The organism is Roseateles sp. GW821-FHT03B02 (assembly GCF_059421025.1).
Map to the genome: position 1 here is coordinate 633,280 of NZ_JBWKUV010000001.1, position 55,551 is coordinate 688,830.

The 55,551-nt window shown below is 71.4% G+C and carries 50 protein-coding genes (2 of these 50 cut by a window edge); 18 read left to right on the plus strand and 32 right to left on the minus strand.

Annotated features, from left to right (window positions below; translation table 11 throughout):
• On the plus strand, positions 1 to 234 hold the 3' portion of the coding sequence (locus tag AC07VX_RS02745; protein WP_493163254.1) for a glycoside hydrolase family 43 protein. 1,374 nt of this gene lie to the left of the window's left edge; 234 of the gene's 1,608 nt are visible here — the last part of the coding sequence; its start codon lies beyond the left edge, outside the window; it ends in the stop codon at positions 232 to 234.
• Entirely contained in the window at positions 231 to 1,241 is a 1,011-nt protein-coding gene (locus AC07VX_RS02750; RefSeq protein WP_493163253.1) for an aldose epimerase family protein, read from the plus strand. The genes AC07VX_RS02745 and AC07VX_RS02750 overlap by 4 nt, the downstream gene beginning before the upstream one ends.
• Here the strand turns inward: AC07VX_RS02750 and galB are convergent.
• Complete coding sequence (galB, locus tag AC07VX_RS02755; protein WP_493163252.1) at positions 1,228 to 3,897, minus strand: beta-galactosidase GalB; 2,670 nt, start codon at positions 3,895 to 3,897, stop codon at positions 1,228 to 1,230. The genes AC07VX_RS02750 and galB overlap by 14 nt on opposite strands.
• A gap of 146 nt (positions 3,898 to 4,043) precedes the next feature.
• Between galB and AC07VX_RS02760 the strand changes: the two genes are divergently transcribed.
• The 3 genes from AC07VX_RS02760 to AC07VX_RS02770 are packed head-to-tail and all read left to right on the plus strand — an operon-like array spanning position 4,044 to position 7,935.
• Positions 4,044 to 5,492, plus strand: coding sequence for an aldehyde dehydrogenase (NADP(+)) (locus AC07VX_RS02760; RefSeq protein WP_493163251.1), 1,449 nt, complete (start codon positions 4,044 to 4,046; stop codon positions 5,490 to 5,492).
• Complete coding sequence (gene araD, locus AC07VX_RS02765) at positions 5,489 to 7,216, plus strand: L-arabinonate dehydratase (protein ID WP_493163250.1); 1,728 nt, start codon at positions 5,489 to 5,491, stop codon at positions 7,214 to 7,216. Before AC07VX_RS02760 ends, araD begins: the two co-directional genes overlap by 4 nt.
• 8 nt (positions 7,217 to 7,224) lie before the next feature.
• A complete protein-coding gene (locus tag AC07VX_RS02770; protein ID WP_493163249.1) occupies positions 7,225 to 7,935 on the plus strand; it encodes a ribonuclease activity regulator RraA in 711 nt (236 codons plus the stop codon).
• On the opposite strand, the gene AC07VX_RS02775 is transcribed toward AC07VX_RS02770, so the two are convergent.
• Positions 7,922 to 9,202, minus strand: coding sequence for a GDSL-type esterase/lipase family protein (locus AC07VX_RS02775; protein WP_493163248.1), 1,281 nt, complete (start codon positions 9,200 to 9,202; stop codon positions 7,922 to 7,924). The two genes, AC07VX_RS02770 and AC07VX_RS02775, sit on opposite strands and share 14 nt — an antisense overlap.
• A 64-nt stretch (positions 9,203 to 9,266) precedes the next feature.
• Positions 9,267 to 11,126, minus strand: coding sequence for a glutamine--fructose-6-phosphate transaminase (isomerizing) (gene glmS, locus AC07VX_RS02780; protein WP_493163247.1), 1,860 nt, complete (start codon positions 11,124 to 11,126; stop codon positions 9,267 to 9,269).
• A 129-nt stretch (positions 11,127 to 11,255) separates the two neighbouring features.
• Between glmS and AC07VX_RS02785 the strand changes: the two genes are divergently transcribed.
• Together AC07VX_RS02785 and AC07VX_RS02790 are read left to right on the plus strand one after the other, a co-directional pair.
• Complete coding sequence (locus AC07VX_RS02785) at positions 11,256 to 11,729, plus strand: Lrp/AsnC family transcriptional regulator (protein ID WP_493163246.1); 474 nt, start codon at positions 11,256 to 11,258, stop codon at positions 11,727 to 11,729.
• A gap of 90 nt (positions 11,730 to 11,819) precedes the next feature.
• A complete protein-coding gene (locus tag AC07VX_RS02790; RefSeq protein ID WP_493163245.1) occupies positions 11,820 to 12,890 on the plus strand; it encodes an NF038122 family metalloprotease in 1,071 nt (356 codons plus the stop codon).
• Positions 12,891 to 12,947: 57 nt separating this feature from the next.
• Here AC07VX_RS02790 and AC07VX_RS02795 read toward each other — a convergent pair whose 3' ends face one another.
• From AC07VX_RS02795 to AC07VX_RS02820, 6 genes are read right to left on the minus strand one after another with little or no spacing between them, the layout of a single operon-like run.
• Entirely contained in the window at positions 12,948 to 14,141 is a 1,194-nt protein-coding gene (locus AC07VX_RS02795) for a class I SAM-dependent rRNA methyltransferase (protein WP_493163244.1), read from the minus strand.
• Positions 14,138 to 15,658: a hypothetical protein gene (locus AC07VX_RS02800; RefSeq protein ID WP_493163243.1), complete on the minus strand. Its 1,521-nt coding sequence runs from the start codon at positions 15,656 to 15,658 to the stop codon at positions 14,138 to 14,140. Before AC07VX_RS02800 ends, AC07VX_RS02795 begins: the two co-directional genes overlap by 4 nt.
• Entirely contained in the window at positions 15,655 to 16,578 is a 924-nt protein-coding gene (locus tag AC07VX_RS02805) for a tyrosine recombinase XerC (RefSeq protein ID WP_493163242.1), read from the minus strand. The genes AC07VX_RS02800 and AC07VX_RS02805 overlap by 4 nt, the downstream gene beginning before the upstream one ends.
• Entirely contained in the window at positions 16,575 to 17,291 is a 717-nt protein-coding gene (locus AC07VX_RS02810) for a DUF484 family protein (RefSeq protein ID WP_493163241.1), read from the minus strand. The genes AC07VX_RS02805 and AC07VX_RS02810 overlap by 4 nt, the downstream gene beginning before the upstream one ends.
• Positions 17,288 to 18,127, minus strand: a complete 840-nt coding sequence (gene dapF / locus AC07VX_RS02815; RefSeq protein ID WP_493163240.1) for a diaminopimelate epimerase — start codon at positions 18,125 to 18,127, stop codon at positions 17,288 to 17,290. Before dapF ends, AC07VX_RS02810 begins: the two co-directional genes overlap by 4 nt.
• The gene (locus tag AC07VX_RS02820; RefSeq protein WP_493163239.1) at positions 18,124 to 19,002 is read right to left on the minus strand and encodes a lysophospholipid acyltransferase family protein; all 879 of its coding nucleotides are present in this window, start codon (positions 19,000 to 19,002) and stop codon (positions 18,124 to 18,126) included. Before AC07VX_RS02820 ends, dapF begins: the two co-directional genes overlap by 4 nt.
• 130 nt (positions 19,003 to 19,132) lie before the next feature.
• On the opposite strand from AC07VX_RS02820, the gene metK reads away from it, so the two are divergent.
• The 3 genes from metK (at position 19,133) to AC07VX_RS02835 (ending at position 23,203) form a co-directional block, all read left to right on the plus strand.
• Positions 19,133 to 20,314: a methionine adenosyltransferase gene (gene metK, locus AC07VX_RS02825; protein WP_493163238.1), complete on the plus strand. Its 1,182-nt coding sequence runs from the start codon at positions 19,133 to 19,135 to the stop codon at positions 20,312 to 20,314.
• Between the two features lie 213 nt (positions 20,315 to 20,527).
• The gene (locus AC07VX_RS02830) at positions 20,528 to 22,069 is read left to right on the plus strand and encodes a methyl-accepting chemotaxis protein (RefSeq protein ID WP_493163237.1); all 1,542 of its coding nucleotides are present in this window, start codon (positions 20,528 to 20,530) and stop codon (positions 22,067 to 22,069) included.
• 135 nt (positions 22,070 to 22,204) lie between these two features.
• A complete protein-coding gene (locus AC07VX_RS02835; RefSeq protein WP_493163236.1) occupies positions 22,205 to 23,203 on the plus strand; it encodes a PEP-CTERM sorting domain-containing protein in 999 nt (332 codons plus the stop codon).
• Positions 23,204 to 23,209: 6 nt separating this feature from the next.
• Here AC07VX_RS02835 and glcF read toward each other — a convergent pair whose 3' ends face one another.
• The 11 genes from glcF to AC07VX_RS02890 all read right to left on the minus strand — a co-directional run bounded on the left by glcF (position 23,210) and on the right by AC07VX_RS02890 (position 33,994).
• Positions 23,210 to 24,451, minus strand: coding sequence for a glycolate oxidase subunit GlcF (gene glcF / locus AC07VX_RS02840; RefSeq protein ID WP_493163235.1), 1,242 nt, complete (start codon positions 24,449 to 24,451; stop codon positions 23,210 to 23,212).
• Between the two features lie 2 nt (positions 24,452 to 24,453).
• Positions 24,454 to 25,170, minus strand: a complete 717-nt coding sequence (locus AC07VX_RS02845) for an LrgB family protein (RefSeq protein WP_493163234.1) — start codon at positions 25,168 to 25,170, stop codon at positions 24,454 to 24,456.
• Positions 25,171 to 25,253: 83 nt separating this feature from the next.
• Positions 25,254 to 25,604: a CidA/LrgA family protein gene (locus tag AC07VX_RS02850; RefSeq protein WP_493163233.1), complete on the minus strand. Its 351-nt coding sequence runs from the start codon at positions 25,602 to 25,604 to the stop codon at positions 25,254 to 25,256.
• Positions 25,605 to 25,606: 2 nt separating this feature from the next.
• Positions 25,607 to 26,677 carry a glycolate oxidase subunit GlcE gene (glcE, locus tag AC07VX_RS02855; protein ID WP_493163232.1) on the minus strand — a complete coding sequence of 357 codons (1,071 nt, stop codon included), beginning with the start codon at positions 26,675 to 26,677 and terminating at the stop codon, positions 25,607 to 25,609.
• On the minus strand, positions 26,674 to 28,167 hold the full coding sequence (locus tag AC07VX_RS02860; RefSeq protein ID WP_493163231.1) for an FAD-linked oxidase C-terminal domain-containing protein: 1,494 nt from the start codon (positions 28,165 to 28,167) through the stop codon (positions 26,674 to 26,676). Before AC07VX_RS02860 ends, glcE begins: the two co-directional genes overlap by 4 nt.
• 21 nt (positions 28,168 to 28,188) lie before the next feature.
• Positions 28,189 to 29,847, minus strand: a complete 1,659-nt coding sequence (locus AC07VX_RS02865) for an L-lactate permease (protein ID WP_493163230.1) — start codon at positions 29,845 to 29,847, stop codon at positions 28,189 to 28,191.
• 176 nt (positions 29,848 to 30,023) lie between these two features.
• On the minus strand, positions 30,024 to 30,905 hold the full coding sequence (locus AC07VX_RS02870; protein ID WP_493163229.1) for a LysR substrate-binding domain-containing protein: 882 nt from the start codon (positions 30,903 to 30,905) through the stop codon (positions 30,024 to 30,026).
• Between the two features lie 12 nt (positions 30,906 to 30,917).
• On the minus strand, positions 30,918 to 31,769 hold the full coding sequence (locus tag AC07VX_RS02875; protein ID WP_493163228.1) for a substrate-binding periplasmic protein: 852 nt from the start codon (positions 31,767 to 31,769) through the stop codon (positions 30,918 to 30,920).
• On the minus strand, positions 31,766 to 32,530 hold the full coding sequence (locus AC07VX_RS02880; RefSeq protein WP_493163227.1) for a PhaM family polyhydroxyalkanoate granule multifunctional regulatory protein: 765 nt from the start codon (positions 32,528 to 32,530) through the stop codon (positions 31,766 to 31,768). The genes AC07VX_RS02875 and AC07VX_RS02880 overlap by 4 nt, the downstream gene beginning before the upstream one ends.
• 28 nt (positions 32,531 to 32,558) lie before the next feature.
• Positions 32,559 to 33,473: a TraB/GumN family protein gene (locus tag AC07VX_RS02885; RefSeq protein ID WP_493163226.1), complete on the minus strand. Its 915-nt coding sequence runs from the start codon at positions 33,471 to 33,473 to the stop codon at positions 32,559 to 32,561.
• Complete coding sequence (locus AC07VX_RS02890; protein ID WP_493163225.1) at positions 33,470 to 33,994, minus strand: retropepsin-like aspartic protease family protein; 525 nt, start codon at positions 33,992 to 33,994, stop codon at positions 33,470 to 33,472. Before AC07VX_RS02890 ends, AC07VX_RS02885 begins: the two co-directional genes overlap by 4 nt.
• Here AC07VX_RS02890 and AC07VX_RS02895 point away from each other — a divergent pair.
• Both AC07VX_RS02895 and AC07VX_RS02900 read left to right on the plus strand, forming a co-directional pair.
• On the plus strand, positions 33,993 to 34,469 hold the full coding sequence (locus AC07VX_RS02895; protein WP_493163224.1) for a BON domain-containing protein: 477 nt from the start codon (positions 33,993 to 33,995) through the stop codon (positions 34,467 to 34,469). The genes AC07VX_RS02890 and AC07VX_RS02895 overlap by 2 nt on opposite strands.
• 43 nt (positions 34,470 to 34,512) lie before the next feature.
• The gene (locus AC07VX_RS02900) at positions 34,513 to 35,340 is read left to right on the plus strand and encodes a DUF6279 family lipoprotein (RefSeq protein ID WP_493163223.1); all 828 of its coding nucleotides are present in this window, start codon (positions 34,513 to 34,515) and stop codon (positions 35,338 to 35,340) included.
• Between the two features lie 9 nt (positions 35,341 to 35,349).
• Here AC07VX_RS02900 and AC07VX_RS02905 read toward each other — a convergent pair whose 3' ends face one another.
• The 6 genes from AC07VX_RS02905 to AC07VX_RS02930 are packed head-to-tail and all read right to left on the minus strand — an operon-like array spanning position 35,350 to position 42,083.
• On the minus strand, positions 35,350 to 36,249 hold the full coding sequence (locus AC07VX_RS02905; protein ID WP_493163222.1) for a c-type cytochrome: 900 nt from the start codon (positions 36,247 to 36,249) through the stop codon (positions 35,350 to 35,352).
• A 35-nt stretch (positions 36,250 to 36,284) separates the two neighbouring features.
• Complete coding sequence (locus AC07VX_RS02910) at positions 36,285 to 37,511, minus strand: ABC transporter permease (protein ID WP_493163221.1); 1,227 nt, start codon at positions 37,509 to 37,511, stop codon at positions 36,285 to 36,287.
• On the minus strand, positions 37,511 to 38,818 hold the full coding sequence (locus AC07VX_RS02915) for an ABC transporter permease (RefSeq protein ID WP_493163220.1): 1,308 nt from the start codon (positions 38,816 to 38,818) through the stop codon (positions 37,511 to 37,513). The genes AC07VX_RS02910 and AC07VX_RS02915 overlap by 1 nt, the downstream gene beginning before the upstream one ends.
• Positions 38,818 to 40,089 (minus strand): TolC family outer membrane protein, encoded by a 1,272-nt coding sequence (locus tag AC07VX_RS02920; RefSeq protein ID WP_493163219.1) that lies wholly within the window; start codon positions 40,087 to 40,089, stop codon positions 38,818 to 38,820. Before AC07VX_RS02920 ends, AC07VX_RS02915 begins: the two co-directional genes overlap by 1 nt.
• A 5-nt stretch (positions 40,090 to 40,094) precedes the next feature.
• Positions 40,095 to 40,790, minus strand: a complete 696-nt coding sequence (locus tag AC07VX_RS02925; RefSeq protein WP_493163218.1) for an ABC transporter ATP-binding protein — start codon at positions 40,788 to 40,790, stop codon at positions 40,095 to 40,097.
• 15 nt (positions 40,791 to 40,805) lie between these two features.
• Positions 40,806 to 42,083 carry an efflux RND transporter periplasmic adaptor subunit gene (locus tag AC07VX_RS02930; protein ID WP_493163217.1) on the minus strand — a complete coding sequence of 426 codons (1,278 nt, stop codon included), beginning with the start codon at positions 42,081 to 42,083 and terminating at the stop codon, positions 40,806 to 40,808.
• 207 nt (positions 42,084 to 42,290) lie between these two features.
• On the opposite strand from AC07VX_RS02930, the gene AC07VX_RS02935 reads away from it, so the two are divergent.
• Together AC07VX_RS02935 and AC07VX_RS02940 are read left to right on the plus strand one after the other, a co-directional pair.
• Positions 42,291 to 43,955, plus strand: coding sequence for a DUF1800 domain-containing protein (locus AC07VX_RS02935; RefSeq protein ID WP_493163216.1), 1,665 nt, complete (start codon positions 42,291 to 42,293; stop codon positions 43,953 to 43,955).
• A gap of 1 nt (position 43,956) precedes the next feature.
• Positions 43,957 to 45,294 (plus strand): DUF1501 domain-containing protein, encoded by a 1,338-nt coding sequence (locus AC07VX_RS02940; protein ID WP_493163215.1) that lies wholly within the window; start codon positions 43,957 to 43,959, stop codon positions 45,292 to 45,294.
• A 133-nt stretch (positions 45,295 to 45,427) separates the two neighbouring features.
• On the opposite strand, the gene AC07VX_RS02945 is transcribed toward AC07VX_RS02940, so the two are convergent.
• From AC07VX_RS02945 to AC07VX_RS02965, 5 genes are all read right to left on the minus strand, one after another.
• A complete protein-coding gene (locus AC07VX_RS02945) occupies positions 45,428 to 46,660 on the minus strand; it encodes a DUF1501 domain-containing protein (RefSeq protein ID WP_493163214.1) in 1,233 nt (410 codons plus the stop codon).
• Between the two features lie 11 nt (positions 46,661 to 46,671).
• Positions 46,672 to 48,243: a DUF1800 domain-containing protein gene (locus tag AC07VX_RS02950; protein WP_493163213.1), complete on the minus strand. Its 1,572-nt coding sequence runs from the start codon at positions 48,241 to 48,243 to the stop codon at positions 46,672 to 46,674.
• Between the two features lie 105 nt (positions 48,244 to 48,348).
• Complete coding sequence (locus AC07VX_RS02955) at positions 48,349 to 48,720, minus strand: response regulator (RefSeq protein ID WP_493163212.1); 372 nt, start codon at positions 48,718 to 48,720, stop codon at positions 48,349 to 48,351.
• Positions 48,721 to 48,931: 211 nt separating this feature from the next.
• Positions 48,932 to 49,666, minus strand: coding sequence for an Hpt domain-containing protein (locus AC07VX_RS02960; protein ID WP_493163211.1), 735 nt, complete (start codon positions 49,664 to 49,666; stop codon positions 48,932 to 48,934).
• Positions 49,667 to 49,758: 92 nt separating this feature from the next.
• Entirely contained in the window at positions 49,759 to 50,382 is a 624-nt protein-coding gene (locus AC07VX_RS02965; protein WP_493163210.1) for a helix-turn-helix domain-containing protein, read from the minus strand.
• 96 nt (positions 50,383 to 50,478) lie between these two features.
• On the opposite strand from AC07VX_RS02965, the gene AC07VX_RS02970 reads away from it, so the two are divergent.
• A complete protein-coding gene (locus tag AC07VX_RS02970; protein WP_493163209.1) occupies positions 50,479 to 51,111 on the plus strand; it encodes an HD-GYP domain-containing protein in 633 nt (210 codons plus the stop codon).
• Positions 51,112 to 51,116: 5 nt separating this feature from the next.
• A complete protein-coding gene (locus tag AC07VX_RS02975) occupies positions 51,117 to 53,621 on the plus strand; it encodes an ATP-binding protein (RefSeq protein ID WP_493163208.1) in 2,505 nt (834 codons plus the stop codon).
• Positions 53,622 to 53,719: 98 nt separating this feature from the next.
• Here the strand turns inward: AC07VX_RS02975 and AC07VX_RS02980 are convergent, their stop codons facing one another.
• The gene (locus AC07VX_RS02980; protein ID WP_493163207.1) at positions 53,720 to 54,088 is read right to left on the minus strand and encodes a DUF1801 domain-containing protein; all 369 of its coding nucleotides are present in this window, start codon (positions 54,086 to 54,088) and stop codon (positions 53,720 to 53,722) included.
• A gap of 34 nt (positions 54,089 to 54,122) precedes the next feature.
• Between AC07VX_RS02980 and AC07VX_RS02985 the strand changes: the two genes are divergently transcribed.
• Both AC07VX_RS02985 and AC07VX_RS02990 read left to right on the plus strand, forming a co-directional pair.
• On the plus strand, positions 54,123 to 54,791 hold the full coding sequence (locus tag AC07VX_RS02985; protein WP_493163206.1) for a response regulator: 669 nt from the start codon (positions 54,123 to 54,125) through the stop codon (positions 54,789 to 54,791).
• Positions 54,788 to 55,551, plus strand: partial view of a sensor histidine kinase gene (locus AC07VX_RS02990; RefSeq protein ID WP_493163205.1) — the 5' portion only. It continues 547 nt past the right edge of the window; 764 of the gene's 1,311 nt are visible here — the first part of the coding sequence; its start codon is at positions 54,788 to 54,790; the stop codon falls past the right edge of the window. Before AC07VX_RS02985 ends, AC07VX_RS02990 begins: the two co-directional genes overlap by 4 nt.

A 55,551-nucleotide genomic window follows, 5' to 3' on the forward strand; every position in this document is an offset into this window, starting at 1 on the left:
GGCCCCGTGCGCTTGGCCGCCGACATCGATGGCGCCGCCCTGCAGTTCCTCGCCGACTGGGGCCTGGGCTGGCAGAAGGTCGGTCCGGTGCTGGACGCCAGCGTCATCTCCGACGAGGGCGGCCGCGGCGAGCATGGCAGCTTCACCGGCGCCTTTTTCGGCATGCTGGCCTTCGACACTAGCGGCGGCGCGCGCACGGCCGACTTCACGAGCTTCGACTACCTGCCGCGATGAGCTTCGAGGTCTACACGCTGGGCCGGGCCGACGGCCTGCGAATCCAGGTCAGCAACTACGGCGCACGCTGGCTGTCCTGCCTCGTGCCCCTGCACGACGGCAGCCGCCGCGAAGCCATCCTGGGCCACGCGACGCCAGCCGACCATGCCCGAGAACCCGGCTTCTTCGGCGCAGTGGTGGGCCGCTACGCCAACCGCATCGGCGGCGCGGCCTTCACGCTGGACGGGCAGGTACACCGCCTCGTGGCCAACGAGGGCGTCAATCAGTTGCACGGCGGTCCCGACGGTTTCGACCGCCGTGAGTGGACCGTCATCGACCGCGGCCCGCTGCACCTGCGCCTGGCCCTGCACTCGCCGCACGGCGACCAGGGCTACCCCGGCGACGCAGACGTGGAGGTCGAGTACCGCGTCGACCCGGCCGCCGCCGCCGTCTCACTGCAATTCAGCGCCCGCACGACGGCGCCCTGCCCCGTCAGCCTCACCAGCCACCCCTACTTCAACCTCGACGGCGGCACGGCGCCGGTGCTCGGCCACCGCCTGCGCGCTACCGCCAGCCACATGCTGCCGGTGCGGCCCGACATGATTCCCACCGGTGAGGTCTGGCCCGTGGACGGCACGCCGTTCGACCTGCGCGAAGCGCGGCGCATCGGCGACGGCCTGGGCCGGGGCGAGCAGCAGCGGCTGGGCAGCGGCTACGACCATTGCTTCGTGCTCGACCCCGCCGCGGCGCGTGGCACGCAGGCTGCGGCCGAACTGACGTCGACCGACGCGAGCCTGGCGATGCGCCTCTTCACCGACTACCCCGGCCTGCAGGTCTGCAGCGGCAACTTCGTGCACCAGTCGCGCGGTCGGGATGGCCTGCCCTTCCAGCGCCACGCCGGCATTGCACTGGAGCCGCAGTTCTTCCCCGACGCGCCCAACCACCCCGTCTGGCGCGGGCAGGGTTGCATCGTGCGGCCGGGCCAGCCGCGGCGGCGCTGGATGCGGTTGGAGTTCAGCGCGCGCTGAGCAGAAGTGCGGCCGCCTTCAGGCCGTCGGCTTCGGCGCGCAGCGTCATGTCGCCGCCGCGCCCGCGCACGATCACCAGGGCCTGGCCGCTGAAGGCCCGACGGACGGGCGCCGTGAAGGGCTCGAAGCTGGTCGCATCGCCGTTGTCGGTGGCGACGATCTCGCCCGCGCCTTCGAGGCTGAACCGAAGCGCCTGCGACGCACGCGGCACGGTGCGGCCCTCGGCATCCACGACCCGCACGGTGACGAAGGCCAGGTCGCTGCCGCCGGCGCGGATCACCGGGCGATCGGCCGCGAGCACCAGTGCCACCGCCTCGCCCGCCGTGTGCACCGCCTCGGTCGCCCAGGGCTGGCCGGCACGCAGGGTCACCACCTTGATCTCCCCCGGCTCGTACACCGCCTCGTCCCAGCGCAGCCGGTACTCGAACGCTGCCTTCCTGCGGCGCCCCTGCGAGCGGCCGTTGACGAAGAGCTCGCCTTCGTCGCCGCTGGTGAACACATGCACCGGTGTGACCTGGCCGGCGCGCTCGGGCCAGGTCCAGTGCGGGAAGATGTGCGCCATCGGCAAGTCCGGCCGCCAGCGCGACTGGTAGAGCCAGTAGCGGTCCTTGGGAAAGCCGGCCAGGTCCACGATGCCCGAGTACGACGAGCGCGCCTCGTAGTAGGGCGTGGGCTCGCCGAGGTAGTCGAAGCCGGTCCAGACGAACTCGCCGGCGACGAAGGGGTGGCGGTCCAGCGCCGCGAAGACCTTGTCGGCCGAGGCGCCGAAGTCCACCGCGTACAGCTCGTAGCCGCTGACCTGGCGTGCCGTCGAGTCCCCGCCGCGGCCGTCACGCGTGATCGAGCTGTTGGCCGGCGTGACCGGGAAGAGGTAGACGCCGCGGCTGCTGAAGGCCGAGGCCGTCTCGCTGCTGAAGATCGTCTTGCCGGGGAAGCGCACATGGAAGGCCGGGTACTGTGGCGGCGTGCGGATGCGGTCCGTGCCTTCGAACTCGGCGTCCTGGCGAATGCCCTCGCCCTGGTAGTTCAGGCCGATGGCATCGACCTCGGCCGGCAGCGGCATGTCGGGCTTGGCGAAGTTCATCGCCGTCGTCGTCGGCCGCGTCGGGTCCTCCTCGCGGGCGATGGCATGCAGCCGCCGCGCGACCGCCGCGCCCGCTTCGCCGGTGTACTGCTCGCCCACCTCGTTGCCCACGCTCCACATGACGATGGACGGATGGTTGCGATCGCGCCTGAGCATGGCGCGCAGGTCAGCCTCGTGCCAGTCCGGGAAGATGAGATGGAAGTCCAGCGGCGTCTTCTTGCGTTCCCAGGCGTCGAAGATTTCGTCGATGACGAGCAGGCCCAGGCGGTCCGTCAGCTCCAGCAGCTCCGGCGCGGGCGGGTTGTGAGCCAGGCGGATGGCGTTGGCACCCATGGCCTGCAGGATCTCCAGCTGACGCTCGGCGGCACGGTAGTTGAAGGCCGCGCCCAGCGCGCCGAGGTCGTGGTGCTGGTTGACGCCCTGCAGCCGCACCGGCCGGCCGTTGACATGCAGGCCGGTGTCGGCATCCCAGCGCAGGCTGCGGATACCGAAGCGGGTCTCGTCGCGGTCGACGACGCGCCCCTCGCGCGACAGCGTCGTGCGGGCGAGGTAGCGGTGGGGCTGCTGCGGCTTCGGCCCCCATAGCCGGGGCTTGAGGATGACGGCGCTCCCCCGGCTCAAGGCCCCATCGCCGGCCGGCACGGCCAGGCCTTGGCGCGCGATGCGGGCCACGGCGCTGCCCTCGGGGCGGCCATCGGCGGCGAGGGCGAAGAACTCGGTCACGACATCCACGCGCACCGGCTTGCCGCCGTCGTTGGCGATGCTCAGTTCGAGGTTCACGGTCGCCCGCTCGGCCGACACCTCGGGCGTGCGCACGACGCTGCCCCAGTGGCCCACATGCACCGCGTCCGTCTTGGTCAGCCACACGCGCCGGTACAGGCCCGCACCCGGATACCAGCGCGCCGACTCCGGCGGGTTGTCCAGCCGGATGGCGAGCTGGTTCATGCCGCCGGGCACGAGGTGGGGCGTCAGGTTCAGCCGCCAGGAGTTGTAGCCATAGGGCCAGCCGCCGACGAGATGGCCGTTGAGCCAGACGCTGGCGTAGGCCATCGCGCCGTCCACGTCGAGAAAGACGGCGCGGCCGCGGTCGCCCGCCGGGATGTCCAGCTGGCGCCGATACCAGACCGGCCCCCAGCTCTGCAGCCGGCCCATGCCGCCGTAGGGCCCGGCCTCAAGGAAGGGCCCTTCGATGGCCCAGTCGTGCGGCAGGGTCACCGCGCGCCAGCCGCTGTCGTCGTAACCGGCCTGCATGAGCGGCAGCTCGCCGCCGGGGTCGCCAGCCGGGCGGGCATGGCGGCGTGCCGGGTCGGCGATGAATGCGTTGGCGCTGGGCAGGATCCAGGGCTTGAGCACGCCGTCGACGCGGCCCGCAGCAGGCAACGCGGCCTCGGGCTGTGCATCGGCCGCTCGGCCGTCGGCCGACTGCGCGACGGCGGGGCGCCGGTCATAGCCCAGGGCCGCGGTGGCGGCATCGGGGTCGCCACGCCGAAAGCGCCAGCCCGTGTCCAGCGCGATGCGGTCGCGCGGTGCGAGCTGCTCGTGCAGGTGGTCCGGCACGAGGCGTTGGGCCATGGCCGGCACGCAGAGCAAGGCAAGCAACGCGACACAGGCCGCAGGGCGGCGGCCCCACCGCCGCGGCCCTGCGCCTGGCAGGGGTTTCTGGTGAAAACGCTGAGCAGCCAAGTCCGTCATGCATTTATGATAGCGCTCCCATTGCCATGAACCCGCGACCGACGATGACGCTCACGATGCTCACCGACAGCACGGCGGCCCAGGTCAGAGCCGCCTGCTCGGCCGCCGCCGCGGCGCCGGCCTATGCCCAGCTGCCGACGCCACGACGCGTGGCCCTGCTGCGCGCGCTGGCCGATGCACTGCTCGGCGCGCGCGAGACCCTGGTACCCCTGGCCGACCGCGAGACCCACCTCGGCGCCACGCGGCTCAACGGCGAGTTGGACCGCACCGTCTTCCAGCTGCGCGGCTTTGCGACGCAGGTCGAGAACGGCGCGGCCCAGCCGCTGCTGGACGACGCCGCCATCCCCGGCGCGCCACCGCTGGGCCGCCCGCGGCTGACGCGCATCGCCGTGCCGCTGGGGCCGGTGGCGATGTTCGCGGCCAGCAACTTCCCCTTCGCCTTCAGCGTGCTGGGCGGCGACACGGCCTCGGCCCTGGCCGCCGGCTGCCCGGTCGTCGTGAAGGCCCACCCTGGCCACCCGCAGCTGTCGCGCGCAGTGTTCGAGCTGGCCGCCGGCTGCCTGAAGGAGCTGGCGCTGCCCGAGGGCGTGCTGCAGTTCGTGGAGGGCGCGGGCGTCGAAGTGGGCCTGGCCCTGGTGCGCGACCCCGCCATCGAGGCCGTCGCCTTCACCGGCAGCCTGCGCGGCGGCCAGGCGCTGTGGCGCGAGGCGAACGCGCGGCCTCGGCCCATCCCTTTCTACGGCGAGCTGGGCTCCATCAATCCCGTCGTCGCCCTGCCTGCTGCGCTGCAGGCCCACGGCCCGGCCCTGGCCACGGCGCTGGCCGGCAGCATCACGCTGGGTTGCGGCCAGTTCTGCACCAGCCCGGGCGTGCTCATCGTGCGCGACGACGCGCTGGGCCTGGCCTTCGTGCGCCAGCTCGCCGAGGGCCTGGCCGCAGCGACGCCGCACGCCATGCTGCATGCGGGCATCCGCGCCGGCTTCAACGCCGGCGTGGCCCGCCTGCACGGACATGCGGCCGTGAAGACGCTGGTGGGCGCGCCCGCCGGCGGGGGCGTGCCGGGCGCGCATCTGTTCGCCACCGATGCGGCCAGCTTCATCGTCGACGAGGCCCTGCGCGAAGAGGTCTTCGGCCCCAGCTGCCTAGTCGTAACCGTGAAGGACCTGGATGAGACCCTGGCCGTGCTCGCCGCGGTGCAGGGCAGCCTGACCGTGACGCTGTGGGGCGCCGACGAGGACACGCCAGACAACCGCCGCCTCGTCGCCGCCGCGCAGCAGCTCGCCGGCCGCGTGCTGTTCAGCGGCGTGCCCACCGGCGTGGCGGTGACGGCCGCGCAGCAGCACGGCGGGCCGTGGCCGTCGTCGACGCACGCGGCCAGCACCAGCGTCGGCTACGCAGCCATGGAGCGCTTCCTGCGACCAGTCGCGCTGCAGGATGCGCCGGGTTGGCTGATCCAGCAGCGAGGGCAAGCATGACGAAGAAGGTCGAGGATCTGCGCAGCGCGCGCTGGTTCGCCAAGGACGACTTCCGTTCCTTCGGCCACCGCAGCCGCGTGCTGCAGATGGGCTACGCGGCCGAGGACTTCATCGGCAAGCCCGTCATCGCCATCGTCAACACCTGGAGCGATGCCAACCAGTGCCACACCCACTTCAAGCAGCGGGTGGAGGACGTCAAGCGGGGCATCCTGCAGGCGGGCGGCTGGCCGCTGGAGCTGCCGGCCATCTCGCTCAGCGAAAGCATGGTGAAGCCGACCTCCATGCTCTACCGCAACTTCCTCGCGATGGAGACGGAGGAGCTGCTGCGCAGCCACCCGGTGGACGGCGCCGTGCTGATGGGCGGCTGCGACAAGACCACGCCGGGCCTGCTGATGGGCGCGCTCAGCATGGGCCTGCCCTGCATCTACCTGCCCGCCGGCCCCATGCTGCGCGGCAACTGGCGCGGCCAGGTGCTGGGTTCGGGTAGCGACGCCTTCAAGTACTGGGACGAGCGCCGCGCCGGGCGCTTGAGCGACCAAGCCTGGGCCGAGATGGAAGCCGGCATCGCCCGCAGCCATGGCACCTGCATGACCATGGGCACCGCGGCCACGATGATGGGCATTGCCGAGGCGCTGGGCCTCACGCTGCCCGGTGCGAGCAGCATCCCCGCGCCAGACGCCAACCATGTGCGCATGTCGGCCGAATGCGGCCGGCGCATCGTGCAGATGGTGTGGGACGACCTGACGCCCGCGAGGTTGCTCAGCAAGGGCAGCTTCGCCAACGCGATTGCCGTGGCCATGGCCATGGGTTGCAGCACCAACGCCATCATCCACCTCGTCGCCATCAGCCGCCGCGCGGGGCTGGCCGTCACGCTGGACGACTTCGATGCGGCGAGCCGCCACGTCGGCGTCATCGCCAACATCCGGCCCAGCGGCGACCGCTACCTGATGGAAGACTTCTTCTACGCCGGCGGCCTGCCGGCCATGATGAACGTGATGCGGGACAAGCTGGACCTGTCGGCCCTCACCGTCAACGGCCGCACCGTGGCCGAGAACATCGACGGCGTCGAGGTCTTCAACGACGACGTCATCCGTCCGCTGGACAACCCCATTTACGCCGAAGGCGCGCTGGCCGTGCTGCGCGGCAACCTCGCGCCCGACGGCGTCGTCATCAAGCCCAGCGCCGTCGCGCCGCATCTGCTGCTGCACACCGGCCGCGCGCTGGTGTTCGACGACTACCCCAGCTTGAAGGCCGCGGTGGAAGACCCCGACCTGGACGTGACGGGCGACGACATCCTCGTGCTGCGCAACGCCGGCCCCAAGGGCGCCGGCATGCCGGAGTGGGGCATGCTGCCCATCCCGACCAAGCTGCTGAAGCTTGGCGTGACCGACATGCTGCGCCTGTCCGACGCCCGCATGAGCGGCACCAGCTACGGTGGCTGCCTGCTCCACTGCAGCCCGGAGGCCTTCATCGGCGGCCCGCTGGCCTTGGTGAAGACGGGCGACCGCATCACCGTCGATGTGCCGGCCCGCAGCATCCACCTCGAAGTCAGCGACGAGGAACTCGCCGCCCGCCGCGCCGCCTGGACGCCGCCGCCGCCGCGCTACGAGCGCGGCTACGGCTGGCTGTTCGGCCGCCACATCCTGCAGGCCCACGAGGGCTGCGACTTCGACTTCCTCGAAACCCAGTTCGGCGCGCCGGTGCCCGAGCCCGTCATCTACTGAAGCACGCCATGAACCCAGAAACCCGCAAGAAGCTCATGGGCGTCAGCACCGCCACGCTGTGCACCTCCCTGTTCAAGCGCGGCCTGAAGCACCAGTTCATCCAGGATGTGCGGCCGCTCAACGCTGGCCTGCCCAACATGGTGGGGCCTGCCTACACGCTGCGCTACATGCCGGCGCGCGAAGACCTGAATGACATCACCGTGTTCAAGGACCGTACCCATCCGCAGCGGGTCGCCGTGGAGCAATGCCCCGAGGGCGCCGTGCTCGTCATCGACAGCCGCAAGGACGCCCGCGCGGCGTCGGCCGGCGGCATCCTCGTCGCGCGGCTGATGGTGCGCGGCTGTGCCGGCGTCGTCACCGACGGCGGCTTCCGCGACAGCCCGGACATCGCCAACTACACGATGCCGGCCTACCACTCACGCCCGAGCGCCCCCACCAACCTGACCCTGCACCAGGCCATCGCCATCAACGAGCCCATCGGCTGCGGTGATGCGCCGGTGTTCCCGGGCGACGTCGTCGTGGGCGATGCCGAGGGCGTCATCGTCATCCCGGCCCATCTGGCGGATGAGATCGCCAGCGAAGCCGTCGAGATGACCGTCTTCGAGGACTATGTGCAGGAGAAGGTGCTGGCCGGCCGCAGCGTGCTGGGCCTGTATCCGCCCACCGACGCCGACGTGGCCGCAGACTTCGCAGCCTGGCGGCAGCTCAAGGGGCGCTGACTTTCGGGCAACGCCTGTCGAGCATTTCGACCGGAAAGGCCTCGGCCATCACGCGGTAGCCGGCCAGCGACGGATGCAGGCCGTCGTTGTCGACGTCGGCGCGCAGGTAGGCCGGCCGCGCCGGGTCGCGCATCAGCGCGTCGAAATCCACCAGCGCATCGAAGCGGCCCGGCTCGCGCAGCCAGGCGTTCAGCGCCTGGCGGTCGGTCTCGTTCTCAGGCTGAGGTGCGTAGTAGCCGCTGCCCGAGTAGGGCATGACGGTCGAGACGATGAGGCAGACGCCGCGCGCACGGGCGCGCGAGGCGAGGTCCGCGAAGCCCGCCTTCAGCTCGACCAGCAAAGCGGCACGGGACTCTGACGTCGTCGGCTTGCCGCGATGGCTGATGCCGAAGTCGTTGACGCCGATCAGCACGACGGCATGCGTGGCGCCGCTGCGGCCGAGTACGTCACGCTCGAAGCGGGAGACGAGGTGGGGGCCCAGGCCGTCGCGCATCAGCCGCCCGCCGCCGATACCGGTGTTGATGACCGCCACGTCGCGCTGCGCTGCCTGCAGGCGACGCGACAACACATCCGTCCAGCGCTGGTAGCTGCCAGAGGGCACGCCGTAGCCGTCGGTGATGGAGTCGCCCGTGGCGACGAGCACCGGCGCCGGCTTGGCGGCGCGCACGTCGATGGCGGCGAGATGCCACCAGCCCTCCTGCGCCACGGCCTCGGGCCAGTCGGCCTGGCCCACGCGGTTGCCCTGCACCGCCCAACTGCGCATGCGCGAACCCGGATGCACGCTGGCCTGGCCGGGCCCGGCCAGCACATGCATCTGCACGGCGAGGTCGGCCTGGCGCGCCACGACGAACTCCAGTGCGTCGCTCCAGAGCTCGGCATGTGCCGGCACCGTGACGTCGCGACGACCGGCAAAGCTCAGCGGACGCAGGCTGGCCGCGTTCACGGCCATGCCGTCCACCAGCGCCACGCTGACCGCGCCCAGCGTCAGCGGCTCGTCGCCGAAGAGATTGCTGATACGCACCCGCAGGGCCGTGCCGGCGGCATCCACGCGCACGATCTGGCGCAGGCTGACGTCGCGCATGGGCTGGCGCCAGACCGGCGAGGCCGGTGTCGCTCCCGCCTGGGGTGCCGGCTGGGCCAGCATGGCGCTGCCCCAGCCGGCTGTCCAGTCAGCGGAGGGGCGTTGCGGCGCCGAGCTGCAGCCCACCAGGGCTGCCAGCACCAGCCAGGCCGTAGCCCGGCGGCGGACGAACAGGATTGCGCTCATCGGCTTGCGATCTCGTCAGTGGCGAATCACAAAATGATAGCGCAACCATTTCCTCAGGCCACGCTCACTCCACGGTGACGCTCTTGGCCAGGTTGCGGGGCTTGTCGACGTCCGTGCCCCGCGCGCAGGCCGTGTGATACGCCAGCAGCTGCAGCGGCACGACGTGCAGGATGGGGCTCAGCGCGCCGTAGTGCTCGGGCATGCGGATGACGTGCAGGCCGGCCTCGCTCTCGATGGCGGTGTCGCCGTCGGCAAACACATAGAGCTGGCCTCCGCGGGCGCGCACTTCCTGCATGTTGCTCTTGAGCTTTTCCAGCAGCGCATCGTTGGGCGCCACCGTCACGACGGGCATCTCGGCCGTCACCAACGCCAGCGGCCCGTGCTTCAGCTCACCGGCTGGGTAGGCCTCGGCGTGGATGTAGCTGATTTCCTTGAGCTTGAGCGCGCCTTCCAGCGCGATCGGATAGTGCAGGCCGCGGCCGAGGAAGAGCGCGTTTTCCTTGCGGGCGAATTCCTCGCTCCAGGCGATGACCTGCGGCTCCAGCGCCAGCACGGCCTGCACGGCCACGGGCAGGTGGCGCAGGTCCTTCAGGTGGCGGGCCTCGGCTTCTTCTGTCAGATGGCCGCGCGTCTGGGCCAGGGCCAGCGTCAGCAGGAAGAGGCCGACGAGCTGGGTCGTGAAGGCCTTGGTGGAGGCCACGCCGATCTCGGCGCCGGCCCGCGTGATGTAGGCCAGCTCGCACTCGCGCACCATGGCGCTGGTGGACACGTTGCAGATGGTCAGCGTGTGCTTCATGCCCAAGGACCGGGCATGCTTGAGCGCGGCGATGGTGTCGGCCGTCTCGCCGCTCTGGCTGATGGTGACGACCAGCGTCTTCGGGTCGGGCACGCTGTCGCGGTAGCGGTACTCGCTGGCGATCTCGACGCTGGTCGGGATCTTGGCGATGCTCTCCAGCCAGTACTTGGCCGTGGAGCCCGAGTAGTAGCTGGTGCCGCAGGCCAGGATGAGGACCTTGTCCACTTCCTTGAAGACGCGGTAGGCGCCGTCGCCGAAGAGTTCGGGGCTGATGCCGGTCACGGCGTCCAGCGTGTTAGCGATGGCCACGGGCTGCTCGAAGATTTCCTTCTGCATGTAGTGGCGGTAGGGGCCCAGCTCGGCCGCGCCGCTGTGGGCGTGCACGGTCTTGACCTCGCGCTGCACGGCCACGTAGCGGCCGGTCGTCGTATCCAGGCGGCTGAGCCAGTAGCGGCCGAGCTGCAGGTCCACCACGTCGCCCTCTTCCAGGTAGACGATCTGGTCGGTCACGCCGGCCAGGGCCATGGCGTCGGAGGCGACGAAGTTCTCCTGCTCGCCCACGCCCAGCACCAGCGGCGAACCCTCGCGGGCGGCGACGACGCGGTGGGGTTCGTCGCGGCAGAACACGGCCACCGCGTAGGCGCCCTTCAGGCGTGGCAGGGCCTGCTGCACGGCGTCCAGCAGGTCGCCGCTGTAGAGGTGGTCGATCAGGTGGGCGATGACCTCGGTGTCGGTCTGGCTGGAGAACTGGTAGCCGCGCGCCTTCAGCTCGGCGCGCAGTTCGTCGTGGTTCTCGATGATGCCGTTGTGCACCAGCGCGATGCGGCCGACGCTGGCCTCGCCGGCGTTGGGGCCGGCCGAGAAATGCGGATGGGCGTTGTGCACGGCCGGGGCGCCGTGGGTGGCCCAGCGGGTGTGGGCGATGCCGGTGCCGGCGGAGATGCCGTCCTGGTCGGCCTGAGCCTGCAGCTCGGCCACGCGCGAGGTGCTGCGGGCGCGCTTGAGGCCGCCGTCCTGGTGCACGGCCACGCCGCAGGAGTCATAGCCGCGGTATTCGAGGCGCTTCAGGCCTTCGACGAGGATGGGAACGATGTTGCGCTGACTGACCGCGCCGACGATGCCGCACATGGGTAGCTCTCCGTTGAGGGGTGGCGCATCCTAGGCAAGCCATCGCGACATATGCGTGCAAAATTCATCGGCAAATGATTGAAAATTTCCCCGATCATTCTGGTTGAAATTTTCTTGCGAATTTCAATCATGAATGAAGAATTTGACGCCATCGACCTGCGCCTGCTGGACGCGCTGCAGACGGACGCCTCGCTGAGCAACCAGGACCTGGCCGCCCGCGTGGCCGTGTCGCCGGCCACCTGCCTGCGGCGCGTGAAGCGCCTGGTGGACGCCGGCCTCATCGAGCGCCGCGTGGCCATCCTGTCGCCGGACAGGCTGGGCGCCGGCCTGCAGGCCTTGCTGGAGATCACGCTGGACCGCCAGGGCGCCGAGCATCTGGATGCCTTCGAGGCCCGCGCCGTGCAGGAGGCCGCCGTGCAGCAGTGCTGGCGTGTCTCGCCAGGGCCGGACTTCGTGCTCGTCGTGCAGGTGGCCGACATGCCGGCCTATCACGCACTGACCCAGCGCCTGCTGACCCAGGACGCCAATGTGCGCAACATCAAGGCCTTCTTCAGCGTCAAGCGGGCCAAGTTCGACACGCGGGTGGTACTGCCAGCCCCCTAATTCATAGCCGGCCCCCGCGACCCCGGGGGCAAAAAGCGCTCCCAGCCCCGACAGAATCCCGGCTCGACTGCCCACCCACCGGAGCTCCACATGCTGTCCCGCAAGTCCTTTCAACCCGCCGCGTTCGCGCTGGCTCTCGGTCTTGCCGGCCTGACGCCGAATGCACTGGCGCTGAACATCGTTCTGAAGGATGTCAGCACCACGCCGATGAGCGCCGATCAGCTGGGGGCCTTCCAGACCGCCGCCAGCTACTGGTCGAGCAAGCTCACCGACAACGTCACCGTCTACGTCAACATCGCCTTCAACGATCTGCCCACCAACGTGCTGGGATCGACCAATTCGTCCGCCGTGACGATCAACTACAGCACGCTGCGCAGCCGCCTCATTGGCGATGCCAAATCGTCCACCGACACCAGCGCCGTAGCCAGCCTGCAGGCGGGTTCGGCGGCCAGCTTCTACGCCACGCAGGGCGACCTGAGCATCCGCTTCGACAACGACGGCTCGACAAACAACTCGGTGTTCGGCATCAACACGGCCAACTACAAGGCCCTGGGCCTGGACCCCGGCACGAATGCCAGCAGCCCCGACGCCAGCATCACCTTCGCCAACGCCTACGCCGGCGATTTCGCCTTCACCCGCGTGAACGGCCAGGTGCCGGCCGGCAAGATCGACTTCATCACCGTCGCCGAGCACGAGATCGGCCACGCGCTGGGCTTCGAGTCCGGCGTGGACGCCATCGACTATTGCGTCGGCCATACCGCGCAGTGCGGCCTGTCCGGCGCGGCCAACGAATTCGAGGGTTTCGCGTGGTACTACCCGCTGGACCTGTTCCGCTACTCGGCCGCCGGCAAGCTGGACCTGACGGTGGGCGGCTCGCCCTATTTCTCGGTGAACGGTGGCGCCACGTCCATCCAGCCCTTCTCGACCGGCCGCGAACACGGCGACGGCCAGCAGGCCAGCCATTTCGGCAGCAGCGTCGTCACGCTGATGCGCCCCTTCGTCGGCCCGGGCCAGTCCTATGACGCGACGGCCAGCGACCTGATGGCCTTCGACGCCATCGGCTGGGACCTGGCCGCGGCCGTGCCCGAGCCCAGCCAGTACGCGCTGCTGCTGTGCGGCCTGGCCGCCATCGGCCTGGCCCGCCGCCGCCAGCGCGGCTGAGGCCGTATCACCCAGCGCAAAGCGGCCCCGCGGGGCCGCTTTCTTGTGGCCGGGGACTCAGCGCTTCAGGATGCCCAGCCCCTTCAGGTAGTCCCCTTCCGGGAAGCGCACCGTCTGCGGATGATCGGCTGCCGCCGACAGGCGCTCGACGATGTAGCCGTCCACGCCCGCGTCCAGGCCCGCGCCGGCCACGATCTTGTGGAAGAGGTCCGGCGCGATGCCGCCCGAGCAGGAGAAGGTGTAGAGCAGGCCACCATCGTTGAGCAGCATGAAGGCCAGGCGGTTGATGTCCTTGTAGGCCCGCGCGGCGCGCTCGGCATGGGCGGCCGTGGGGGCGAACTTCGGGGGATCGAGCACGATGGCGTCGAAGCGCCGGCCCCCCTGTTTCAGTTCTTCCAGGCAGCGCCGCAGCGTCGCGTTCACATCGGCGTCCCAGGCCTGGTGGCGGCCGGCGTCGAAGCCGTTCAGCGCGACATGCGCCGTCGCGCGCGCCAGTGCCGGGCCGGAGGAGTCCACGCTGATGACCTCGCCCGCGCCGCCCGCCAGCGCCGCGACGGAGAAGCCGCCCGTGTAGCTGAAGCAGTTCAGCACGCTGTTGCAGCGGTACTGCTTCACCGCATCGGCAAAGCGGCGGCGGCTGTCGCGCTGGTCGAGGTAGTAGCCGGTCTTGTGGCCCTCGGCCACGTCCAGCGTCAGCCGCCAGTCGTGCTCGCGGATGGTGATCGCCGTCTCGCCTTGGCCGCGCAGCCAGCCGGTCTGCTGGGGCAAGCCTTCCCACTCGCGGGCCTGCGCGTCGGAGCGCTCGTACAGCCGCGCGAGGCCGGTTGCGGCCAGCAGGGCGTCGGCGATCTGCGCCTTCCAGCGCTCGACGCCGGCGCTGGTGAACTGCGCGACCAACGTGTCCACGTAGCGATCGACGATGAGCCCAGGCAGGCCGTCGGCCTCGCCGTGGATGAGGCGCACCGCATCCGACGCGATGGCCAGCCGGGCGCGCATCGCCAGGGCCTGCTCGATGCGCCGCCGGAAGAAGGCCGCGTCGATGCGCTCGGCCTCGTCGAAGCTCCAGGCGCGCAGCCGGATCTGCGACTGCGGGCTGAAGGCCGCCCAGGCGAGGAACTGGCCGTCGGCCGACTCCACGCGCACCGTCTCGCCCGAGTCGCCACCGCCGCGCGCGACGGAGCTCTCGAACACCCAGGGATGGCGCTTGAGGAGGGAGCGCTCCTTGCCCGGCCGCAGGACGATCTTCTTCATCGCTGCAACGTGCCGAAGGCGTAGCTCAGGGACAGATGCGTCAGCGGCGTGGACTGGCTGCTGCCGCGCAGCGTGCGGAACTCGCCCAGGCCGGCGCGCAGCCGCAGCCGCTCGCTGACCGGCCACAGCGCCCACAGCTCGGCCTGCGTGACGGCGCCGCCGCCCACCTGCACCCCGCCGCCGCCGGCTGCGCCGACCAGCCATTCGGCGCCGACCCGCATGCCGCGCCACAGCGGCTCGCTCTGCACGCCCAGGCCGAACAGGCCAAAAGAATAGGCGCCCGCGCTGCCCGCGGCCGCGCTGCCGGCCAGCGCCGTGCCGTAAATGCGCGAGGTGAACTCGCGCGACATGCTGACGGCCAGGTGCGAGACCGCCTCGCGCCGGCCGTCCTTGAAGCGCACCCGCGGCAGGTGCATGACGCTGGCGCCGAGCTGCTGCACGCGCACGGTGCCGCCGCTGTCCTCGCCGAACGCGACCGGCGCGCGGTCCAGCGGCATCGCCAGCACGGCGCGGACGTAGGGCGCGCTGTAGGCGCCGTTGGGGGCGTGGCTGAAGCCGGCGTCCAGCCGCAGGCTGGGGCCCCAGGGCGTGATCCAGCGCAGTGTGGGCCCGCCGCGCAGCAGCAGGCCGCTGCCGGTGTCCAGGTTGCCGCCACCGCCCAGGCCGGCGCCGAGCTGGCCGCCGACGCGCAGCCGCGGGTTGCCGAAGACCGCCCAGTCCTGGCCGATCTGACCCAGCACTTCCATGTAGCCGTCGGCACCGCCCTGGGCCGCACCCGCGGCCTCGATGCCCCACCAGCTGCCGTCGACGATGTATTGCCTCAGCTCCGCGCCGGCCTTGCCGATGCGCCGCTGCATGGGATTGCCGCTGCGGTCGCGGCTGGACGCACGCGGCTTCTCGTAGCCGCCGGTCAGCGCGATCTCGTCGAAGCCCAGGCCCGTGCGCTGCGTCGCGCGGCCCGGGTGCCCGGCATCGTCGGGCGAGAAGCTGGGGAAGCCCATCGAGCGCCCCAGCGAGAAGCTCAGGCCCACGCCGCTCTTCACGTTGCCGCTGGGAAAGCGGATCTGCGAGATGCCTACGCCGGTGTACCAGGCGCCCACCTCGGTGCGCAGCGACAGCTCAGGGCGCAGCATCAGGCCGCCGCCGAAGCGCAGCTGCTGGCTGGACACGCCGCCGCCGGCGCCCACGTAGAGACTGGCGGCCAGGTGCGTGTCGCTGGTGAGCCGCCAGCGCCGCTGCCCCGTGAAGCCGACCGTGAAGATGCCGCCGTAGTTGCCCTTGGCCGCGCCGTAGACGCCGGGGCCGAAGCCCCAGTCGTCGTCCAGGGCCATCATGTAGCTGATCGACGCGAAGGCCGTGCGGCCGCCGTCGGGCATCTTCATGCGGGTCCAGTTGCCCTCGACGGCGGCCGGGCGCACGGCCTGGATGCGTGCGAAGGGCGCGTCGTCCGGGGTGGACCGGGCGGGCGTGGCGAGCAGTGCCGTCAGCGTGGCCAGGGCCGTGACTTGGAATCTCATTTTTTTGCGCGCGGGTGAGCGGCGTCGTAGATGCGCGCCAGGTGCTGGTGATCCAGCTGGGTGTAGACCTGGGTCGTCGTGATGTGGGCGTGGCCCAGCAGCTCCTGCACCGCGCGCAGGTCGCCGCTGGACTGCAGCAGGTGCGAGGCGAAGCTGTGGCGCAGCATGTGCGGATGCACGTGGGCCGGGCTGCCGGCCGCGATGGCGCGGGCGCTGAGCATGGCGCGCAGCGTCGAGCCGGCGATGCGGTGGCCACGCGCGCCGACGAAAAGGGCCTCCTCGCCCGGCGCCGCGAGCTGCGGCCGCACGGCCAGCCAGGCCCGCAGCGCCTCTGCGGCGGCGCGGCCCAGCGGCGTGCTGCGGCGCTTGCCGCCCTTGCCCAGCACGTGCACCTCGGCGGATTGCAGGTCCACCCAGCCCGCCGCGACGGCGCTGGCCTGCACGTCCAGGCTGGTCAGCTCGGCCGCGCGCAGGCCGGCACCGTAGAGCAGCTCGACCATGGCGCGGTCACGCGCCTCCAGCACCGGGTCGGCCGCCGCCTCGGGCTGGTAGGCGGCGAGCTGGACTGCGTCGTCCACGCCCAGGGCCTTGGGCAGGGGCTTGGGCGCCTTGGGCGCACGCAGGCCGTCGAAGGGGTTGAGCGGCACGCGGCCCTGCAGGCCCAGCCAGCGGTACGCGCTGCGCCAGACCGACAGCAACAGGGCGATGGACTTCGGCGCCAGGCCCTCGCGGTGCAGCAGGGCCGCCAGGCGCCGGGCCTGCGCGATGCTCAGGGACCGCGCCTCGATGCCCCCCTCTGCCAGCATGGTCTGCAGGCGCTGCAGGCCATCCGCGTAGAGGCTCAGCGTGCGCGGACTCAGGCGCTGCTGCACGCGGGCGTGCTGCAAATAGGCCTGGAAGTCCGACGCCAGCTCGGTCATGCCCTGGCCAGCAGCCCCGCCAGGCCGGCGCTGGCGATCTCGCCGACGCGGGTCAGGAAGTCCGTGCCCATCTCGGCCGTGTAGCGCGTCGGGTCGGGCGAGCCCAGCACCAGCAGGCCGAAGGGCTTGCCCTCGTTGGCATTGGGCTGGCTCAGCGGGATCAGCGCCAGCGAGGTCGCCGTGCCGCCGCTCTCGGACAGGCCCAGCCAGCGCGCGGCCTCGAAACCCGAGTTCACGCCGCAATAGGGCTGGCTCAGGCTGGAGGCGAAGCTCTTCACGTCGGCGCTGACGGAGGCGGCGAACTCGGCCGCCTCATGTGCGGGCGCCACGCCCCACAGCCGCAGGCTGGCCTGCGGGATCATGAACTGGTGGCGCAGCTCGGCCAGCAGCACGCCAGGCAGCTCGGCGGGCGTGCCGGCGGCGCGCATGACGGCCAGCGTCCAGCGGTGCAGGCGGTCGGCGATGGCCATGTTGTCCTGGCCGTTGCGGATCATCTCGATGATGCGCAGCTCCAGGCCCTTGATCTTGTCGCGCAGCATCTCGGCCTGGCGCTCCTGCAGCGACACGGCGCGCGCGCCGTGCGGGTGCTGCAACTGCACCGTGGCCAGCAGCGCCGCGTGGCGTTCGAAGAAGCCGGGTGTCGCCGCCAGGTAGTTGGCGATGTCGGTTTCGGTGATGCCTTGCACCGCGTCCGCGGCCGGGTTGGAACTCACAGCTCGATCTCTCCGTCAAAAACTTTCACCGCGGGGCCGGTCATCAGCACCGGCGATTGGCCGCCCGCCCATTCGATGCGCAGCATGCCGCCGCGCGTCTGCACCTCCACCGCCGCATCCAGCCAGCCGGCGCGGATGCCCACGACGACGGCCGCACACGCGCCCGTGCCGCAGGCCAGCGTCTCGCCGGCATCGCGCTCGTAGACGCGCAGTGCGATGCGGTCGCGGCCGAGAACTTGCATGAAGCCCGCGTTCACGCGCCGGGGGAAGCGGGCCTGGTGCTCGATCAGCGGCCCCTGCGTCAGCACGGGCGCGGCCTCGACATCGGCCACGCGCTGCACCGCATGCGGGTTGCCCATGGACACGACGCCCAGCTCCACCCCCTCGACGGGCCACAGCTCGAAGCCGTTCTCCAGCCGCGGCGTCAGGCCTTGCGCGTCGAACGGCAGCGCCGCATGCTCGAACACCGGCGCGCCCATGTTGACCGTCACGCGGCCGTCGTCCTGCAGCTTCAGCAGCAGGCGGCGGTTCATCGTGTCGACACGGATCTCGCGCTTGTCCGTCAGCCCGGCATCGACGACGAAGCGCACGAAGCAGCGCGAGCCGTTGCCGCAGTGCTCCACCTCGTCACCGGTGTTGTTGAAGATGCGGTAGCGGAAGTCCGCGCCCGCGTCCGCGCTGGGCTCGATGACCAGGATCTGATCGCAGCCCACGCCGAAGCGGCGGTCGCCCAGCAAACGCATCTGCTCGGGCGTCAGCGCAAAGGGCTGCCTGGTCGCGTCGATGACGACGAAGTCGTTGCCCGCGCCGTGCATCTTGGTGAAGCGCAATCTCATGGGGGCGGATTATCGGGCGCGGCGCCGATGTCCAGGCCGCGCGGCTGCTTGTAGCGGTGATAGCCCCACAGGTATTGCCCTGGTGCGCGGCGGATCAGGCTTTCCATGGCGGCATTGACCGTCGCGGCGGCGGCCTCGGCCGAGGCATCCCTGGCAATCGCGGGCGCCGGCAGCACATGCACGACATAGCCCCGCCCGCCGGGCAGTCGTTCGCCCCAGATCAGCAGCAGCGCCGCGCCGGTCTGCTGCACCAGCCGGGCCGCCAGCGTCATCGTGTAGGCCGGGCGGCCGAAGAACGGCGCCCAGACACCCAGGCCGTCGGGCGGCACTTGGTCCGGCAGCAGGCCGATGACCTCGCCGCGGCGCAGGCCGCGGATCATCTGGCGCACGCCGGCCAGCGAGGCCGGCGCCGTCGCCAGCCCGGGCCGCTCGCGCGAGCCGGACATCACGTCGCGCAGCGAGGCCTGGCGGGCCGGGCGGTAGAGCACCGTGATGGGAGCCTCGGGGCTGGTGAAGCGCTCGGCGATGGCCTGGGCGCAGATCTCGAAGCAGCCGAGATGCGGCGTCAGCATGACCAGGCCGCGCTTCTCGGCCAGCGCCGCCTCGATCAGCTCGCCGCCGTCCCAGCGCAGCGCGTCGCCCAGCCGCTTGCCGCGCTGGCCGACCCACAGCCAGGGCAGCTCCGCCGCCATGCGTCCGGCGGCGGCGATGCCCGGCCGAACCGCCTGCCAGGTCAGGCCTGCCTGGGCCACGTTGGCCTTGAAGCGCTGCCGGTAGGTGGCCGAGGCCAGATAGACGATCCAGCCCAGCAGCCCGCCCAGAGCGTGCAAAAGCGCCAGCGGCAGGCGGGACAGCAAGCGAAAGAGCAGGGCCATGTTTCTTATAATCCGCGAATCGCCGAGTTACTGAACTACTTGCGGGGCGATTCACAAATCCCGCTAAAGCGTTCGCCGCACCCTCCTGGAGCCACGGCGACGCCGTCATCAAAGCAACCGGAGTTTAAAAGTGGCGAACGACTTTCTCTTCACGTCCGAATCGGTTTCCGAAGGACACCCCGACAAGGTGGCCGACCAGATCTCGGACGCCATCCTGGACGCCATCTTCGAGCAGGACCCGCGCAGCCGCGTGGCCGCCGAGACGCTGTGCAACACGGGCCTCGTCGTGCTGGCAGGCGAGATCACGACGAATGCCCACGTCGACTACATCCAGGTCGCGCGCGACACCATCAAGCGCATCGGCTATGACAACACCGAGTACGGCATCGACCACAAGGGCTGCGCCGTGCTCGTCGCGTACGACAAGCAGAGTAACGACATCGCCCAGGGCGTGGACCACGCCTCCGACGACCACCTCAACACCGGCGCCGGCGACCAGGGCCTGATGTTCGGCTACGCCTGCGACGAGACGCCCGAGCTGATGCCCGCGCCGATCTACTACGCCCACCGCCTCGTGGAGCGCCAGGCCCAGCTGCGCAAGGACGGCCGCCTGCCCTTCCTGCGCCCCGACGCCAAGAGCCAGGTCACGATGCGCTACGTGGACGGCAAGCCGCACAGCATCGACACCGTGGTGCTGTCCACCCAGCACGCGCCCGAGTACAGCTTGGGCGACCGCATGACGGACGAGTTCTACGAGGCCATCCGCGAAGAGCTCATCAAGCCCGTGCTGCCCAAGGAATGGATCAGTGCCGACACCAAGTACCTGATCAACCCGACCGGCCGCTTCGTCATCGGCGGCCCGCAGGGAGACTGCGGCCTGACCGGCCGCAAGATCATCGTCGACACCTACGGCGGTGCCTGCCCGCACGGCGGTGGCGCGTTCTCGGGCAAGGACCCGTCCAAGGTCGACCGCAGCGCCGCCTATGCCGCGCGCTACGTCGCCAAGAACATCGTGGCCGCCGGCCTGGCCCGCCAGTGCCAGATCCAGGTCGCCTACGCCATCGGCGTGGCCCGCCCGATGAACGTGACGGTCTACACCGAAGGCACGGGCGTCATCCCCGACGAAGCGATCGCCAAGCTGGTGAACGAGCATTTCGACCTGCGCCCCAAGGGCATCATCCAGATGCTGGACCTGCTGCGCCCGATCTACTCGAAGACGGCGGCCTACGGTCACTTCGGCCGCGAGGAGCCAGAGTTCACCTGGGAACGCACCGACAAGGCTCAGGCGCTGCGTGCAGCGGCCGGGCTGTAAGGCCTGGCGTTTGCGTCAGCAAACCTGAGCCTCGGGGCGACGCTCATGTCGCCTGCGACGTGAGCGGAGACGACCAAGCCGCCCGCATGCAACACCGCTCCTCAGGCGGTGTTTTTCTTTGTCCTCGACCGTTGCGCTCAGCTGTAGAGTCAGCGCACCGGCCAGGTGCAGCACGCATCACCGCCGGCCCGCGGTCAACCCTTGGAGGCGGTGATGAAGATGCAATCCCTCAGGATCGGTACTCGACTCGCCCTGGGCTTCGGCGTCGTGCTGCTGCTGTTGGTGGCGGCCCTGGGCCTGAGCTACCGGCAGATCGGCGCCGTCGGCCCGCACATCGACCTGCTGGTGGAACTGCAGCGCCGCCAGGACATGGCCCAGGACTGGCGCACCCAGACCCAGCTCAACGTCACGCGCACCGACGCCGTCGCGCGGGCGGGCGGATCGGGCCCGGTGGCCGAGTTCTTCTCGCCGGCCATCAAGACGACGAGCGCCAAGATCAACGAACTGCAGGAGGGGTTGACCAAGCTGGTGGACAGCGACCACGGCAAGGCCCTGCTCGCCGAGATCGCGACCGCCCGCAAGACCTATGTCGACATACGCAACCAGGTCTTCGCCCAGCTCAAGGCCGGCGAGGCCGATGCTGCCTTGCAGACGCTGGAGAGCAAGATGCGGCCGGCTGCCGAAGCCTATCTGGCGACCCTGAGCCGGCTGGCCGACTTCCAGGGCGAGCGTGTGCGCGACGCGACGCGCCAGGTCATGGAGGAGTCGCGCCGCACGCAGTTGCTGATGCTCGCCATCGCCCTCGCCTGCCTGGCCGTAGGCGTCGTGGCTGCCTGGCTGATCACGCGCTCGGTCGTCGGCCCGCTGCGCGCGGCCATTCATGAGGCCGAGGAGGTCGGCCATGGCGACCTGTCGCGCGAGATCCGCAGCATCGGCAGCGACGAGACCGCCCAGCTGACCCAGGCCCTGGCGCAGATGCAGCAGGCGCTGCGCCACCTCGTCGGTTCGGTGCGCGAAAACGCCAACGGCGTGGCGACCGCGAGTTCGGAGATCTCCAGCGGCAGCAACGACCTGTCGGCGCGCACCGAGCAGCAGGCCAGCGCCATCCAGCAGACGGCCGCCTCCATGGAAGAGCTGTCGGCCACGGTCAGGCTCAATGCCGACAACGCCGGCGAAGCCGACCAGCTCGCGCACGACGCCAGCGAAGTGGCACGCCAGGGCGGCGCCGTCGTCGGCGAGGCCGTGCAGCGCATGCGCGGCATCGAGGAGAGCTCGCGCAAGATCGCCGACATCATCGGCACCATCGACGCCATCGCCTTCCAGACCAACATCCTGGCGCTGAATGCCGCCGTCGAGGCCGCGCGTGCGGGTGAGCAGGGCCGCGGCTTCGCCGTCGTCGCCAGCGAGGTGCGCATGCTGGCGCAGCGCAGCGCCGATGCGGCCAAGGAGATCAAGCGCCTGATAGGCGACAGCGTCGAGCGCGTCGAACAGGGCGCCGCCCTCGTCAACCGCGCCGGCGAGACGATGGAGCAGGTCGTCGGATCGATAGGCCGCGTGGCCCAGATCGTGCGCGAGATCAGCTCGGCCAGCCGCGAGCAGAGCAGCGGCGTCAGCCAGGTCGGCCAGGCCATCACGCAGATGGACCAGGTCACGCAGCAGAACGCCGCCCTCGTCGAGGAAAGCGCCGCGGCGGCGGAGAGCCTGAAGCAGCAGGCCAACGAACTCGTGAAGCTCGTGTCGACCTTCCGCACCTGAGCCCCGCCCCCTGGACAGGGGGGCATCCTCGAAACCCGGCTGCGCCGGTCACCTGTACGGGTGAGGGGGCTCCCTCACCGGCCCGGGAGCCTCCCTAGAGTCGCAGGCTCAATCCAGCCCGCGTCGGAGGTCACCATGGAATTTCGCGCCGTGTCGCCGCAACTCGCCGTCCTGCTTTGCCTGGCCACACCGCTGGCCGCCCAGGCCGCCTACACCGCCACGGCCACGGTCGACACCGCCGCGGCCACCGCGATCAACCTGGCCGGCAACAGCTACAAGGCCGACGATCCGGCGGCGGTCACGCTGACCGGCAGCAGCGCCGCACCGCTGGTCAACGCCCAGTCCGCGTACGCCGACCAACTGGGGTCGGTGCTCAACCTGGCGGGCACGGGCTACGCGTACGCCAGCGTGCAGCCCGGGCTGATCCAGCTGTCGGCCGCCGGCTCGGGGTCGACCAACATTTCCCCCGGGCCGACGGGCACCAGGGCTTATCTGCACGCCACCGGGCAAGGGCTGTCCGAAGGCAGCTTCAGCGACGGCGTCACCTGGCATGTGGCCGGCCTGCCGGCCGGCACGATGATCTACGTGGACTACACGGTGCTTTTCAATGGCGCGCCCGGCGTCACGGTGAACAACGTCTACGGCTGGGCCGCAGGCGGCGCCGACTACCAGTGGTCGGCGCGCATCGGCGCCGGCCCGGGCTACAGCTCGGGGCAACGCTTCTACCAGGTCGGCGCGGACGGCAGCATCACCCAGAACGGCACGCAGTTCGGCAGCTTCGCGGTCACGGGCTACGTGACGCTGGGATCTCTGGAAACCCTGTCGATGTGGGTCCGCGCCGGTGCCTCGGCCAACGGCGACGCCCAGTGCGACAACTGCAACTGGGTGAACAACGGTGCCGCCGCTAGCACCTTCGGGCAGGGCCAGCTGGCCTGGGGCGGCGTCACCGCCGCGCGCATGGCGGACGGCACCCCCATCGAGCTGTCCCGGGTATCGGCGCTCGGCGACAGCGGCTTCCAGTACCTGAACGCCGCCCCGGTGCCTGAACCCGGCTCGCTGATGCTGCTGCTCGGCGGCCTGGGCCTGGGCCCGCTGGCGCTGCGCCACCGTGGCCAGGGCAGGTCGGAACGCTAGGTCGCGTCACACCCCGCGCAGCGCGTCGTCCAGCACCTCCACCCAGTGCCGCACCGGATGGGTCGTGCCGCTCTGCAGATGCTGGATGCAGCCGATGTTGGCCGACACGATCTGCTCGGCCTGCAGCGGCGCCAGCGCCGCCAGCTTGCGGTCGCGCAGCTGCTTGGAAAGCGCCGGCTGCAGCACCGAGTAGGTGCCGGCCGAGCCGCAGCAGAGATGGCTGTCGGTCGGCGCGCAACCGATGGTGAAGCCCAGCTCGCGCATCGAGGCTTCCACGCCGCCCTTGAGCTTCTGGCCGTGCTGCAGCGTGCAGGGCGGGTGGTAGGCCAGGCTGCCCGGCCTGGCCTTCAGGCGAGGCTTCAGCGCCGGCACGAGGTCCGGCAGCAGCTCGCTGAGATCCTTGGTGACCTCGCTGATGCGGGCAGCCTTGTCGGCATAGGCCGGATCGTGGGCCAGCAGGTGGGCGTAGTCCTTCACCATGACGCCGCAGCCCGAGGCGTTCATCACCAGGGCCTCCACGCGCTCGCCGCGGCCCGACACCAGCGGCCACCAGGCGTCGATGTTGCGGCGCATGTCGGCCAGCGCCGCCTCGTGGTCGCCCAGATGCTCACGGATGGCGCCGCAGCAGCCCGCGCCGTCGGCCACCACGGTCTGGATGCCGGCAGCGTCCAGCACGCGCGCCGTGGCACTGTTGATGTTGGGCGCCATGGCGGGCTGCACGCAGCCCAGCAGCAGGGCCACCTTGCGGTTGAGCTGGCGCGTCGGCCAGTCGTGCGCCGTGGCCGGCGGCCGGGCCGGCACCTTGTCCTTCAGCGCGGCCGGCACCAGCGGGCGCAGGGCCTGGCCCAGCTTCATCGCCGGCTTGAACAGCGGTGAGGTCAGCCCCTCCTTCAGCAGCCAGCGCACGCGCCTCTCGCCGCCAGGGCGCTCCACCTTGGCATCGACGACACGACGGCCGATGTCGACGAGGCGGCCGTACTCGACGCCCGACGGGCAGGTCGTCTCGCAGTTGCGGCAGGTCAGGCAGCGGTCCAGGTGGGCCTGGGTCTTGCGCGTGGGCGTGGCGCCTTCCATCACCTGCTTGATCAGGTAGATGCGGCCGCGCGGGCCGTCCAGTTCGTCGCCCAGCAGCTGGTAGGTCGGGCAGGTGGCCGTGCAGAACCCGCAGTGCACGCAGCGCCGCAGGATGGCTTCGGCCTCGGTGCCGTCGCGGGTGCCGGCGAATTCGGGAGCGAGCTTGGTTTGCATGGCTAGACGAAGAATTTGAAGACGAGGGGCATCAGCAGCGAGGCCAGCACCACCTGCACGCCCAGGGCCAGGCTGGCGTAGGCGCCGGCATCGGCGTCCACCTGCAGCGCACGCGCCGCGCCCAGGCCGTGGGCGCAGGTACCCAGCGCGAAACCGCGCGCCACCATGGGCCGCACGCCGATGAGGTCGAACAGGTATTTGCCGCCCACGGCGCCCACCATGCCGGTCAGCACCGCGAACACGGCGGCGAGCGCCGGGATGCCGCCGATCTTCTCGGCGATGCCCATGGCCACCGGCGCGGTGACGGACTTGGTGGCCAGCGAGGCGACGAGCTCCTGCGGCAGCCCGAGTGCCCAGCCCAGGCCCACGGCGCTCAGCGACGCGGCCGCCCCGCCCGCCAGCGCCGCGACGAGGATGGCCCCCCAGCGGCGGCGCAGCTCAATGCGGCGCTGCCACAGCGGCCAGGCCATGGCCACCACGGCCGGGCCGAGCAGGAAGTGGATGAACTGGGCGCCGGAGAAATAGGTCGGGTAAGGCGTGCCACTGGCCAGCAGCAGCGTGGCCAGCACCGCCACGCTCCAGGGCACCGGGTTGGCCCAGGCCGCGTGATCAAGCCGCACATAGGCCGCGTGGGCCAGCACGTAGACGGACAGCGTGACCGTGAGGCCAAACAGCGGCGTGGCGCTGAGATAGACCCAGAGCTGGACGAAGTCCTGCATATCAGCGCCGCCCGGGCGCCCGAAGGCGCTGAGACGCCCCCTCGGGGGGCAGCGAGCGAAGCGAGTGTGCGGGCTGCTTCATCTCAGGGCTTGCCTTCCTGGGTGAGAAAGGCGCGCAGCACCCAGGCCGTCACGGCCAGGCCCAGGCCGGTGGACAGCACCAGGGCCAGCAGCAGGCGTGCGCCGAACTCGCTGATCAGGTGCAGGTGGGTCATCACGCCCACGCCCACCGGCACGAACAGCAGCGACAGGTGGGCGAGCAGACCCTCGGCCGCCGGCTTGACCATGTCGCGCAGCGGCGCCCATTGCAGGGCTGCCCACATCAGCAGCAGACCCAGCACCGGGCCGGGCAGGGGCGCGTGCGTCAGACGCACGAGAGCCTCACCCAGGGCCTGGGCGATCAGCAGCAGCGTGAGGCCGCGCAGCAGATCCACGATCAGATCCCGGCGTAGAGACGGCCGGGGTTGAAGACGCCGTGCGGGTCGAACGAGGCCTTGAGGCGGCGGTGGATGGCGGCCAGCGGCGTCGACAGCGGCGTGAAGGCGCCGGGCGACTTGTCCAGCGCGCGGAACAGCGTGGCGTGGCCACCCGCACCGGCCGCGGCTTCGCGCACGGCGGCGGGCTCCATCGGCGTGACGACCCAGCGCTGGGCCCCTCCCCATTCGATGAGCTGCTCGCCGTGCAGCTTGAGCTCGGGCGCCGTGCTGGGCAGGGAAAGCCGCCACAGCCGCGCGCCGCCGGCCACGGCGCGTTCGGCGCCGGCGAAGAATTCGTCGCTCTGGTCACGCAGGCCGCTCCAGAAGGGCCGGGCCATCTCGGCCGGAATCACGTCGCCGCCGAGCTTGGCGATGGCCGCCTCGACGGCCGCATTCGCCCCGGCCAGGCGCAGCAGCAGCGCGCCGTCCCACCAGGCGCTGGCCTCGATGGGCAGCGGCTGGCCGCCCCAGGTGTTGAGCGCCTTCAGCGCGGCCGGCTGGTCCAGGTCGAAGCGCAGCGTGGCCGTGGCGGCCGGCAGCGGCAGCACCTTCAGCGTGACCTCGGTGATCAGGCCCAGTTGCCCTAGCGAACCTGCCAGCACGCGGCTGACGTCGAAGCCGGCGACGTTCTTCATGACCGTGCCGCCGAAGCTCAGCAGCTCGCCCGCGCCGTTGATGAGCACGGCACCAAGCAGGTGGTCTCGCACCGAGCCGAGCGCCGCGCGGCTGGGGCCCGAGAGGCCCGCGGCCACCATGCCGCCCACGGTGCCCTGGCCGCCGAATCGCGGCGGCTCGAAGGCGAAGCGCTGGCGCTGCTGGGCCAGCAGCGCCTCGACATCGGTGATCGGCGTGCCGGCCAGCACGCTGACGAAGAGCTCGCTGGGCTCGTAGGCCGTCACGCCGTTCAGCCCCAGCGTGGACAGCGCCTCGCCGGCCGGCGCCTCGCCGTAGAAATCCTTGCTGCCGTGGCCGGTGAAGCGCAGCGGGCTGCGCGCCTCGCGGATGCGCTGTTGCAGGTCGTCGAACTTCAAAACCGCTCCAGCTCGGGGAAGGCCAGCAGGCCGCGCTTGACGTGCATGCGGCCGTACTCGGCGCAGCGGTGCAGCGTGGGGATCTGCTTGCCGGGGTTCAGCGTGCCCGCGGGGTCGAAAGCGCCCTTGAGCGCCAGCATCTGCGCCAGCTCCTCGGGGCTGAACTGCACGCACATGGAGTTGAGCTTCTCGACGCCCACGCCGTGCTCGCCCGTCACCGTGCCACCTAAAGCGACGCTGCGCTCCAGGATCTCGGCGCCGAACAGCTCGCAGCGGTGCAACTGATCCGGGTCGTTGGCATCGAACAGGATCAGCGGGTGCAGGTTGCCGTCGCCGGCGTGGAAGACGTTGGCGCAGCGCAGGCCGTATTTCTTTTCCATCTGCTGGATGTCGAGCAGGATGGTGGCGAGGTGCTTGCGCGGGATCGTCGAGTCCATGCACATGTAGTCGGGGCTGATGCGGCCGCTCGCCGGGAAGGCGTTCTTGCGGCCGCTCCAGAACTTCAGGCGCTGGGCCTCGTCGGCGCTGACCTGCACGTCAGTCGCACCGCTGGCGCGCAGCACAGCCTCCATGCGGCCGATCTCCTCGGCCACCTCCTCGGGCGTGCCGTCGCTCTCGCACAGCAGGATGGCCTCGGCCGTCAGGTCGTAGCCGGCATGCACGAAGTCCTCGACGGCCGCCGTCATCGGCTTGTCCATCATCTCCAGGCCGGCCGGGATGATGCCGGCCGCGATGATGGCCGCCACCGCGTCGCCGGCCTTGCGCACGTCGTCGAAGCTGGCCATCAGGCAGCGCGCGAGCTGCGGCTTGGGTACCAGCTTGACCACCACCTCGGTCACCACGGCCAGCATGCCTTCGCTGCCGACGACCAGGGCCAGCAGGTCCAGTCCCGCCGCGTCCAGCGCCTCGCTGCCGAACTCGACGGGCTCGCCCTCCACCGTGAAGCCGCGCACGCGCAGCACGTTGTGCAGCGTCAGGCCGTACTTCAGGCAGTGCACGCCGCCCGAGTTCTCGGCGATGTTGCCGCCGATGCTGCAGGCGATCTGGCTGCTGGGGTCGGGCGCGTAGTACAGGCCGTGCGGCGCGGCCGCCTCGCTGATGGCGAGGTTGCGCACGCCGCACTGCACGCGGGCCGTGCGGGCATAAGGGTCTATGGCCACGATCCTGTTGAACTTGGCCAGGGCCAGCGTCAACCCGGCCTCGTGAGGCATCGCGCCACCCGACAGGCCGGTGCCGGCGCCGCGCGCCACCACCGGCACGCCGAGACGGTGGCAGGCCTTGAGCACCGCGCCCACCTGGGCCTCGGTCTCGGGCAGGGCCACCGCCAGCGGGCGCTGGCGGTAGGCCGTCAGGCCGTCGCACTCGTAGGGCGTGGTCTGCTCGGCCTGGTGGAGCAATGCGTGGGCCGGCAGCACGGGCGCCAGCGCAGCGACGAGCTGCTGCAGGCGCGCGTGGCGGTCAAGGCCAGGGTCTTGGGCGGGGGCGTTCATCGCCAGCCAACTTTAGCCCGCTCAGCGCACGAGCAGGGTGAAGGGCGGCACGTAGGCCTGCAGCGTGATGAAAATGCCCACCAGGCAGGCCAGCGCGATGGAGTGGAAGAACACATAGCGCAGGATGGGGCCCTCGCCGTTCTCCCAGCGCGTGGCGGTGGAGGCGACGACGATGGACTGCGCGTCGATCATCTTGCCCATCACGCCGCCCGAGCTGTTGGCCGCGCCCATCAGGTTGGGGTTCAGCCCCAGCTGCTCGGCCGCCACCTTCTGCATGCCGCCGAACAGCACGTTGCTGGCGGTGTCGGAGCCCGTCATCGCCACGCCCAGCCAGCCCATCAGCGTGCCGAAGAAGGGGTAGAGCACGCCGGTGTTGGCGAAGGCCAGGCCCAGCGTCGTGTCCAGGCCGCTGAAGCGCGTCAGCGTGCCCAGGGCCAGCATCAGCACGATGGTGAGCAGCGAGGTGCGCACCAGCCACACGGTCTGGCCGAAGCACTTCACGAGGCCGCCGAAGCGGTAGCCCATCGCCAGGCCGCCGACGACGGCCGCCAGCAGGATGCCCGTGCCGGTGGCCGACAGCAGGCCGAACACGTACTCGGCGGCCTCCGCCGTGGGCTTGGGCACGACGGGCGCAACCTTCTCCACCAGCTTGTGCAGGCCATCGATGGGGAACTTGGGCGCGAAGATGCCGTTCAGCGCCGCCTTGGTGGCCGGCAGGCCCCAGATGAAGACGAACACGGTCAGGATGACCCAGGGCGTCCAGGCCTTCACCACGGCGGCACGCGAGTGCACGGTGGTCTTGACGGCCGGCTTGGCATCGGGGCCGTCGTGCTCATGGCCGCGCAGCGACACCGAGGTCCACAGCTTCTTGGGCTGCCAGAAGCGCAGGAAGGACACCAGCGCCACCATGGAGCACATGGCCGCAATCACATCCACCAGCTCCGGGCCGATGAAGTTGCTGACCAGGTACTGCGGGATGGCGAAGGACAGGCCCGTGACCAGGATGGCCGGCCAGATCTCCCACATCGCCTTGCGGCCGGCGAAGGCCCAGATCAGCCAGAACGGCACGAGCAGCGAGAAGAAGGGCAGCTGGCGGCCGATCATGCCGGACACGGCCATCAGGTCGTAGCCATGCACCTTGGCCAGCGTGATGACCGGCGTGCCGAGCGCCCCGTAGGCCACCGGCGCCGTGTTGGCGATAAGGCTCAGGCCCGAGGCGGCCAGCGGCGAGAACCCGAGGCCGATCAGGATGGCGGCCGTGACGGCCACCGGCGTGCCGAAGCCCGCCGCACCCTCGAAGAAGGCGCCGAAGGCAAAGGCGATCAGCAGCAGCTGCAGGCGCCGGTCCTGCGTGATGCCGGCGATGGAGTCCTGCAGCACCTGGAAGCTGCCGTTCTTCTCGGTCAGCTGGTGCAGGAAGATGATGTTCAGCACGATCCAGCCGATGGGCAGCAGGCCCGTGAGGCCGCCCAGCAGCGCCGCGCGCCCGGCCATGTCGGCGGGCATGCCGAAGGCGAACACCGCGATCAGGAAGGCGCTCAGCAGGCCGGCGGCCGCCGCGATGTGGGCCTTCCAGTGCAGCACGCCCAGGCCCAGCAGCATGACGACCACCGGAACGGCGGCCACCAGCGTGCTGAGCAGCATGTTGTTGAAGGGGTTGTAGACCTGTTGCCAGACCATGGTCGTCTCCGGTTTTTGAAATGCTTGAGCCGCGCCGAAAGCGAGGCTGGACTGGGCCGGGATGGTGGTGGCGATGGCTTGCCGGCGGCGTGAATCCTGCTGGCGTGTCGCGTGAAGAAATTTCAGCCGCACCGGCCGACACAGGGTTGGCCCGGGGGCCGCGCGTCAGCCGCCCGTCAGGCCAGTGCGCGCGTCAGCCACTCGACGAAGGCAGCGCATTCCCAGCGCTCCAGCGCGCCGGGCTTCCAGCAGATGTAGTGGTGGAAGCTCGACGGCACGGTGCGCGGCGACAACCGCAGCAGCCGGCCCGAGTCCAGCCACGACGCGCCCAGCTTCATGCGCATCAGCGCCACGCCGAAGCCGGCCGCCGCAGCATCCAGCACCAGGCCCAGGTCGTTGAACTGCGCGCCGCCGCGCGGCTCGTCCAGTTGCAGGCCATGGGCCTCGAACCAGCTGCTCCACGGCGCCAGCGGGCTGCGGATGAGGTGCACGCGGCGGATGTCGGCCACGCTGTCGAAGCCGTCGAAGGGGCCATGCTCGTGCAGGTAGTCGGGGCTGCAGACGGGGCTGAGCTCGTCGGTCAGCACGCGGCGGCTCTCCAGGCCCGGGTACTCGCCGCTGCCGAAGCGGATCTCCAGGTCGGCGTCCTCGGACTTGAGATCGGCCAGCGGGATGGCCACCTGCATGACCAGCTCGATCTCCGGGTTGGCGTGGCGGAACAGCGCCAGCCGCGGCAGCAGGATCTGGCGCGAGAAGGTGGGCGTCACCGCCAGCCGCAGCCGCACGCCCTGCGGCCGCACGCCGTCGGCACCCGGGATCTTCTGCAGCGCGGCCAGGCCCTGGCGCACCGAGGGCAGGTAGACCTGGGCCTCGTCGCTGAGCACGAAGTCGCGCCAGAACAGCTTGAAGCCCAGCTGCGACTCCAGTTGCCGGATGCGGTGGCTGACGGCGCTGGGCGTGACGGCCAGCTCCTCCGCCGCCGCGCTGACGCTGCGCAGCCGCGCCACGGCCTCGAAGGCCTGCAGGCACTGGATGGGCGGGATGCGGGGCGGCGCCATGGTTGCCGGACTCTAGAGCACCAGCCACAACGCCTGCCGGTTCAGCGGCGTGGCCGGTGGCAGCAACGGATTGCTCAGCTTCAGCACGCGACGCTGGGTGAGCCGGTGCCGCGCGATCAGCTCGCCGTAATGCTGCAGGAAGAGGCGCTGGAAGCTGCCGTCCGCCACGGCCGCCTCCAGCCCGCGCGCCAGGTCGGCCGCCAGCTGGGGCCGGTTGGGCCGCACGAAGAGGTAGGACGCCGCCGGGTAGCGCAGCAGCAGATGCGGCTCGATGGCGAGCTCGCGCGCCATCGGCGTGGCGGCCTCGTCGTCGATCTCGATGACCGAGCGCGGGAAGTAGTCGATGCGCCCCAGGCGCAGCATGTCGAACAGCGTCTCGTAGCGGCTGGCGGTCTCGACGCGCAGGCCGTTGCTGCGCAGGATCGCGGTGTCGGGCCAGTCATGGCCCTGGCCGGCCACGTCGCGGGCCAGGTCGGGCAGACTCCGCACATCGCGCCAACGCTGCATGTCGGCCGTGCGCACGAAGGCGAGGCGGCAGCCGATGAGGCCGCGATCCACCGGCACGCGGATGGGCAGCAGGTCGGCCTCGCGCTCCGGGCTGGTCATGGTCCAGGCGAGGTCGGGGTCGCCGCGGCCCTCGGCCAGCTCGCGCACGACGCGCCCCTGCACCATGGGCCGGCGCGACTCGACCAGCTCGTAGCGCACGCCGCTGCGCTGGATGGCCAGCTTCAGCACGTCCTGCAGGTAGTGCCACGCCGGGATGCGGTCGGGGTCGTGCAGCGGGTAGACGATGCGCTGGGCCGAAGCACCCGCCACTGACGCCGCGCCGCCGGCCAGCGCCAGCAGCAGCGGCCGCCGCCTCAAGGCTTGCGCCGCGCCTTGACGGCGGGTTTGGCGGCTGCCTTCGCCGCGGGCTTGGGCGCCGGCTGACCCGCCAGCCCCTTGGCCACGCTGCCAACGACGGCGCCCGGCACCGTGGCCGCCTTGCGCAGCGTGTCGCTGGCCGCGTCGAAGGACTGCTTGACGAGGTTGCCGGCGAGGTTGCGGGCCGCGTCGGTGGCGCTGTCCTTCATGGCCGAGGTGGCGAGCTGGGTGAACTGCTGGGTGAGCGCCGTCCACCACTGCGTCGGGTCCACCGCCGCGCCGGGCACGCCGGCGGCCTTGGCGGCGTCACCGGCGGTCTTCACCGTCTTGGCGGCCACCTTGGCGGCGGTCTTGGCCGAGGTGGCTGCCGTCTTCACCGCCGTCGTCGCGGCGGCCTGGGCCACCGGCGCGGCGGCCGCGATGATCTCGGGCGGGATGCTGGGCCAGGCCGGCGCGTCCATGCCGGTGGGCAGCTTGAGGCTGTCGCGCAGGTCGGCCAGCGGCACGTTCATGGACTTCAGCGTGGACAGCGTCATGCGCTGCACCTCCAGCGCCTGGATGGTGGCAGCCAGCATGCGCGCGTTCTGCTCCAGCCAGAACTGCACCGTGCGCAACTCCTCGATGCGCTTGGACAGCTCCTCGGGGTTGAGCGTGGGCGCCACCCACTGGCCGATGCCCGGCAGCGCCGATCCGGCGTTCTTGACCAGGCCCTGCAGGAACTCGAAACCGGGCACGAACTTGGTGAAGCTGTTGTCGCTCATGGCTGTCTCCTCTGAGGTCGCGTCCATCCTACTTGCTGGGCAGCAGGGCCTCGACGGTAAAACCCTCGGCCTCCAGCAGCCTGGGCAGGGCCTGGGGCCCGCTCATGTGCAGTGCACCCACGGCCACCAGCAGGCGCTGGCCGGCCCCGTGCAGGGCCGCGATGCGCTCGGCCAGCGGGCCGTTGCGGCCGTCGTTGACGCGACGCAGCCAGTCGCGCTCGGCCGGCGTGTCGGCGCAGGCGCACCAGCGCGGGTAGTCGGCCAGCGTCTTCAGGTCGCCGCGCGACCAGGCCGCCGCGAGCTTGCGCAGCGGCGCACGGATCTGGCCCTTGCGCAACTGCTGCAGACTGCCGTCAATGACGGCCGGCAGCTCGCCCGGCGCGGGCTCCAGCGCCTCCAGCTGATCCTGCACGCTCTCCAGCGACTGCACCGGGCGGCCTTCCCGCTTGGCCCAGGCCAGCAGCATCAGGTCCTGGCCGAAGCCGGCGTCGAAGCCGTCGCGGCGGGCCTCCAGCAGCGTCAGCGTGCTGAGCTGCAGCATGGCGGGCAGCGCGCTCAGGGCGCCCGGCGGCAGGCAGGCAGCGCGGGCCTGGGCGTCGAGCTGGCGGGCCTGGGCCGGCGCCAGCGCATCGGCCTTGGGCAGGGCGGCCAGTGCCGGGGCGACGTCGGCCGGGTCCAGCTCCACGGCCAGCACCTCCGTCCGGGCCCAGGCCGCGCGAAGGGCCGGGCCGGGGTAGGCCCAGTCGGCCCGGCCGATGTGCAGGCTGCCGAACAGATAGCTGCTGTGCCCGCCGCGGCTGATGCGCCACAGCAGGCCGCGGTCGCTCGCCTGGGCGGCCCAGGCGGCGGCCTGCTCTGCGCTGGGCAGGGCCGGCATGGGCGGGCAGGCGGCATGGGCGCTGCCGGCCAGCAGCGCGAGGGACAGCAACAGGCGTCGGATCATTCTTTCGGTTCGATGCGGAGTTGGCCGGGTTTCTGGCTGAAGTGAAGGCGGCCCAGCACGTCCATGCCCAGCAGCGGCGCGGCGAGGTCGGGCAGCACCGTCACCGCCAGCTTGTCGGCCCGCACGCCGCCGTCCAGCGCGATGTCGGCCCGCGCGACGAAACCGCGCGTGGCGCCGCCGGCCGTCTGCGCTTGCACGGCACCTAGGGGCTTGAGGCCGGCAAGCTCGGCCAGGGCCTGCGGCAAGGCCGTGCTGGTGGCACCGGTATCGACGAGGAAATCCACCTCGATGCCGCCGACCCGGCCGGGCCAGTGGAAATGGCCGTCGCCCGAGCGCGTCAGCACGATGGCCTCGCCGGCCAGCTGGAAACGGCTGGCCTCGCGCTCGCGCTCCCAGGCCTTGATGCCCAGGAAGATCAGCAGCCCGACGAGCAGCCAGATCGTGATGAGCTTGAAGGTGTGGGGCAATTCCTTGTGGGTCACGGAAGCAACGATAACCGGGCGGCCCAGAATCCAGGCCATGACGCCATCACCCCTCCTGCTCATGGCCCTGCTGCTGGCCGGCAGCGCCGACGATGAGGCGCTGAACCGTTTCGGCGACCCCTTCGAGGCCGTGTCTGCAGACATCGCCGGCTGCCCCGAGCCGCGCGGCCCGCGCGTCACCGCGGCCGAGGCGCTCGTGCAGGCCCACCACCGCGCCGAGCGCGGCACGAGCTGCTGGCTCAAGGGCGAATGCCGCGAGCCCAATGCCTTCCGCTACGACGCGGACATCGCCGCCGCGCTGCGGCAGAGGCTGAAGGAGACGCCGGCCCTGCACCCCAGCAGCCTGTGGTTCACCGTGCAGGGCCGCGTCGTCTACCTGGAGGGCTGCGTCGGCAATGCCGGGCAGGCGGCCGAGCTGGAGGACCGCGCGCGCGGCCTCCCGGATGTGCAACAGGCCCTGGCGCTGGTGCGGGTCGGCCCGCGAGGCGCCCTGCCCTATCGGCGCATGGATTGACCCCGGACATGACAGCGTCGGCCCGCAGAGCCAAGATGCTCCCATGTCATTGCTGAAGCGACTCGCCGCCCCGCTCGTCCTGCTGCTGGCCCTCGGCCTCGCCGCCTGCTCCAGCCTGACGCTGGCCTACAACCAGCTGCCGCTGCTGGGCGGGCTGTGGATCGACAGCTACCTGGACCTGGACAGCGCCCAGAAGGGGCGGCTCAAGGAGAAGCTGCTGGCCTGGCAGGCCTGGCACCGCCGCGAGGAACTGCCGCAATGGCTGGCCCTGCTGCGCCAGGCCGGTACGGTGCTGGACAACGGCGCGGTCACCCCTGACGACCTGCTGGCGCTGGAGCGCGGCGCGCGCGCCAGCCTGGAACGATGCCTGCAGCACGCCGCACCGCTGGCCGCACCGCTGCTGGCCGAGCTCAGGCCCGCGCAATGGCAGCACCTTCACAAGAAGATGGACGAGAAGACGGCCGAGTGGCAGGACCGGAACAGCGGCCGCGGCGGCCCGTCCGAGCGCGCCAAGCGCTACACGACCAACCTGGAGCGCTGGCTGGGCGACCTGGACCGGCCCACGCGCAAGCAGGCCCGCGCCGACGCCGAGGGCTGGCACTTCGACCTCGCGGCCATGGCCCAGGGCCGCGCCACGCGGCAGCTGCGCACGGAGGAGGCGCTGCGGGCCTGGGCACGTCAGGACCTGGCCGGCGGCACGGCCCTCTTCCTGCGGATCTCCCAGACCCTGCCCGCCGAGCAGGCCTACCGCGATGAGGTCACGGCCAGCCTGCTGCGGCTCGTCAACGGACTGAACGCGAAGCAGCGCGAGCAGGTGCGCAGGCACTGGGCCGACTGGGCGGCCGAGCTGAAGACGCTACAGGCCGGCTGAGCCTCGCCCTCAACGGCTGCCGGCGTCCTTCGCCGGCAGCGTCTGCAGAAACGCGTACAGCCCGCGCAGGTCGACCTCGTTCATCTGCGACAGCGACGCGAAAGGCATGACGGCGATGGCCGAGCCGTCGGGGCGCTTGCCGCTCTTCATCATCGCCATGAAGGCATCGACGCCGGCATAGCGCGGCATCGCGCTGCCGCGGCCCGGCGTGAGGTTGGCCGCGGCCGGCCAGTCGGGCGGGCCGCCGGGGATCTTGCCGCCGCCATAGCCCTCGCCATGGCAGCCCATGCACATCTGCGCGACGTAGCGGCCGTGTTCGACGGTGGGCCCCTCGGGCACGGCCGCGGCCGGCGGCAGCGCATGGTTGATCTTGGCGGCGGCGTCCTTGATCAGCCCCAGACCGTAGAGCACGCGCACCGGCGGCGGCAGCTGGATGACCGTCGTCTGGCCGCTGACGGCGGGCAGCTGCTTCGCGTAGGCGACAAGCGCGCCGACATCGGCGTCAGTGAGGCGGTTGTAGTCCTCGCTGGGCATGATCATCAGCGGCCGGCCATCGGGCTTGACGCCGTGGCGGACGGCGCGCACCCAGTCTTCCACGCGGTAGGCCGCCGTCACCGACCCCGGCCCCGGGCTAATGTGCGGCGAGATGACCAGCAGGCCGCCGCTGTCGATGACCTTGTGCCCTGCGCCGTCGGCACCGTGGCATTCGGCGCAGCCGCGCGAGGTGAAGAGATAGCGGCCGCGCTCGATGGCGGGCGCCTCGGTGGGCAGGGCCACGGCCGCGACCTGGACCTCGACGCGGCGCTGCATCTTGCTTTCGGCCTGCAGCCAGCCCATGGCCGCGATGGCGATGACGACGAGCACCGCCAGGCCGATGACGATGGCCAGCCATTTGAAGAGCTTCTTCATGCCGTCTCCTTGCCGTGGGCGTGCCGGACTGTGACTCAGGCGCGCAGCGCTGCCACTGCGGACAAACGCGCGGCCCGGCGCGCCGGCACCCAGACGGCGAGCTGGCCCAGCGTCCACAGCGCCAGCGCACCAGCGGGCAGGTAGGCCCAGGGCAGGCGCGGCAGCTCGTAGCTCTGCATCAGCAGCTGGCTCAGGGCCCAGGCACCGCCCAGGCCGATGAGGACGCCGGTGCTCGTCAGCAGCAGGTTCTCCAGTTGGAAGTAGCGCAGGATCTGGCCCTCGGTGGCGCCGAGTGCGCGGCGCGTGCCGATCATGCGGGTGCGCTGCTGCACCCAGAAGCTGGCCAGGCCGACGATGCCCATGGCCGTGACGAGCAGCAGGCAGACGCAGACGCCGCCCATCAGCCAGGCCATGGCGCGGTCCTGGGCATAGAAGGCCGCACGCATCTCGGTCAGCGGCCGGGCCTGGGTGACGACGCGACCCTGGTCGCCGGCCTCGAGCACGGCCGTGGCGGCCTTGATGACGCGGTCCAGCTGGCCCGCGTCGGCACGCAGGATGTAGGAGCCGCCGCCGCGCAGCGGCAGGATCATCGCGGTGCCGCTGCCGTCGCCGCCACGGGCACGGTGCAGCTGGGTGTGGGTCAGCGTCTCGACGACGCCGATGACGGTCGACGGCGAGCGGCCGAAGATGTAGACCGTCTGCCCCACCGCCGGGCGGCCGGGGAACAGCTTGTCGGCCATCGCCTTGTTGATGACGACCTGGCCGATCTTGGGGTCGGGCACGCTGAAGGCCTGGAAGCCGTCGAGGATCTCGTCGGCCGTGAAGTTGCGGCCCTCCAGCAGCTTGAGGCCGAAGGTGGCGATCATCTGCTCGTCGGCCGCGTACTGGGCGGCGGTGACGCGCTGGCCCTTGTAGTCGGGCTCCAGCGACACGCCGCTGTTGTTGCTGTTGTTGCCGTAGACGATCTGGTTGGCCACCGTCACTGCCTTGACGCCGGGAATGGCGCGCAGCCGCGTCGCGTCCTCGGCCACGATGCCCGCGGTGCGCTCGGGCGGCTGCGGTTTGGCGCCGCGCAGGTTGAGCACGGCCACCTCGGACTCGACGAGGCCGCTGTCCGTGCTCAGCGCCTGGACGCGGGTCTGGATGAGGTGCAGCGCGTTGGTGACGATGGCGCAGGACAGCGCCACCTCCAGCACGATGAGGCCGGCCGCGATGCGGTGGCGGCGCAGCGTGGACAGGATGGGCATCAGGTCTTGGAACATCACTGCACCTTCAACTGGAGAGCAGGGGTGACAAGGGCGGCGCGCCAGGCCGGCAGCAGGCCGGCAATCAGGCTGGCAAGCAGGGCCAGGCCCAGCGTCAGCGCCAGCATGGAGGCGTCCAGCTCGGCCAGGCGGGCGTAGTCGTTGGGGCTCTGGCGCACCAGCCACAGCCCGCCCTGGGCGAACAGCAGGCCCAGCAACGCACCGGCCATGCCCAGCAGGCCGGCCTCGACGACGAACTGCTTGAAGATGTCGCCGCGCGTCGCGCCGAGTGCGCGGCGCACGCCGATCTCGCCGCTGCGACGCAGCGTCTTGGCCAGCAGCAGGCCCACCATGTTGACAACGCAGACGGCCAGGAAGCCGAAGGCCAGCCAGGTCTGCAGGCGCACGTCGGCCGGCAGCACCTTCTGCGCGCCCAGCCAGTCCATCACGCTGCGCAGTCGCACGTTGGTCGGGCGCTCGAAGCGGCCGGCCTTGCGCTGGGCCTCGGAGTAGGCGACGAGGTAGTCGCGGTAGGCGCCGGCATCCTCGGGCCTGGCGATCTCGACCCAGTACTGGATCCACGAGCAGCTGGCGTTGAGGTCCAGCGAGCTGCCACCGTTGGCGCCCTTGCCCCAGCAGTCCATGTTGCCCCAGTGGCCCATCTTCAGCGCCATGGCGGTGGAGAAGGGCAGGTAGAAGTCCTCGGTCTCGGTGTAGCTGCCCAGCGTCAGATCCCAGAAGTGGGGCATGACCTTCCAGGGCTGGAGCACGCCGACGATGCGCAGCGGCTGGCCGCGCACGATGACTTCCTTGCCGATGCTGTTGGCGCCACCGAACAACTTCTCGTTCAGCGCGGCCGAGATGACCGCCACGCGGGCCTCGGCCTCGTCGTCGGCCGCGCTCCAGCCGCCGCCGTGCTGCCAGGGCGCGTCGAACATCGCGAAGAAGTCGGCCGAGGTCATGCGAACGCCCGAGAAGATGGGCTTGGTGTTGGCATCGGGCAGGCCCACGGCGGTGTTGAAGCCGCTGGACATGACCTGGCGCTGCGCCTTCCTGTCGCGCAACAGCGCGGTTGCATCAAAGCGGGTCAGGTCGAAGGTGGGCTCCTCGCCGGCCTTCCAGCCGACCATGTCGGAGGCGTCGAGCTGCACGTTGAACAGGCGCGCGCTCTTGTGCGGGATCGGGTCGCCGGAGAGCACGTGATAGACGGTCAGCGTCGTCATGCAGGCGCCGATGCCCAGCGCCAGCGCCAGCACCATCAGCGCAGACAGGCCCTTGGCGGCCAGCGTGTTGCGCCAGGCGAGTTCGAGGTAATGAAGAAACATCAGCGTGTCTCCAGCAAGGCGTTGACGGTGGCGAGTTCGGCGTCGCCGAGGGAGCCCGCCGCCTGGTGCAGGGCCAGCAGGGCCAGCACATGGCGGTGGCGGGCCTGGGTCTGCGCGTTCTGCGCGCCGGCCAGGGTCTGGATGGCGAGCAGCAGGTCGGTGGTGCTGCGCGTGCCCAGGGTCAGGCCCGTGCGGGTGGCTTCCAGCGCGCGCTCGGCGGCTTCGACAGCGACCTGCGTGGAGCGCAGCTGGGCCTCGCCCTGGCCCACGGCCAGGTGCTCGGCGCGCACCTCGCGTAGCACGGCACGGCGGCCGGCTTCGAGCTGCTCGCGGGCGGCGTCGCGCTGGAAGCCGGCGCGGTCCGCTGCGGCAGCGGTGGCGCCGCCGGCGAACAGCGGCACGGTCAGGCGCAGGCCCACCGTCGTCGGCGTGCGGCTGGCGTCGAAGGCCGAGACGTCGCCGCGGCGCTGCGTGGTGTCGACGCCCACGCTCAGCGTCGGCAGGTGGCCCGCGCGGGCGGCCGAGATGCGCTGCTCGCTGGCCTGCACGTCCAGCTGCAGCGCGCGCAGCCCGGGGTTGGCCTGCAGCGCACGCTGGGCCCAGGCTTCTGCGTCGTCGGGCAGGGGTTGGGCAGCGAGATCACGGCGCAGCGGCTGCACCGCCGTCACGGCCACGCCGGTCAACTGGGCCAGGGCTTCGCGGGCGTCGGCGAGGTTGGCTTCGGCAGCCAGCGTATTGCCGCGGGCCAGCTCGCGGTAGGCGCGCGACTGGTCGGCCTCGACCTGGGCGGAGAGGCCGGCCTTGAAGCGCGTGTCGGCTTCCTTGACCTGACGATCGAAGGCTTCCTCGTTGGCACGCGCCGTGGCGAGTTGGGCCTGGGCCGACAGCAGACCGAAATAGGCCTCGGCGACACGGGCCCGCGCGGCCTGCTCCGCGGCGGCGAGGCGGGCCGACTGGGCCGAGGCCTGGCTGCGGCTGGCATCCCACTCGCGCAGGGCGGCGAGGTCCACGAGCGGCTGGCTGAGGCTGCTCGTCGTGGTGCGAACGCGAGCGCCGCTGCCGTTCTCGCGCTGCTCGCTGCTCTGCAGGCTCCACTGCGGCAGCAGCGCGGCGCGGGCTTCGCGGGATGCAGCCTCCTGCGCCCCGGTGGCGGCGGCGGCCTGGCGCAGCAGCGGGTCGGCGGCGCGGGCCCGGGCCCAGACCTGCAGCAGGTCGTCGGCGCGGGCCGACGAAGCGGCCAGCAGCGCGAGGACGAGGATCAATCGGCGCATGAGAGTCAGGCCGCGAGTGCGGTGTTCAGCTCGGCGGTCAGGTCGACCACCTGGCCGTCGATGACGTGCACATTGCGCTGCGCGCGCGCCGCCAGCTGCGGGTCGTGCGTGACCATGACGATGGTGGCGCCGTCACGGTGCAGCTCTTCCAGCAGCTCCATGACGCTGCGCGCCATCGCGCTGTCGAGGTTGCCGGTGGGCTCGTCCGCGAGCAGCAGGCGCGGTTCGCCGGCCAGGGCGCGGGCGATGGCCACGCGCTGCTGCTGGCCACCGGACAGCTCGTTCGGATAGTGGCGGCCGCGGGCCGACAGACCGACGCGGGCCAGCGCGTCGGCCGCGCGCTTCTTGCGCTCGGCACCGCTCATGCCGCGGTAGCGCAGCGGCACCTCGATGTTGTCAAGCACGCTGAGGTCGGGGATCAGGTTGAAGGCCTGGAAGATGAAGCCGATCTTCTGGTTGCGGATGCGCGAACGCTCAGCGTCGCCCATGCGGCTGACGTCGATGCCGTCGAGCTTGTAGCTGCCGGCGCTGAAGGCCTCGAGCAGGCCGGCGATGGTCAGGAAGGTCGTCTTGCCCGAGCCCGACGGCCCGGTCACGGCGACGAACTCGCCCTCGTTCACCGTCAGGTTGAAGTCGCGCAGCGCGTAGGTCTCGACCATCTCTGTGCGGTAGACCTTCTGCAGTTTGTCCATCTGGAGCATGTCTGTTCCCTTTGCTTAGTCAGCGATGAGCGCGCGGTCCGCGCCCTTGAAGTTGTCCGACCCGGAGATGACGACGCGGTCCCCGGCCGCGAGGCCCGAGATCACCTCGACCCGTTCCAGCGAGCGCGCCCCCAGCTTGACGGCGACCTTCTCCGCTACGCCGCCCCGCACCACATAGGCGTAGCTGCCGCCGCTGTCGTCGACGAAGCTGCCGCGGGCCACGCCCAGCACCTTGTCGCGCTTGTCCAGCAGCACGCGTACCGACAGGCGCTGGTTCTGGCGCAGCTGCTCGGGCTGGGTGCCCGCAAAGCGCAGCCGCGCGCTGACCTCGCCGTTGACGACCTCGGGCGACACCGAGCTGACCTGGCCGGCCCAGCGCTGGCCGTTGCCACTGATCTCGCCCGGCATGCCAGGCTGCAGCTCACGGGCAAAGCTCTCGGCCACCTGCATCTGCACTTCCAGCGCAGACAGGTCGATGACCGACAGCAGCTTGGCGTCGCGGGCGACGTTGGTGCGGTCGGCGATGAAGAGCTGGCCGACCTGGCCATCCACCGGGGAGCGCACCTGCAGCTCGGCCACCTGGCGCTCCAGGTCGCTCACCAGCAGCTGCTGGCGGGCCAGCGCGCTGTGCTTGGCCTGCACGTCGAGCTTGAGGCTGTCGGTCTTGAGGCCGCGCAGGTCGCGGGCCTGATCGTGCGCGAGCTTGGCCTTGGCCAGCGCGTCCTGGGCGCGCTCGACCTGCATGCGCGCGGTGGCGCCGGCCTCGAAGGCCTGGGTCTGGCGGGCCAGGTCGTTGGCGGCGGTCTGCTGGTCGATGCGGGCGTTCTCGAAGGCGCTCTGCAACGCGGCCGTCTGCTGGCGGGCCTCGACCTCGGCGCGGGCCAGGTCGGCCTTGAGCGCATCGACGTTGCTGCGCTCCTGGGCCAGCCGGTTGGTCAGCTCGGGCGAGTCCACGCGGGCCAGCACCTGGCCCTTCTTGACCGGGTCGCCCGCTTGCACGGCCAGCGTGACGGTGCCGGCGCCGGGCGCGAAGAGGGTGGGGCTCTGGGCGGCGACGACGCGGCCCTCGCCGGCCACGTCGCGGGTCAGCGGGGCCACGCCGACGGTGGCGATGGACAGGCGCGCAGCGCTGACGGCCGAGTCGGCGGAAAGCATCTGCTTGACGCGGCCGCCGCCCAGCAGCACGAGCACGGCCACGACGACGGCGCCGCCGGCCAGCAGCAGCGGCCAGCGCCGGGTCTTTTGAGCCAGGGGGCGGTCCTGTTCCGAGGTGTCGCGAAAGCGGGTGTTCATGCCTCGTCTTTCGCAAACCATGTGCCAGCACAGGTGCCGTGAAAAATCAACGACTTGGGAGCTCGGACGGTGTCCGCGGACAGCTCCCGGACAGTCCGAACATGGTCCGCAACGAACGGCAGCGTTTGCTTACCAAAGCGCACAACTGGTGGCAAGACGGCCCGCGGAAGGCGGCTCCAACATCGCGCCCGCTTCCGGAGATTCACCATGCCCCTCGCCCGACTTTGCCTGCTGGCAGCGGCGGCCAGCCTGAGCTGGCCCGTGCTGGCGGCCGATGCGCCGCCGACGATGACCGAGTCCGAGGCTCGCCGCTTCCTGGGCCAGGCCAGCTTTGGCCCCACGGACGCAAGCGTCGCCGCGGTGATGTCAGGCGGGCGCAGCGCCTGGCTCGTCAGTCAATTCGGGCGCGCCGATTCCGACTTCAGCGGCGTGGCCTGGGTGGACCCCGACAGCAGCAAGGGCTGCCCCACCGGTGCGCCCGCCACCTGCAAGCGCGACAACTACAGCCTCTTCCCCGTGCAGGTGCAGTTCTTCGCCAATGCCGTGAACCAGCCCGACCAGCTAAGGCAGCGCACGGCGCTGGCGCTGTCGGAAATCCTGGTCGTGTCGGGCAACGTCATCAGGCTGCCCAACGCGATGGCGCAATACCAGCGCATCTTCCTGCGCAACGCCTTCGGCAACTTCCGCGGCGTGCTCAAGGAAGTGACGCTGTCCCCGGCCATGGGGCGCTTCCTGAACATGGCCAACAACGACAAGCCCAACCCGGCCAGGGGCATCGAGCCCAACGAGAACTACGCCCGCGAGGTGCTGCAGCTGTTCTCCATCGGCCTGTGGCAGCTCAACCTCGACGGCAGCCAGAAGCTCGACGCCAGGGGCCTGCCCCTCCCCAGCTACGACCAGGAGACGGTGGAGGGCTTCGCCCACGCCTTCACCGGCTGGACCTATGCGCCGCGCCCCGGCGCGACGCGCAACCGCTTCGGCAACCCGAGCTATTACGACGCACCGCTGATCGCCTTCGACGACCATCACGACAAAGGCACGAAGAAGCTGCTCAATGGCGTGACGCTGCCCGCCGGCCAGACCGCCCAGGCCGACCTCGACGCGGCCATCGACAACATCTTCAACCACCCCAACGTCGGACCCTTCATCGGCCGCCAGCTGATCCAGCAGCTCGTGACGGCCAACCCCAGCCCGGCCTATGTGCAGCGCGTGGCCCAGGCCTTCAACGGCACGGCGGATGTGGCCTGGCAGCGTGGCCAGCAGCTCACCCGCACGCCGCGCGGCGACATGAAGGCCGTGCTGCTGGCCGTGCTGACCGACCCCGAGGCGCTGACGCCCCAGACTCCGGCCAGCTTCGGCAAGCTGCGCGAACCCATCCTGCAGCTCACGCATCTGCTGCGCGCCCTGGGCGGCACGAGCGACGGCGTCTGGCTGCGCAGCCAGGCGGCCAGCCTGGGCCAGACGGTCTACAGCCCGGCCAGCGTCTTCAACTTCTTCCCGCCCGACTACGACCTGCCCGGCGACTCGGCACTGGACGGCCCGGCCTTCGGCGTCTTCAACGCCAGCGCCGCCTTCAAGCTCAGCGGCGTGCTGCAGACCCTGCTGAACGGCAAGGGCGTGGCGCAGGACACCACGGTGGCCGGCTCAGTAGGCACCAGGATCGACCTGACGCGCTGGCAGAACCTGGCCGCGACGCCGGCCGTGCTGGTGGCCGAGATCAACCGCGTGCTGTTCGCCGGCCGCGCCAGCGCGGCGCTACAGACCGCGCTCTTGCGCGCCGCGCAGATCGCGCCGGCCACCCGGCCGCTGGACCGCGCCAGGGCAGCACTCTTCCTGGCCGCGATGTCGCCCGAATACCTCGTGGAGAACTGAAATGCTGTCACGCCGCCATCTGCTCTCCCACGCTGCCGCGCTGGCCGGCGCCTCCGCCCTGCCCTCGCTCGCCGCACCGCTGGCCGGCAGCGACTACCGCGCCCTCGTCTGCGTCTTCCTCTACGGGGGCAACGACGGCAACAACATGGTCATCCCCATGGACAGCGCCGCCTACGCCGCCTACGCCAAGGCGCGCGGCACGGCTGGTGCCGGCGGGCTGACGCTGCCGCAGTCATCGCTCGCCCCGCTCAATGGTGGCGGCGTCGGGCTGCATCCGGCACTCACGCCGCTGGCCGACATCTGGAACCAGGGCCACCTTGCGGTGCAGGCCAACGTCGGCCCGCTGGTCAAGCCCATGACCAAGGCCGAATTCAACGCGGCTGGCGCCCAGGTGCCCACCAACCTGTTCTCCCACGACGATCAGCAGGACCAGTGGCAGCGCGGCCAGTCCTTCAGCGGCAACGCGGCACCGTCCACCACCGGCTGGGGCGGCCGCGTAGCCGACCTGCAGCCCGGCGGCGGCGTCGTGCCCATGGCCCTCTCGGTCAGCGGCAACAACGTCTTCATGAACGGCGCAACGGCGCAAGGGCTGGCGGTCGGCAGCGGCAACAGCTTCGCCATCCGGGGCTTCGGCAGCAACCCCGCCGCCAGCCCGCTCTATGCCCTCTACCAGAGCCTGCTGCAGCAGCCCTACGCCAACGCCGAGGAGCGCGCCGCGGCCAGCGTGCTCAACCAGGCCATCAAGGCCAGCAACGCACTGAACACGGCCCTGTCGGGCACCAGCAGCGTTGCTGGCCTGTTCAACGGGCTGAACAGCAGCGTCGCCCAGCAGCTGCTGACGGTGGCCAAGATGATCGAGGGCCGCTCGGGCCTGGGCGTGAACCGCCAGCTCTTCTTCGTGTCGCTCGGCGGCTTCGACACCCACAACGACCAGCTCAACCAGCAGCAGGCCCTGTTCAGCGACCTGGGTCCCGCGCTGAAGGCCTTCTACGACGCGATGCAGCAGCTGGGCGTCGCCAACGCCGTGACCACCTTCACCGCCAGCGACTTCGCCCGCACGCTGCAACCCGCCTCCGGCGGCGGCACCGACCACGCCTGGGGCAACCACCAGTTCGTGCTCGGCGGCGCCGTCAGGGGCGGGCTCTACGGCCGCATGCCCCAACTGTTGCTGGGCGGGCCGGACGATGTCTCCGACGAGGGCCGCTGGCTGCCGACGACGGCGGTGGACCAGATGAGTGCCACGCTGGCGAGCTGGTTCGGCGTGAGCGCAGCGGACCTGGGCAGGGTGTTCCCGCACCTGGCCAACTTCACGGTGAAGAACCTCGGCTACTTCGGCTGAAGCAGGCTCAGGTCCCGACCGCGACGAGGAAGCAGTACGCCAGCACCGCGCCCCAGAGGCAAAGCCCGAACAACGAAGAAGCGCTGCGCATCAAGTCGTTCTCCCATCTGATTGAACGGAGCAGCTGCACGTCTCAGGCGCGCAGCAGCTTGTCCGCATAACGCCAAGTTTGCGGGCCTTGCGGAAACACCGTTGCCAGTGCGGTTTCCGACAGGCCCAGGTGGCGCTGCAGCAGCGGCGCCAGCACCTGTCGAAAGTCGGTGCGCACCGCCAGGTCGCGGCCGTCGACCAGCGCGCCCGCGTCCAGGCCGGGCCATTCGCCCAGCACCTGACCGCCGGCCACCGGGCCGCCCAGCAGCCAGATGACGTTGCCGCGGCCGTGGTCGGTGCCGCCGTTGCCGTTCTGGCGCAGCGTGCGGCCGAACTCGCTGGCGACGACGATGACGGTGTCCTTCAGCGCGTCGCCCAGGCCCTGGCTCAGTGCGTCCAGGCCTTCGCCCAGGCTGGCCAGGCGGTTGGCGAGCTGGCCGCGGGCGGCGCCCTGGTTGACGTGGGTGTCCCAGCCGCCCACCGCCGTGAAGGCGAGCTGGGTGTGCGCGTCCTTGCGGATCAGCTGGCCCAGCCGGCGCGCGTCGGCCGCAAAGCTGCGCGCGGAGGGCGCGCCGGCATCGGCGCTCGGGTCCATGCCGCGCGGCTCAGCGGCCGCCATGCTGCGCGCCATCTCGCCGCGGCCCTCGGTCGTGTCGCGCAGCGTGCCGCTGAGCTGGGCATCGCCCGCGTAGAGCCTGGCCAGGCCGGCCTGCATCTTCGGATCGTCGATGGCGCGGCGCTGCATCGCGCCCGGCCCCAGGCCCAGGCTGGCGACGCTGGCCGTGCCGGCAAAGATGCGCGGCGGCGTGCTGCCCTGGGAGATGGCCCGCGTCGGCGCGGGTTCGCCGGGCAGCGCGGTCAACAGCCGGTTCATCCAGCCGTCGGGCGTGGACTTGCGGCCGGGCGTGCCGCTCTCGAAGTAGTCCTGGGCATCGAAGTGGGAACGCGTAGGGTCGGGCGAACCGCTGGCGTGCACGAAGGCGAGCTGGCCGCCGTCCCAGTGGCGCTTCAGCAGGCCCAGGGCCGGGTGCAGGCCGAACAGCGCGTCGAGCTTGATGAGGCCGTCCTCGGCACCCGGCGCGCCCAGCGCGATCTGCGGGCGGCTGGCGGCGTACTCGCGCTCGCCGTAGGGCGCGACGACGGAGAGACCGTCCACCGCGCCGCGCAGCATGACGACGACGAGCTTCTTCTGCGCGCCCTCCTCGGCCCGCACGAGCGACACGGGCAGGCCACCCAGGGTGAAGGCGCCGAAGTGCAGGAGTTGGCGGCGGAGCATGGTCGGGGTCCTCAACGCTTCATGAAATCGGGGCTGGCCAGCAGCAACGCGACCTGCTGCGCGGGCGGCTCGCTGGCGAGCGTGCGGCGCGTCGGCTCGCTGACCGAGGCGCCCAGCGTGCTGGTCAGCTGCCCGGCGCTGACGCCGCTACGCTGGCCCAGCGTCGTCGCGAGCTGCACGCGCTGCGTCAGCGCCTCGGGGTTGCGCCAGGCGGCGGCCGTGTTCTTGTAGCCGTCGGGCGTGGCGGCGCCGAACAGCGGCTGGCCCGCCTGGGCCAGCGCGGCCAGCAGGTTCTGCGGGTTGGCGGGCTGCAGGTCCAGCGCGCGCAGGCTGGACAGCAGGTATTGATACGGCGTCTTGAACTTGGCCTGGTAGGCCTCGCGGCGCCAGAACTCGTCAGCGCGGAGCAGCGTGCGTGTGAACTCGCGCAGGTCGCCGCCGCTGGCGCGGAAGCTGTCGGCCAGCTTCTGCACGAGGCTGGTGGGCGGGTCGTCCGCGACGAAGGCCTGGGCGAACTTGGTGGCCAGATGGCGGGCCGTAGCCGGGTGGGCGGCCAGCACGTCCAGCGCATGCTCGCCCTCGGCGATGCCGGCGCCCTTGACCGCCTGGCCGAGCCAGGTCTTGCTGCCGCCGTCGTGCTTGCGCGCGTCGAAGGCGAACAGGTCGCCCGTGCCGCCGACCAGGGCCTTGCGCGTATCCAGCCCCCAGCCGGTCAGCATGCGCGCGAGCTCGGTCACGTCGCGCTGGCTGTAACCGCCGTCCACGCCCAGCGTGTGCAGCTCCATCAGCTCGCGGGCGTAGTTCTCGTTCAGGCCGGCGGGCACGCGCGCCTTCAGCTCGGGCCGGGCCGCCAGGAAGCGGCGCGCCCGCTGCGGCGGCTCGTAGCCGGCGACCACGCTCTGCGCGTTGTCGAGGTAGATCAGCATCGCCGGGTGCCGCGCCGTGGCGCCCAGCATGTCGCGGAAGCGCCCGAGCACGAAGGGCCGGATGGCGCGCTGCTCGTAGTCCGCCACCAGCACACCGACCGCGTTCTTGCCGGCGAACACGTTGAAGTGGTTGAACCAGAACTCGGTCAGCACCTCTTCGAGCTGGGCCGGGCTTTGCAGCGCGCGCGACAGCCGCGCCGTCGCGGCCTGGGCGACGAGGGGGCGGATCTTGTCGCGCACGGCGTTGATGGCGTCGGCCTCGGGCGCCATGCCCTGGGCCTTCTCGCGGCGCGCCTCGCGGGCGGCCTTGACGGCCTCGCGGTAGCGGCCCATCAGCTCGGCCTGGCCGAGACGGAGCACTTCGAGGCCGGCCAGGCGCGTCGTCAGCGGCTCGGGCTGGGGCAGGCTGCGCGGCGTCAGCTGCTCGCTCAGGAAACGCTCCAACCATTGGTCGGCGCCCTGAGCTGCGATGGCCGCCGCATCCGCGGGGCGCGGGCCGTAGCCGAGGCGGTTCAGCGCATGCAGGGCCCGTTCATCGGCGCTCAGCGGCGGTGCGCCGGGCGCGGCGGCCAGGGCCGCAGCCGGCGCGCGCCGGGCCAGCATCATGGCCCCGGCGAGCGCGGCGCCACTGCCGAGCACGAAGCGGCGATTTGTCATGGGCGATCTCCGGTGTCCTGCGCCGAAGAATCGCCCGCCTCACGCAAGCCCGTGTGGCCGATGCGCAAAGAATTGTGTCAGTCCCGCCCGCCGGGGCCGGCCGCGTCAGCCGAGCCAGCTGGACAGGCTGCGCAGCGTGGCCGCAACGTCCAGCGGCTTGGTCCAGTGGCCGTCGTAGCCGTGGCGGCGCGCCAGCTGGGCGGCCACGAATTCGGACTCGGCCGTGACGAGCAGCGCCGGCACGCCCTCGGGCAGGCCGGCCGCCCGCAGTTGGGCCAGCAGTTCCCCGCCACCGACGTCGGGCAGGTGCAGGTCGCAAAGCAGCAGATCGACCCGCCCCTGCGCGACAAGGCGCCGGGCCTCGGCGCCACTGCGCGCCACCTTCAGGTTGCAGCCCGGCTGGAGTTCGAGGATGCCCTGCATCAACATCGCGTTGACCGGATCGTCCTCGACGTACAGAACCTGTTTCGTCGTCATCCGGTCTCCTTCAGCTGGCAGCAAGGCGCAGCAGGCCGAGGCAGGTGGCGGAACATTCTCGACGGTCGATCGGCATGGCGGGCAAACAAGAAACCACTGTTGTGATGATTATCAAATCTATTGATATTGGCGATCAAGACGGCCGCCCTCAACCGCGTGGGGTGGCCGTTGAATTTGCTAAATATTGCGTGACAGCCGCCGTGCCACTGGGTTAGGCGCCGACGCGCAACGCCGCCAGCCCACGGGCCAGCGTCGCCCAGCCCTCGGGCAGGGGCTGGCCTTGGCCGACAGCGGCCGCGGCGTCCTCCAGCGCCCGGGCCTGGGCGGCCAGCGCCGGCTCACCGATCAACGCCAGCACCGCCTTCAGGCCATGGGCCACGCGGCGCAGCGCGGGCGCGTCGGCCGAGCTGACGGCGGCATCCCCCTGGGCGAGGTCGTCGGCAAAGCGCTCGATGCAGCCGCTGCGGAAACTCTCGTACAGCGCGCGGTCCCCCCCGAAATGCTGCTGCACCGGGTCGACCTCCGCAACCGGCCCGCCCCGGGGCAGGACTGCCGGGCCCGCACGCAGCAGCCCGGCGATGGTGTCCAGCAGTTCGGCCAGCGCGACGGGCTTGCGAAGCATGCAGGCGACACCGCGCGACACGAGCGCGGCGCGGCGCTCCTCTTGCACGCCGGCGCTGAAGACCACCCAGGGCGGCGCGCCGTCGGCCAGCGCCAGGCCTTCCGCCAGCAAGGCCTCGGCCGATCCGTCGGGCAGCATCAGATCGCTGATGACGAGTTGCCAGCCGCCCGCCGACAGCGCCACGCGCGCCTCGCTCAGCCGGCGCACGACGCTCAGCTCGACGGCCGGCGCCGACGCATCGTGGTCGGGCAGCATGTCCAGCGCAAGCTCGATGAAACGGGCGATCGAGGCATCGTCCTCGATGAGCAGCAGGCGCGCGGTCATCGCGGCGCCTTTGGACCGGCGCGGCCGGGCCGGGCCGGGCAACCGTCAGGGCTGCGGGGGCGCCGCGCGTGCATGCCGCCCCTCCCGTCCGGTCAGGCCGGCAGTTCGGCCAGCGCCGCCGTGGCCTCGGCCAGCAAGGGCGGCAGCTCGGTGACGAGCGCCGTCTTGTGCACCAACGGCACACCGGCCAGCGCAAAGGCATAGGGCGCGCGCTGGGCTTCGTCGAGCGCGGTGACGACGATGAGGCGGCTGCGCGCGAACTGCGGATGCGAGCGCAGGCTGGTGATCAGGGCTGCGCCATCGATGCCGGGCAGCAGGATGTCGATCAGCAGCACGTCGGGTTCGAGCCGCCCGGCCATCGCGAGGCCCGCGATGCCGTCGGACGCCACATGGAGCTGCGCATCCGGCAGCTCGCGCTTCACGACCAGGCTGATGAGGTTCTGGAAATGGACCGAGTCCTCGATGAGCAGCAGCGTCAGCGGTCGACCGGAGGCGGCCGCGCCGGGGGCCGCCGACGCCGTGTGCGCGGCGCCGCCGCGGCCGGCCAGCCAGGCGTCCAGCGAACTGCGCAGGATGCGGCGGTGGCCGCCGGGCGTCTTCCAGGCCTGGAGTTCGCCGCGGTCCACCATCAATTGCACGGAGCGCACCGCCATGCCCAGCCGCTGCGCGGCCTCGGTGGTCGAGCAGGTGTCGGGAACGGTTGTCGTTGGGTTCACAGCGCGATATTTTGCCGAATTCGGCGGGGTTTGCGTGCAACCTCTTATTTGATAAAAATGTTCGCATTGGACAATTCAGCATCCATCCGAAAAGTCATGCCACCGCCCGTCGTCCTCGCCCCGCCCGCCCGTGAAACCGCTGCCCCCGCGGCGTCGTCGCAAGCCGGCAGCGCCGGCACGCCGGCCCGGCAGGACGAGGCCATGCGCGCCCACCGCCAGCGACTGGGCCGGCTGGCCGAGGCGCTGGCCCTGCGCCTGGGCTGGGATGCCGAGCGCGCACGCCACCTGCGTCTGGCCGCACCGCTGCACGACGTCGGCGAACCGGGCGCCGGCGCCACGCATCTGCTGCTGCCTTCCGGCAAAGACCGCCATGACGCCCGCACCCAGCCGCGCCGCGGCGCCGCACTGCTCGGCGGCTGCAGCCTGCCGCTGTTCGCACTGGCGGCCGAGATCGCCCTGCATCACCGTGAACGCTGGGACGGCAATGGCTACCCCCAGGGCCTGCGCGGCGAGGAGATCCCGCTGTCCGGGCGTATCGTTGCCGTGGTGGACTACTTCGACGCCCTGACCATGCCCCACAGCTTCCGCCCAGCGCGCGCCGACGACCGCGCGCTGGCCATGCTGGCCGAGCAGGCGGGCAGCGCCTTCGATCCCGCCATCGTCGCGGCCTTCCTCGCCGACGCGGCCGCGCTGATCGCGCTGCGCGACGGCGCCGTGCAGGGCACCTAGCCCCGATGCCTCATCGCGGCCGTCTGCGCCCGAGCAGCATCACCGCCGGCGCGGGCGTGCTGCTCGCCGCCACACTGCTGGCCGGCGCCGGCTACGGCCTGTGGCGCGAGCAGCGCGAACTGGCGGCCGAAGCTGGCGCCCAGCAGGCCTTGCTGGCCCGCGTGCTGGAGGATCACGCCAGCCGCAGCCTCGACGCGACACAGCTCGCCCTCGCGCGCCTGGCCGACGTTGCCGAGCGCGGTGCGCCGCCGGACGTCCTGCAGGCCCTGCTCGGCCAGACCCAGGCGAGCCTGGGCTTTCTGCGCGGCGTCGCACTGCTCGACGAGTCCGGCCGCGTGCTCGCCGCCGCCGATCCGGTCGACCGCGGCGCGCAGCTGCCCCCCGCGGCCCTCGGCCCCTGGCCGGCGCCCGGCCGCGACACGGTCGGCGGCTTCGTCGCCGCACGCAGCCTGGCGGGCCTCGGCAGCGCGGGCACGGCGCCGGCCGCGCCGCGTGGCGTCGGCTTCATCCCGCTGCTGCGCGGCCTGCAGCTGCCCGGCCACGGCGGCCGCGCCCTGATGGTGGCGCTGCTGAATCCCGACGCGCTCGCCAACTTCCAGCAGCTGACGCTGAACGACCCGCGCGCCGCAGCCGCCCTCGTCGACATGGACGGGCGCCTGCTCGCCGCCACCGACGGCGCCGACCACCTCGCCGGCGAGCGCCCGCCCTCGCTGCAGGCGCCCACGGCGCCGCTCGCCCGGGTGCGTGCCGGCAGCGAACATGGCAGCTGGACCGGCCCCGGGCTGCGCGAGGCCGAGCAGCTCGGCGCCTACCGGGCGCTGCGCGCGCGGCCGCTGGTGGTGCTCGTCGAGCTGCCGCGGGCCGAGCTGCGCAACCAATGGCTGGCCACAGTGCTCGACCTGGGCCTGCCGGCGCTGGGCATCGCCGCGGCGCTGCTGGGCCTCTCCGCCGTGGGCGCGGCGGCGCTGCGCGGGCGCGAGCGCTCCCTGGCCCAGCTCGACGCGGCCCAGCGCCAGATCGTCGAGCGCGAACGCGAGCTCAGCGCCATCTTCGGCAGCGTGCAGGATCTGCTCTTCCGCACCGACGCCGACGGCCGCGTGACCTTCATCAACGAGGGTTACGCCCGCCTGAGCGGCCAGCCGGTCGCCCATCTGCTGGGGCGGCCGCTGCAGGAACTCTTCGGCGGCTCGCCCGCCGTGGCCGCGCTGTTCGCCGCCGACGGCGCGCAGGCGGCCGGCCCCCGCCAGGTGCGCGCCGACTGGCTGGCCCCTGACGGTGGCGCGCGCAGCTTCGAGATCAACCTGGTGCCTCTGCGCCGCGCCGCCGACCGGCTGGAATGGGTGGGCAGCGCGGCCGACGTCAGCGGCCTGGTCCGCGCCCAGGCCGAACTGAACGCCCAGCTCGGCCTGGCGCGCTCCCTGCTGGCCAGCAGCCCGCTGCCCATGTCGGTGCTGGACACCGACAACCGCTACCTCGACGTCAACCGTGCCTGGGAGCAGTTCACCGGCCGGCGCCGCGACGAGGTGATCGGCCGCCGGGCCGCCAGCTACCTGAGCGCTGACGAGGCGGCCGTGCACGACGCCCGCGACGCCGCGCTGCTGGCACACGGCGGCGAGATGAGCTACGAGACCGTCTGGCACGGCAAGGACGGCCGCCAGCGCGACTTGCTGGTCAGCAAGTCCACCTTCCCCGATGCAGACGGCCGGCCCATGGGCATCGTCGTCTGCTTCATGGACATCAGCGACTTCCGCGAGGCCGACCGCGCCACCCGCGCGGCGCGCGACGCCGCGCTGGAGGCCTCGCGCGCCAAGTCCGAATTCATCGCCAACGTCAGCCACGAGCTGCGCACGCCGCTGCAATCCATCCTCGGCTTTTCCGAGCTCGGCGCGCTGCGCGCCCGCGAGCAGCCGCGCCTGGCCGAATTCTTCAGCGACGTGCACCGCGCCGGCCAGCGCATGCTCAGCCTCGTCAACGACCTGCTGGACCTGAGCAAGATCGAGCGCGGCATCGAGCCCATCCAGCCCGAGCGCCTGGACCTGCGGCCGCTGGCGCTGGAGGTCTTGCGCGAGCTGGCGCCGCTGCTGTCCGCCCGCCATCTCATGCTTGACGCCGCGCTTGGCAGCGAGGACCTGATCGTGCTGGCCGACCCGCTGCGCCTGCAGCAGCTGCTGCGCAACCTGCTCGCCAACGCCATCCGCTTCTCGCCCGAGGGAGGCCGCATCGAGCTGACAGCCCGGCAGGACGCCGCGGGCGAGGTGCGCGTGGAGGTGGCCGACCGCGGCCCCGGCATCCCGCCGGACGAGCTGGAAAGCATCTTCGAGGCCTTCGTGCAGTCCAGCGCCACCAAGAACGCCGCCGGCGGCACGGGGCTCGGCCTGGCCATCTGCCGACGCATCGCCCAGGCGCACGGGGGCCGCATCTGGGCAGCCAACCGCGAAGGCGGCGGTGCGGTCATCACGCTGATGCTGCCGGTCGTCCGCTTCACGAACTCGAGGTCCGCGGCGCTCTGAGGAAGGGCGCGGGCGGCACTGCCGCCGCTGGCCTTCTTCGAGGCCGCGCTGCAGCGGGGGCCGATGGCCCCGCTGCACCAATCCATCGACAAGGCGGCCTAAGCCTTGCTGTTGGCGGCCACGGCCGCCCGGATGAGCGCCTTCAGCGCCGGCTTGTCGACCTTGTCTCCCTCGCGGAAGTCGATGGCGCGGCGCACGTTGCCCTCCAGGCTGGAATTGAACAGGCCCTTGGGATCGGGCAGCGAGGCACCCTTGGGGAAGGTCATCTTCACGACGCTCTTGTAGGCCTCGCCGGTGCAGACGATGCCGTCACGCGACCACACCGGGTTGCGCCACTTCCACTCTTCCACGATGCCGGAGTCGGCCTCGAGGATGAGGGCGCGCAGCATGGCCAGCATCTCGCCGCGCCAGCCTTCGAGACTGGCGATGCGTTCGTCGATCAGGGCGGAGGCGGACGGGGCGTTCATGCCGCCAGCTTAGCCGCGGCAGAATCCGCCGGCCATGCGCCTGCTGCTTGTCGAAGACGACCCCATGATCGGCGAAAGCCTGCGCGAAGCCCTGCGCCGCCAGGGCTTCGCGGCCGACTGGCTGCGCGACGGCCAGGCCGCCGACGCGGTGCTGGCCAGCGGCGAACGCTTCGACGCCGTGCTGCTGGACCTCGGCCTGCCCCGGCGCGGCGGCCTCGACGTGCTGAAGAGCCTGCGCGCCCGCGGCGACGCGACGCCGGTCATCGTGCTGACCGCCCGGGACGCCCTGAGCGACAAGGTGGCCGGCCTGGACGCCGGCGCCGACGACTACCTCGTCAAGCCCTTCGAGCTGGACGAGCTGCTGGCCCGGCTGCGCGCCGTCACGCGCCGCCTCGGCGGGCGCACCGACACGGCGCTGGCCGTGGCCGACCTGCGCCTGGACCCGGCCACCCGCGAGGTCACGCGCGCGGGCAAGCCCATCCTGCTGTCGGCGCGCGAGTTTGCGCTGCTGGAGGCCTTGTTGGAGCGGCCCGGCGCCATCGTGTCACGCGCCCAGCTCGAAGACCGGCTCTACGGCTGGGGCGAAGAGCTGGAGAGCAACGCCATCAGCGTCTACATACACCAGTTGCGCAAGAAGCTGGGTGCCGACCTGCTGCACACCGTGCGCGGCCTGGGCTACTACGCTGGCCCTGAAAAGGCATGAAGAAGCTGCTTTCCACCCTGCGCGGCCGCCTCTTCGCCCTGCTCGCCGTGCTGGGCGCGGTGACAGCCCTGGCGGTGGGCGGCGCCACCTACTTCAGCGTGCGCACCGAGGCCGATGCGCTGTTCGACTACCAGCTGCGCCAGACCGCCCTCTCCTTGCGCGACCAGGGCCGCGTAGCCGGCGACGAAGCCGCGGCGCTGACCGACCCGAGCTTCGACTACGTCGTGCAGATCTGGTCGCTGCAGGGACTGGAGCTGTATTCCAGCCGCCCCCAGGGCATGACCGAGCCGCTGCCCGCGCGCGCCGTGCTCGGCTACTCCGACCTGCACTTCGGCGGCCAGGACTGGCGCGTCTTCAGCGCCGCCACGCCGGTGCGCGTGGTGCAGGTGGCCCAGCCGCTGGCCGTGCGCCAGAAGCTCGCAGCCCTGGCCGCGTTGCGCAGCGTGGTGCCGGTGGCCGCGGCCCTGCCGCTGGTGGCGGCGGCGCTGTGGTGGCTGATCGGGCTGTCGCTGGCGCCGCTGGCGCGTGTCGTGCAGGCGGCCCAGGCCGGCGGCGCCAACGCGCTGGGCGCGCTGCCGACCGCCGGCCTGCCCGGCGAGATCGCGCCGCTGGTGGACGCCTTCAACGACCTGCTCGCGCGCCTCTCGACGGCCTTCGATGCCCAGCGCAGCTTCGTCGCCGACGCCGCCCACGAACTGCGTACGCCGCTGACCGCGCTGAAGCTGCAACTGGGCCTGCTGCGCGACTCCGCGCCGGGGCC

What these genes read in the sequence shown, in the direction of transcription:
- AC07VX_RS02790 (WP_493163245.1), top strand. Translation starts at nt 11,820, where the DNA reads ATGCTGTCCCGCAAGTCCTTTCAACCCGCCGCGTTCGCGCTGGCTCTC.
- AC07VX_RS02820 (WP_493163239.1), bottom strand. Translation starts at nt 19,002, where the DNA reads ATGGCCCTGCTCTTTCGCTTGCTGTCCCGCCTGCCGCTGGCGCTTTTG.
- AC07VX_RS02785 (WP_493163246.1), top strand. Translation starts at nt 11,256, where the DNA reads ATGAATGAAGAATTTGACGCCATCGACCTGCGCCTGCTGGACGCGCTG.
- AC07VX_RS02805 (WP_493163242.1), bottom strand. Translation starts at nt 16,578, where the DNA reads ATGACCGAGCTGGCGTCGGACTTCCAGGCCTATTTGCAGCACGCCCGC.
- AC07VX_RS02860 (WP_493163231.1), bottom strand. Translation starts at nt 28,167, where the DNA reads ATGAACGCCCCCGCCCAAGACCCTGGCCTTGACCGCCACGCGCGCCTG.
- AC07VX_RS02775 (WP_493163248.1), bottom strand. Translation starts at nt 9,202, where the DNA reads ATGAGCGCAATCCTGTTCGTCCGCCGCCGGGCTACGGCCTGGCTGGTG.
- AC07VX_RS02920 (WP_493163219.1), bottom strand. Translation starts at nt 40,089, where the DNA reads ATGCGCCGATTGATCCTCGTCCTCGCGCTGCTGGCCGCTTCGTCGGCC.
- AC07VX_RS02895 (WP_493163224.1), top strand. Translation starts at nt 33,993, where the DNA reads ATGACGCCATCACCCCTCCTGCTCATGGCCCTGCTGCTGGCCGGCAGC.
- AC07VX_RS02795 (WP_493163244.1), bottom strand. Translation starts at nt 14,141, where the DNA reads ATGAAGAAGATCGTCCTGCGGCCGGGCAAGGAGCGCTCCCTCCTCAAG.
- AC07VX_RS02800 (WP_493163243.1), bottom strand. Translation starts at nt 15,658, where the DNA reads ATGAGATTCCAAGTCACGGCCCTGGCCACGCTGACGGCACTGCTCGCC.
- AC07VX_RS02835 (WP_493163236.1), top strand. Translation starts at nt 22,205, where the DNA reads ATGGAATTTCGCGCCGTGTCGCCGCAACTCGCCGTCCTGCTTTGCCTG.
- AC07VX_RS02890 (WP_493163225.1), bottom strand. Translation starts at nt 33,994, where the DNA reads ATGGCCTGGATTCTGGGCCGCCCGGTTATCGTTGCTTCCGTGACCCAC.
- AC07VX_RS02880 (WP_493163227.1), bottom strand. Translation starts at nt 32,530, where the DNA reads ATGAGCGACAACAGCTTCACCAAGTTCGTGCCCGGTTTCGAGTTCCTG.
- AC07VX_RS02770 (WP_493163249.1), top strand. Translation starts at nt 7,225, where the DNA reads ATGAACCCAGAAACCCGCAAGAAGCTCATGGGCGTCAGCACCGCCACG.
- AC07VX_RS02955 (WP_493163212.1), bottom strand. Translation starts at nt 48,720, where the DNA reads ATGACGACGAAACAGGTTCTGTACGTCGAGGACGATCCGGTCAACGCG.
- galB (WP_493163252.1), bottom strand. Translation starts at nt 3,897, where the DNA reads ATGGCCCAACGCCTCGTGCCGGACCACCTGCACGAGCAGCTCGCACCG.
- AC07VX_RS02845 (WP_493163234.1), bottom strand. Translation starts at nt 25,170, where the DNA reads ATGCAGGACTTCGTCCAGCTCTGGGTCTATCTCAGCGCCACGCCGCTG.
- AC07VX_RS02985 (WP_493163206.1), top strand. Translation starts at nt 54,123, where the DNA reads ATGCGCCTGCTGCTTGTCGAAGACGACCCCATGATCGGCGAAAGCCTG.
- AC07VX_RS02750 (WP_493163253.1), top strand. Translation starts at nt 231, where the DNA reads ATGAGCTTCGAGGTCTACACGCTGGGCCGGGCCGACGGCCTGCGAATC.
- AC07VX_RS02885 (WP_493163226.1), bottom strand. Translation starts at nt 33,473, where the DNA reads ATGATCCGACGCCTGTTGCTGTCCCTCGCGCTGCTGGCCGGCAGCGCC.
- AC07VX_RS02870 (WP_493163229.1), bottom strand. Translation starts at nt 30,905, where the DNA reads ATGGCGCCGCCCCGCATCCCGCCCATCCAGTGCCTGCAGGCCTTCGAG.
- AC07VX_RS02970 (WP_493163209.1), top strand. Translation starts at nt 50,479, where the DNA reads ATGCCACCGCCCGTCGTCCTCGCCCCGCCCGCCCGTGAAACCGCTGCC.
- AC07VX_RS02935 (WP_493163216.1), top strand. Translation starts at nt 42,291, where the DNA reads ATGCCCCTCGCCCGACTTTGCCTGCTGGCAGCGGCGGCCAGCCTGAGC.
- AC07VX_RS02980 (WP_493163207.1), bottom strand. Translation starts at nt 54,088, where the DNA reads ATGAACGCCCCGTCCGCCTCCGCCCTGATCGACGAACGCATCGCCAGT.
- AC07VX_RS02910 (WP_493163221.1), bottom strand. Translation starts at nt 37,511, where the DNA reads ATGTTCCAAGACCTGATGCCCATCCTGTCCACGCTGCGCCGCCACCGC.
- AC07VX_RS02760 (WP_493163251.1), top strand. Translation starts at nt 4,044, where the DNA reads ATGAACCCGCGACCGACGATGACGCTCACGATGCTCACCGACAGCACG.
- AC07VX_RS02975 (WP_493163208.1), top strand. Translation starts at nt 51,117, where the DNA reads ATGCCTCATCGCGGCCGTCTGCGCCCGAGCAGCATCACCGCCGGCGCG.
- AC07VX_RS02915 (WP_493163220.1), bottom strand. Translation starts at nt 38,818, where the DNA reads ATGTTTCTTCATTACCTCGAACTCGCCTGGCGCAACACGCTGGCCGCC.
- AC07VX_RS02960 (WP_493163211.1), bottom strand. Translation starts at nt 49,666, where the DNA reads ATGACCGCGCGCCTGCTGCTCATCGAGGACGATGCCTCGATCGCCCGT.
- AC07VX_RS02830 (WP_493163237.1), top strand. Translation starts at nt 20,528, where the DNA reads ATGAAGATGCAATCCCTCAGGATCGGTACTCGACTCGCCCTGGGCTTC.
- AC07VX_RS02900 (WP_493163223.1), top strand. Translation starts at nt 34,513, where the DNA reads ATGTCATTGCTGAAGCGACTCGCCGCCCCGCTCGTCCTGCTGCTGGCC.
- AC07VX_RS02925 (WP_493163218.1), bottom strand. Translation starts at nt 40,790, where the DNA reads ATGCTCCAGATGGACAAACTGCAGAAGGTCTACCGCACAGAGATGGTC.
- dapF (WP_493163240.1), bottom strand. Translation starts at nt 18,127, where the DNA reads ATGAGATTGCGCTTCACCAAGATGCACGGCGCGGGCAACGACTTCGTC.
- glcF (WP_493163235.1), bottom strand. Translation starts at nt 24,451, where the DNA reads ATGCAAACCAAGCTCGCTCCCGAATTCGCCGGCACCCGCGACGGCACC.
- AC07VX_RS02930 (WP_493163217.1), bottom strand. Translation starts at nt 42,083, where the DNA reads ATGAACACCCGCTTTCGCGACACCTCGGAACAGGACCGCCCCCTGGCT.
- AC07VX_RS02905 (WP_493163222.1), bottom strand. Translation starts at nt 36,249, where the DNA reads ATGAAGAAGCTCTTCAAATGGCTGGCCATCGTCATCGGCCTGGCGGTG.
- glmS (WP_493163247.1), bottom strand. Translation starts at nt 11,126, where the DNA reads ATGTGCGGCATCGTCGGCGCGGTCAGTCAGCGCAACATCGTTCCCATC.
- AC07VX_RS02940 (WP_493163215.1), top strand. Translation starts at nt 43,957, where the DNA reads ATGCTGTCACGCCGCCATCTGCTCTCCCACGCTGCCGCGCTGGCCGGC.
- AC07VX_RS02945 (WP_493163214.1), bottom strand. Translation starts at nt 46,660, where the DNA reads ATGCTCCGCCGCCAACTCCTGCACTTCGGCGCCTTCACCCTGGGTGGC.
- AC07VX_RS02950 (WP_493163213.1), bottom strand. Translation starts at nt 48,243, where the DNA reads ATGACAAATCGCCGCTTCGTGCTCGGCAGTGGCGCCGCGCTCGCCGGG.
- AC07VX_RS02865 (WP_493163230.1), bottom strand. Translation starts at nt 29,847, where the DNA reads ATGGTCTGGCAACAGGTCTACAACCCCTTCAACAACATGCTGCTCAGC.
- araD (WP_493163250.1), top strand. Translation starts at nt 5,489, where the DNA reads ATGACGAAGAAGGTCGAGGATCTGCGCAGCGCGCGCTGGTTCGCCAAG.